Raw genomic sequence first — 57671 nt, forward strand, 5'->3', positions numbered from 1 at the left:
TCCAATAGTTGATGTTCCAAGTACCTATGTCATCACCCCACATTGCTAGAATATTAGGTTTTTGGTTCGATTTTACTTCTGGTGCTAAAGCATACATTGACGAGAATCCTGATAGAGCAAGCATCGCAGTTGAAAGTTGTGTTTTCTACTCGGAATATTCATGTGCGTCCCTCTATTAACTTAAGTGAACACTCGATGCCTTACTCTTACTCAAATAAGGAGTAACTTTTGTATATAAACTTAATGTCGGCATCTCGAACTTTTATTTATTATTGAGCCAATTAACAAACAAATCACTCCAACTTCGATTAGGTAAGGACAGTAATGCAAATATTAAAAAGGAAAAATCTTCGAGTTAATAGTGAGTTTAGTTTCATTATCTATAAGCAACAGACAAATAGACAAATAGACAAATAGACAAATAGACAAATAGACAAATAGACAAATAGACAAATAGACAAATAGACAAATAGACAAATAGTTAATTAACTCATATTTAATTCACATTTAAATATAATTCAATTGATTAACTAACAAACTGGCATTAGGCTTACCTCCTGTAAACAACCCTCTAGAAATAGCTCTAAAGTTATAAAGTAAACGCACCCAAAATAACGCAGTAAATGGTTAACTAAAATTAGTTAAACAACATAAATCACCTTAGTTCTCAAAGTATTAGATAAGCTATTTTTATTACTGAGTGACTTACACTTTATAAATACCAGTTAAAACATACCCTCACTGTTTGATAGGCATTTTTAATTATATAAACACAAGATAGAGATATTTACATGTCGAAATTATCATTATCCAATTCGCTACAGCAATTGTCTTTAGCATTAAGCAGACAAGTGGTTGGGCAGCAACATGTCGTCGATGCACTTATTATAGCTTTAGTTGCCGAAGGTCATGTATTACTTGAGGGGCTGCCAGGAACCGCAAAAACTCGCTCTGTAAGAGCATTATCAAATTGTTTGGATGCTTCACTCGGGCGCGTACAGTTCACACCCGATTTAATGCCAAGTGATGTAATAGGCTATGAGACACTGGATAGCTCTGAAACAATGGTATTTAAAGAAGGCCCTGTTTTCACTAATATTTTACTTGCTGACGAGATTAATCGGGCCCCGCCAAAAGTACAATCCTCTTTACTCGAAGCCATGGAAGAGCGTCAAGTTACAGTCGGCGGAAAAACACATCCACTTCCTGAATTATTTATGGTGCTCGCCACACAAAATCCTATAGAACAAGAAGGGACTTACCCTTTGCCTGAAGCGCAGTTAGATCGGTTCTTAATGAAGATTACCGTCGATTACCCAATTAGAGAGGCTGAACTAGATATTTTACGCTTAGTAAAGAGTGAAGCCCTCCAACAAAAACCGAACTTTTCAATTGAACAATCTGTGCTGCTACAAGCCCGAAAAGCGATTTTAAACGTTTCTACCTCTGACAGTCTTGAACAGTACATAGTCGATATTGTGATGACGACTCGTTTCCCACAACAATTTAAAGACAGTGAACTACAAAATTGGATTCAAGTTGGCGCAAGTCCAAGAGCAACAATTGCATTGGAAAAATGCGCTCGCACACATGCATTTATTAAAGGCAAAAATTATGTCGATCCTGACGATGTAAGGGCTGTCGTTAATAGTGTCTTGGGGCACCGACTTATCTTAAGTTATGACGCTATTGCAGATGGAATATCTGCAAAGGATGTCGTTACTGAGATCATCAAGCGTGTCCCCGTCGCCTAAACGTTGAGATAGTTCCATGGATAATCGACTTTTTGTAGATCAAAAGCATTTGATTCTGTTACGCAGGATAGTAAAAAAAATGTCTTTGTGCACAACCTTCAAGCCCTCAGGCATATTAGCCGGGCGCAATCGTTCTAAATTGCGTGGTCAAGGACTCGATTTTGAAGAACTACGCTCATATCGCGCTGGCGATAGCCTGAAAGATATTGACTGGAAGGCCTCCTCTCGCAGTGACAAAAAATTGGTGCGGGTTTTTACAGAAGAAACAGACAGACCCGCGATAATTTTATGTGACCAGCGCTCAACGATGCTATTTGGCAGTCAGGTTTATACTAAATCTGTTATTGCAGCCGAAATTGCAGCACTTATGGCATGGCTACTATTGGAGCGAGGTGATCGTGTTGGTGGTTTAATCATTGAAGATCAACAAGTCAGAGTGCAAATGCCCAATCGAAGCTCTATCGGTATATTAAGCTACTTAAATCAACTAGCCACGGCTAACAAACAGCTAAAGAACTTTACTGCACCGCTAAAGCCTACTCCATCAATCACTAAACAGTTAACAGACGCTAGTGTGCTTTTGGGGCGCAGCGGAACATTAGTGGTAATCACAGACGGAGAGGGACTTACTACGACGGACGTTGCTTTTATAAAGCAGCTTGCCGTTAAACACAATATTATAATGCTGCTCGTCAATGATGAGCTTGAGCTAGATTACCGCCGTGCTGAAGGCTTGGCTATTTCAGATGGTAATCTACAGTATGAACTGACTAACAATGCTGTAGACGCTGATAAGTTTCAACAAGATAGTGCAAAGCGCATATGTGACTTACGCCAAGCACTGCGGGCAACGCAGCTACCTTTCGGCACATTAAACACCATTGAACCATCCCAAAAACAGTTGACGACTTTATTGATGGGCGGTAGAAAATGAGCTGGTTTTCAATCCCAAAGCCTGAAAACTTCGGTAATTATATGCTTACTGACTTTCAGCCCATGATAATGCCACACCCTGTGTCATTATTACCTCAAACGCCCGTAGCAAAAATGATTGTAATGCTATTTATTCTATTGAGCCTATATGCTATCTACCGTTGCTACCGTAATTGGAAATTAAATGCCTATCGACGTGATGCCCTCAAAGACCTAAAACGCTACCGAAAAACCAGTTACGAACTGATGATTGCCTCAATACCTTTAGTGTTAAAGCACACTGCAATACATGCATATCCAGATCAAGCGATCGCTAGCTTAATGGGGGACGATTGGGCAACATTTTTAAATCAGCAAGTTTGCAAAAATCAGTTTGATACACACTTAGCCAGCCAACTCATTAAAGTGAGTTTCCAATCAGAACGAGCTTGGAAGCACGATAAGGTAACCAATCAAGCCATACTCAACACTGCACTCTACTGGATTAAACATCATCAGCAGGCAAAAAAATGATCACTTTATTAAACCCCTACTGGTTATTCATATTACCTTTGCCTTTAGCTGTTTACTTTATGGCTCCTGCGTTTAAAGTAAGTGAGCGCGCCATACGAGTTCCCTTCTTTGCCCGTCTGTTAAGGCTTACAGGAAAGAAAGCCCACCAAGCTAGCCGAGTTATGCAGCCAATACGTATGCAAAAAATTGCGCTAGTGGTTACATGGGCAATCTTGGTGCTATGTTTAGCTCAACCAGCCATACTAGGGAAATCTTTCGAAATACAGAAAACAGCGCGTGATCTGATGGTCGCTGTCGACTTATCTAAATCAATGAACACCGCAGATTTCCCAAGTGAAAATGCTTCAAAAATTAAACGCTGGGATGCTCTAGAAAGTCTGCTAACTAAATTTTCTGCTCAGCGAAAAGGCGATCGACTAGGGCTAATCGCTTTCGGTTCTGGTGCTTACGTCCAGGTGCCGTTCACCGCAGATATTGCGACATGGCAATTGATGTTAACTGGATTAACTACTGACATTGCTGGCCCAGCAACGGCAATTGGAGATGCTATTGGGCTTAGCTTACGTGCATTCGACAAATCAACATCGAAACAAAAAGTACTATTACTGGTCACTGATGGCGCAGATACCGCCAGTAGCTTACCGCCGATAGAAGCCGCTAAAGTTGCCAAAGCTAAAGGGGTACAGATTTATACCATCGCAATAGGCGACCCTAAAACGCAAGCCAAAGATGAAAGAGTCGATATAAAAACGCTCCAATTGGTCTCTAGCTTAACCGGCGGTCATTCATTTATAGCTGCGAGTAAAGGCGCATTAGAGCAAGTATTAGATGAAGTTAATCAAATTGCTCCAAGCCAATTTAGTAGTCAAACCTACCAACCAACAACATTACTCTATCCGAACTTACTAATAGGGTTAGTATCATTCTACTTTTGTATGTGGACAGTGTTGTCGGTGCTAGAAGTTAAACAGAGGAGGCACAGGCATGTTTGATTCAATCGGTACTGACTTTCACTTTCTTTCGCCACAGTTTCTTTGGCTGTTAATGCCTATAGCAGCACTAGTTATCTATCGCGTCGCAAGAGATCGCCTTAAGAACAAAGCTTTCAGTAGCACTGCGATCGCTCCTCATTTAATGGCGTTACTGATTACAAAAAGTAATAGTACTAAAAACACTGGGCCATTATTAGCGGTCACAATGATATTAGTTCTTATCGTCATTGCGTTAGCACAACCTGTTTGGCAGCATAAAAACGCCGAAACTGATCATACTTCACCGCTTATTATCGTGATGGATCAATCGCTATCGATGAAGCAAAAAGATGTTTCACCGAATCGTAACTTACGAGCTCAGTTTTTGATTAACCGACTGTTGACCCATGGGGTTAATCGCCCTATTAGCATTGTAGCGGTTAGCGGTAGCACACATATTTTATTACCCCCAACTAACGATGTAGAGTTGGCCTCACTGTATCTATCATATTTAAGCCCTGAATTGATGCCTACTGAAGGTGGAGATGCCGCACAACTGGCGAAACGAATAAAATCAACTCCTTCTTTGAACAAGCAAGGCACTGGGTTGGTATTAGTGACAGACGGGTTACAAACAGGAGTGAGTTATCTAAAGAAACTATTGGCCGACAATCACATTAGCAGCGTAGCTTTGGCATTTACCGAAATGGGTAAACAAACTGCAGACGAACTAGGCATCCCTGTCATTCAAGCAGATCGACTGCTAAGTAATAGCATGGCTTTAATCAATGCCGTTGCTAACATGCCACTGCAAGCCAATAGTGATGATAACAACTGGCAGGATGAATCTTTCTATTTTCTGTTAGCCACGGCCTCATTAATACTGTTGTGGTTTAGAAAAGGTTGGACCCTTAATTGGAGTTTTATGTTATTTTTCTGCCTATTGACTCCCGTTCAACATGCCAAAGCCTCTCCAATAGATTGGCTATTAACCAAAGATCAGCAAGCTATGATCTATGTCTATAATGGCAATTATCAACAAGCTAAGGCCCTTTTTGACGATACTCATTGGAAAGCAATGTCATGCTATTACACTGAGGATTTTAAATGTGCGCAAAATGAGTTTTCTAAAATTGGCGATGTTGACTCCATTTTTAACATGGCTGACGCAGCATCCCAAGACGGCCGGTACAAAACAGCTCGAGAACTCTATAAAGGGCTCCTCACCTTACAACCTAAATACCCTGGAGCGCAGCATAACTTAGCTATTATTGAGGAGATAATTAGCAAAATAAACGGTTTAAGCGAATCATATCAGAGCACTAATCCGCCCTCTAAAAATGGCAAGCCACCTCCTAAGGATGCCAATGAGATCGCCGATGGTAGCAAGAAAAAAGTCATAGGAGAATTGCCAAAACCCACCTTAAAAGCCACTGACATTCTAAAAAGTAGCGCCGCGACAGAGCAATGGCTTCGGGATATAAGCCGAGACCCGCGTCAGTTTATTCGGCTCAAATTTTTATCGGAATTCAATCGAGATAACGAGGGCGTGCAATGAATATTTCACCATTATATCAATACTTTATAAAAGTTACTTCGAACAAGCAGGGGCATTACAGGGACAGATTATCTTACTGCTTAGCAGTGATCTTGATGCTACTTTTCGTATCTAACGTCGCTTTGGCTGCTGAGACTCCAATAGATAAAGAGAAGGCATTAGTAGTAAAACTTAGTGTTGATAACAGCAAGGTTGCACCAGGACAACAAGTGAATGTTAATTTACTAATTGCCACACCAAGTTACTTTGTCGATAGCGCTGAATTTAACTTACCTGTGGTTGATAACGCCTTAGTGGTTAATGAATCAACCTATCGCGCAAGTGGTAGTACGATGATCGACGGAAAAAGATATAGCAGCCAGCGGTGGAGTTTTCAAATCTATCCCAATCAGCCTGGTGTTTATTCAATTCCACCGATGCGAGTTACAGCATTTGTAGCCGATGATGAAGGTAAGCCTGTTGCTGTTACAAAGAAAATTCAGGGGGTTGTATTAGTGGCGATGCAACCTTCGGCAATGGGAAATAGCAAGCATTACTTGGTTTCAAACGATGTGAAAATTAGTGATGACTGGTCTATTTCAAATAGTGACATAAAGTTTAATGATTATGATTCAACCAATAATAAAATACAGCTAGGCGCAGGTGATATTATTGAAAGAACACTACAGATAAAAGCCAGTAAAACCTCACGGTTAACCATACCCTCCACCCAGTTCATTGTGCCTGAAGGAGTTAGCCTTATGCTTTCAGAACCTGAGCTAGAGTCTCATTATAATAGAGGCAATAGTTACGCGACTATTTCACAGCATATTAGCTACTCTATTGACGAACCGGGACAATATAATCTAGGCGGTGAAACGATAACCTGGTGGGATCCAGTAAAAAAAATCATACAGCAACAATTACTTGTTGGCAAGCAGATCGATGCTGGAGGGATCCCTTGGCAAAGCATTTGGCTAATTGTAGCTGGGGCTATGTTAGTGGTAATCATCTTGTTCTTGTATAAATATTGGCAGCCTACACTCTACAGTTATAAACAACATCTACTAACAATGCTCAACGGCAGCAGAGCCAAACAAATCTCGCTGTATTATCAAAAGCTAGATAGCAACGCCAAACAGCCACAGGCTCAGTTATGTGCTCTCAATGGTAAGCCATTTGAAACAGCCAATGAGATGTTAAAAGCCCTATATGGCAACGTAAAGCCTTGGCCTAATCTAAGTCGCCGGATTAGACTCTATTGCCAATGTAGTAAAAGAAAGTAGAAATATTCCCTATAATTTATGCAATGAAACATAAACGTTTTACTGGAGTGACCATTTATTACACATTTAAAATGTAACTATAAACACTCATTTCTAATTTAAGCCCCAGACTCAAGTACTAATTACAAAAAACGCGGCTAATATAGCTGCGTTTTTATCATTCAAGTTTCGAAACTAGTCACCGAAATCAATCCAGTAGAATGTTTTTAGGCTCAGTAATAGTGGTCAACTAATATTGTAAATGGTAGCTATCTGAAGGAAATGACTGGACAGTTGAACTTTTATGTTGCTGAGTATCTTCCGGCGAATCGTCTACGATAATTAGAAAAGGGCTAGCAACAATACTAAGACCTTTTGTTTGCCTAATATTCATGATGATATAAGATTCTATATCATCGATTCCATAAAGCTTAGCAGTCTAACTTTACAGGGGCGGCGGAACTTGAACCCGCGTCCATGTTTTTCGTATAAAAAAACCTGCACTAGGCAGGTTTTATATAAGATGAAATCGATTTAGTTCTGCTTTCTTACAAATTTTGATTTCAACATCATTTGGCCGTGACCATCAACTTTACAATCGATGTCGTGGTCAGCATCTACAAAACGTTTGATGACTGCTTTAGTGCCCACTTTAAGCACTAATGAAGAACCTTTTACTTTAAGGTCTTTGATTAGAGTTACTTTGTCTTCTTCAGCCAGTAAGTTGCCTACTGCATCTTTTAAGATAATGGCATCTGGATCAACGATTTCTTCGTTTGGGTTCCATTCATGAGCACATTCAGGGCAAATAAGTTGTGAACCATCTTCGTATACGTAGGCAGATTCACATTTAGGACATGGTGGGATAGCGCTCATGATATTTTCTCTTTAATTTGAAAGACTTTCTGCTGATTTTGTACAATAACATTGCCAATTAACAGAAATAGATGGTTTACATTATACGTAACATCTTAAATATCGGCTAGCAACTGAATGCTGCTCGCATCACAGTTCAGTGATTGAATATGACTTAAAGCCATATTAAGCGCTTACTCAATATCCTTTCTAGCGCTCATTAAGTTCGCTCACTTTCTATTAATGAGATGATAAATTTTCTCTATCGCCCTGTTGACCTTGCCTAAAATTCAGCTCATATTGATACATAATTGTTAATAATTACATCAACTTCGCGGGCGAATACAAGCTCAACTTTTATTGTATTCGGGTTAATTCGACTATGAGTAAGGTCTTTCATTGAGTTTAGTAGCTCATTATTTACATAAATGGAAATTAAGGCTGGGTATCCTGTTAGCCTTATTGTGTTTATGGCCGCTTCAAACTTGGCTTGTGTCCTACCTTGCAACAAGCGCACTAACGCCTTACGAGATCAATTTATCGCTTCCCCTTTCAGACAAGCTCAATCAAGAATACGGTTTAACACCAACAAGTCATGTTGCAAACGTTTTTGTGAGTGGCAGTTTTTCTGACTGGCACAGTGACGATCCCTTTTATCGGATGCAGCCTTCTGGTAAAAACCAGTGGCACTATCAACTCCCATTACACCCTGGAGATATTGAATATAAATTGGTGCTAGAGATAGAAGGACAAACTGATGCGATTTGGATTTTAGACCCCAATAACCCTAATACAGCCGTGAACCCTTGGGGGGATAAAAACTCTCTTATTGAAATAGCTGACTGGCCAAAGATTGCTGTGATTAGTCGACTGTTAACGCTGGCAGTTATAGGCGCATTTTTATTGTATTGCTTGTTAGAGCCATTGTTGTACTGGTTACTGCATTTAAAGATGCCTCTTTACCGCAAATTGATGCTGTCGAATGTGCTGATTTTAATCTGTATCCAAATCATCTTCTTCAGCTACCAATTACATCAAAACAGACAGCTCATTAAACTCAGCATCAGTGATACATTACATAATATGCACTTGGTATTAGCCAGTAACCATATTGATTTTAATGACTTAAATAACCAAAAGCAGCAAATAGACAATGCTATTGATCAATTTTTTGCACAAGCAACGACTCGAATTGATAAAAAGCAAACCAGCCTATTTCAAATTACTTTATCTGACTTTGCCGTATTAGATAAAAATGGCGAGTTAATTTCACTGCATCACCGCCAGCAAAATCAATCAATTCAGTTACACCGAGCACAAAAGCTTGGATTTAATAACACTCATGATTACTTCATCAAAGGCATGTGGGCCAACCTCATTCCCGAAGCAAAAGAAAACGCCCTTAACGGACAGTTAGTCACCGCCAAACGTCCTGCAGGAATACGCCATGTTGAAACTAATAAGACACGCCAAAGTGAATGGGTATTGGGTTTTAGCCAAGTGATGCAACCGATTATGTCCCGTGGTCAGCTGCAAGGGTTTTACGGTGGTTCTATGCAAGTTAAGCTTTACGGTGCAGAGCTTCTAAACACCTTATTATTTCAGCTATTGTTACTGTCTGGCGTGCTTAGTTTAGCCAGTTGGTTATTGATGAGTGTTGGGAAGATCGTTACTGCGGATATTCTTACCTTAACCAATTGGACTCAAAAAATAGTCAAAGGCGACCTAACCCAGAAGCTCAACCTCAATAGCCAAGATGAAATCCAACAGCTTGGTGATAATTTTGAAATCATGCGACAGTCGTTGGCAGATAGTTTTCATAAAATTGAGCAGCAAAACAGTAACCTCTTTAATGAGGCTTATTTCAATAATCTCACCGGCTTACCTAACCGGAAAAAACTCTATGCAGATCTCAAGCAGTATCAAGCCAGCTCATTGTTAGTTTTCAGCATTACTGATTTTGACGAAATTAATGATTTTTATGGTGTAAAAACCGGTGATGCTATTATTCAAAAGGTGGCTAGTAGTCTCGAAATGAATGCAGTTCCACACAGTTTATATAAAACTGGGGCTGATGAATTTGTGGTTTTGGTTGTCAGCAAGTTTAATGATCAACAGCTACAAGACTTAGCCGAGCAGTTAATCGAGCATGTTACCCATCAAGCGATTGTGATTGATGAAAACGAACTCTACATTACCTTAAGCGCTGGAGGTGCCCATTGTATCAACGAGCTGTATTCTCAGTTACACCAACATGCTGACTTAGCCAGACGTATTGCAAGGCGACATTACCAACACTACCGTTTATTTACAGCTGACATGTCTAACCCTCAGGCTTTTGAAGCTAATATGCATCAAAGTCGTTTATTGGTTTCAGCAGTACAAAATAACCTAGTAACCCCTTATGTGCAGCTAATCAAACCACTTTCAAAAAATGACACCCCTAAAAGTGAAAACCATGTAATAAGTGCCAACCCCAAATTCGAATGTTTAATGCGTATTTGCTTAGCTAATGGCAAAGTGCTGACACCAGCTCAGTTTATGCAGACAGCAGTGCGTTCGCGTCTTTACCCTAGGATGATGAAAGTAATGCTCGAGAAGTCATTTTCATTATTTAACTCAACACCTTATGAGTTTTCAGTCAATATATCTCTTGAAGATATTGCTGATCCAGAACGGATAGCAACATTAGTTACGCTCCTAAAAAGCTACCCTGAAACAGCCACAAGATTGACCTTTGAACTGCTAGAAAGTGAAGAAATCACCAATTACGATTTAGTCCACGATTTTATCAGCAAGGTAAAACCCTATGGCTGTAAAATTGCCATCGATGACTTTGGCGCAGGTTACTCTAATTTTGTGCATTTAATGAGATTAGACATCGATATTATTAAAATAGATGGCTCACTTATTCGCTATTTAGATAAAGATGAAAAAGCTCAGTATTTAGTTGCGACTGTGACAGATTTTGCTAAAAAAATGGGTATTGAAACCGTTGCGGAATTTGTAGATTCAGAGCAAGTTCTTGAGCAAGTAAAACAATATAAGATTGATTATGCCCAAGGCTTTTTACTAGGTAAGCCTGCACCTTCCATAGAAGCGGCATTGGCGTCTCAAGATACAGAGACATCTTAGACGTTCGATGTTTATGTACTTGTAGCTATACCCCTCTTGTTTTACATCCCCCATACATTTACACATAATAAAGGCCACGATATTTCGTGGCCTTTATTTTTAAGCAATTCGTAAATTAGTTTTTGAATAAGCAACTAAGCAACTTTAGACTCAGTAGCTTAAAACTAGAAATGATTAAACTAACTCAGCGAGCATAGCGTCATCATAAGCAGTTAATTCACGCCCATCACGAACTTTAGCGACGTAATCTGGATTAGCAATAAAAGCGCGTCCAATTGCCAATAAATCAAATTGATTATTATCAATTGCATCGCTACCCGTTTGGGCGGTGTAACTTCCCACACCAACAATCGTTTGATTATATTGCTGACGTAAATAACTTGAGGCTTGGCCACCTAAATAATCAAATTCCATAGCATCATCAAATATCCCTAAGTGAATAAATGCTAAATTGCGCGGTTCTAGTTGCTTTAATAAGCTATCAAATACTGCGCGGTCACGGTTGTCTGGTTTCATATTAAAATAGGCGCCCGGAGATAAACGAATCGCTGTTCTATCACTACCAATTTTCTCGATAATCGCATCGATAACTTCAACAGCAAAACGTGTCATATTTTCTGGGGTTTCGCCGTACTCATCGCTGCGGTTATTACATGAATAATGTAAGAACTGATCGATTAGGTAGCCATTTGCACCATGGATTTCAACTCCATCAAAACCCGCTTCTATTGCATTGTCAGCTGCAGAGGCATAGTCAGCTACTAGCGAAGCGATATCTTCAATTGTCGCTGCTTTAGGTTGCTGATATGTCAAATCTCTATTACGTGGAATAGTGCCTTCAATTCCTATATTTGATGCTGATAACACTTCACCGTTTTCTTCACCGAAAAAGAACGGGTGAGCAACGCGGCCCGTATGCCATAGCTGGGCAAAAATCTTCCCGCCTTTTTCGTGTACAGCTTGAGTCACTAGTTTCCAGCCGTCTATTTGCGCTTGAGTATAAAGACCCGGTGTATTGACGTAACCTTGGCCGTCAGGACGAATAATGGTGGCTTCACTAATGATTAAACCAGCATCTGCGCGGCGAGCATAGTAGTCAGCCATCGTTTGAGTGGGGACTAAATCATCGTCAGCCATACAACGTGTGAGTGGCGCCATTAAGATTTTATTATTTAGAGTTAGTGTGTCATTAAGTTTATAAGGGGTAAATAACGTGGCAGGCATTGGCATAGTACTTCCTTGAAATAGCGATTCGCTGTTATTTAAAAACTTAAGCTGAGCGTATAATTTAGCTTAAGTTTGTCATTGTTAATGTAATAGATGGGGTCGAATAATCCATATTCAATAAAAAACAAAAAAGCGACTCACAAGTAGTCGCCTTATTTTTACTCAGCAGTTATTTACTGTATAGATAGTTACTGTATATATAGTTACTGTATAGATAGTTACTAGGCAGTATTAACTTAGTCACTAGGTACGTTGTAAATAAAAAATAGTGCTACATTAGACTAAATTTTTTTGAGCATACACACGCTCACCTAATGAGTTAAGAATTTTACATTCACCATCAAGTACAGCAATGATTGATTTCCCCACCCTAAACTCATTGGGAAGCATTACCCTTCCCGTCTCGCTCACATCTAAACCTGTTAGTACTATATTTTTCATTAACAGGCCTACTGGCGCTTCATAAAATAATACTGTTACCGTCGCTTTATTATCTTCATTGGTGCTGGCGGGTTCTTGACTCTCTTTTGTCATATTTTCACTCTCTTACCGATGCTAACTACATGCTTACGATATGGTTTTTATAACTCTCGTATCAGTCTAGACGAATATTGAAACTTATACCTCATTCTGGCAATCAATATCTTACACAAATTTAACAGCATCTATGGTAAATTAAACTCACTAATCCTCTATCGGCTGATCTGCATCAACTGCAGTGCCTATATAGACTAAACAGCTGCGATTATTTTTGTTAGAATCAGCGGCAATTTTCGACATTAAAAACGAGATCAAGATGGGAAGAGCATACCAAAACCGCAAAGAATCTATGGCAAAAACTGCCGGCCAAAAGACGCGTATTTACTCGCGCTACGGTAAAGAAATATACGTTTGTGCCAAAAATGGTGGTGTTGATCCTGATGGTAACTTAGCGCTTCGTAGCTTAATTACCCGCGCCAAAAAAGACCAAGTACCGACTCACGTTATTGAACGTGCCATTGAAAAAGCCAGAGGTGGTGGTGGCGAAGATTACGACACTGCTCGTTATGAAGGTTTTGGTCCTGGTGGCTGTTCTGTCATCGTTGATTGCTTAACTGACAACGTTAAACGTACCTTTACTGAAGTGCGTCAAGCATTCGTTAAAAACGACGCTAAATTAGGCGGTCCGGGGACTGTTGCGCATAGCTTTGATCATCAAGCAGTATTTGTATTTGCTGGTGAAGACGATGAAGCCATTTTAGAATTATTGATGATGGCTGATGTTGATGTTACTGACGTAGAACTAGAAGACGGTATGATCAGCGTATTCGCACCAATTACAGAATTTAACAAGGTCCGTGTCGCATTAACTGACGATAATGCTGATATCAACTTTGAAGTTGAGCACATCACCTTTGTGCCACAAGCAATGACTGAAGTGACAGGTGAAGATGTTGAAACCTTCGACAAGTTCATTAATGCTCTAGAAGATTGTGACGATGTACAAAACGTTTATCACAATGCTGAAATCAACGATTAATTCGTTTATTTACGGCAATAAAAAACGCAGTCAATTGACTGCGTTTTTTTATACGTTAATTAACGTAACTCGCTTACTTTAAATCCATTTCTTGAACTTTTTCATGAGCGATTTCAGGCGTTGTTACTTTTGGCTTATTGTGCAAATCAGCTTTAAGTTGTCCTTTACGATGCTTTAGTGCTGCATCGAGTTTTTTGCCTGCACTTGAAAGTGCTGGATACATAACAGGGTCTGAGGCTTTTGCGGCTATACGACTTCCTTCATAATTTGTCGTGATTTCAACTTCAAATTCGCCGTGTTCTTTTGAGATGATAATATCGAGCGATATTAACGTAGGGAAATGGCTGGCAATTTTAGTGAACTTTGCGCTAACGTCTTCTTTTACAGTATCTGTAACATCAACATGGTGACCTGAAAGATTTATTTTCATAGATAACTTATCCTTTAATAATATAGCCTTGCTATATACTTCACTTTCTAGCAGATATTTATTCTTACATAAGTAGATTTTGGGGCGTTTGTTCTAGATCACAAGGGTAGTTGTATAAATTATTGTTAACTTTACAAACAAACTATCTGCTTTTCATACGTATGTCATTTACGTGCTTTACAGCTTTAGTATAGACATAAAACTCCAACAAAATCTGCAACTTTTGTCGTCTTTACTGTGAAATTGTATTTATTGTCATTTTTCAAACAATTAAGCCCATATTTCGTTTATTTTTCATCCTGTTGATTCTCTATTTTATTCGTTGTCCTATTAAATAATCTCAATTCGGGATAATAAATGCATATCAGACTGCTATTTTCACCGTTAACAGTGTTGAGATTACTTGCAATAGAACCGCTATTGACGCGTAAATTAGCCTTGTTATCAGTGCAACGCTCTTTTTTTAATGTAGGCGTTTGAATATTAGCTATTTAAATTTATTCGCTCATATCTTAACTCTGGCTGAGGTTAAAAAATAATAAAAGCAATCATCAGAGCAACAAAGCTGTACAAATATCAATCAAAGCAGCTCTCTCTGCTAGGTCATCAATACCCATTTTTAATCAAAAGTTAACGGCTTTTATCTCTTTAAAGCCAAAAAAGCCCAAGTTTAACTTGGGCTTTTTTGAATACTCACGTTAACTATCCGTTCAAATTACCGCATCTAGTTAATAGTCTTGGTTGCTGGATGTGATTACTGGATGTGGTTACTGATTCAAACTACCAAAGCCCTTTAGCTTTAATTTTACTGGCACGTTGAAGTTGGGTATTAAGTTGTTTTACTTGTGATTGGTCTGCCCCCGGCTCTTCACCTGACAAGGCCTGATAACCATTAGCCAAGTTTTGACTCATTTGATCAGATAAACTGTTCATTTGCTTTTTAACGCTATTAAATGCCGACAATAAGCTTTGTTGGTTAGCACTAATGGCGTTAAGTAATTCAACATTGTGATCATCTAGTCTTGTTTCAATTGCCGCTAAACTCGATTCGAAAGAGCTAATATCAGGAGAGCCAGCAACAGATGAGTCTGTGATAAGTGAATGAGCAGCTGATTGTACTTTTAGCTCTGCCAGAAGTTGCTCATTTTGAGCCTGAAATTGACTCAACTGGGCTGAAAACTGACTAGTAAGAAGCTCACTTAACTGCTCGATTAAATGCCCATGCTTCGCTTCAGTTTCAATCTTTGCTTTTGCATCTATATCAGCTTGCTCTTGCTGCCTAGTTTGTTGCTGCTTTGCGAGCATTTTTTCAAACTTCAGCCATTGGCTATCATCAAGTACCGCTATAGCAGGAGCCTCAACAATAGACATTTGAGTTCCGCAAGTTAACTCATCATCGAACGATGATATTTGCTGAGTAATTCGCTTTGCATTAACACCATTTGGGCGATATTGCTCACTGACAAGTTTTGGTAACTCTGGCGACAACTGATGCAAATACAAACCAGACAAATAAATGTCACGATGAAAAATGCTGCGCCTTTGCTGGGCGATATCTTTTTCATCGCTGCGTTCTTTCTCACTGACTTGCCAAGCACGCAGATTCTCTATGGCGTAACCATGCTGTTCATGAAGTTCTGGCGCTAAATTAAAAGTACATTGGATACGCATACACTTTACCTATTAAGCAGCTGCAGAGTCATCAGCATTTACGTCATCACTTTCAGCAGCGTGATAACAACAAATCTCACGCGATAAAGCTTCTTGAGGTTTTGCAAGCAACACTATTTTTTCGCCAAGGCTTGGGTATGCTTCATGCACAGCAGCTTCGATTAGTGTTGCTCCACCGCCAACTAAATAAACACGGTTAGGGTTACGCATAAAGGTTTTCGCTTCATAGGCAATGGCATTGCCTAGCTCTTCGATTTTATGCTCGATACGCTCAAGTACCCAATCCACTTTGGTTAAGTCGTTAATCACTTCACACGCAAACTCACGGTTATGACGATTCTTAATCAATTCGTTCGCCACAAGGTAACTTGCATCGCTGTCAGCTGCCGCTAAGGCTTTTCTGGCCGCATCAGTTACCATAGACACACCTATCGTTGCATTACCGTATACGCTTGATACATCATCGAACTCACCAACAATCACCCCCATATCGAGAGTCGTTCCACCAACATCAATAACTAATGATTTAGTAAAGGCATTAATGCCCGAATCCACTAATGTGGTTAATACTGCTGGTAGACTTTCTGGCAAGACTTCTACATCTACAATGTCAAATAAGTCGCCTTTGTTGAGCGAGATTTCACGCAATAAGTTAGCCTTCTTACGCTCAATGTTAGCTTCGTTCTTTTGGCAATCGTCTGCGTTGTAATATTCAGTAATGGGTAAGGTTACTAAAATACTAACGGGGCAAGGTTTGATGCCTGTTTGTAATAGCGCGTGATGCACTGAAAGTAGATTTAAATCATCATACTGATATGCGACGTGAGTAGTGGATAAGGCTCTGTCAGATGTGGCATCAAAAGTGTATTTTGTTGAGCCAATTTGGTAGTTAAAAATCTTCTTTCCATTGAGTAATGCTGCACTCTTCCAATCTTTACGAAAAGAATTTGGCGAAGTGACACAATGCACCTTTTCGTCTTTTATCCAGCTAATTTTAACATTGGTAGAACCATCATCGATGGCGAATTTCATTTTTGCAGTAGTCATATCTCAGATCTTAACGTCGCAATTTAAAAGTATGCAGCATCAAGGCGACAGTAAGTGGTAACAACTGAAATGAAAAGCCAATTAAATTTTAGTGAAACTCGAATAGCTGACCGATTATTAAATTTAGAAAATGGTGAATCTGATACAAAGATGGCAATTAAGGTTGTTAAAGATAATGGCTAAAATCACTAATGAGTGAGCACAATGAATATTAACTATAATTTCTAACTATACATATACATGCCACAGAAAACATAAAGCAATATTAATCATAACCTTGCATTATTGGCTATATTTTTGCTTATATTGCAGTTCTATTGGAAATCATAAGGGATAAATATGGATATCAGTAATATTGTCATCGTCGCTATAGTTTTTTTCGCCATCTTTGGGGCAGACTTTTTCAAATATCGTTTACGGATGAAACAACTTGAAGCCAAAATAGATAGCAGTGATAAGATGAAATTGGTAGATGAAGTCAAAAGTATGAAACATCGTTTAGTGATTTTGGAAAAAATTGTGACTGATAAAGGTTATGAATTAAATGAAGAAATTAATAAACTGAAAGATTAAGCTACAAGCTAAAGGCTGCCCGATTGGCAGCCCTTCGATACATCAATCTCTAAAGTTATTAAACTGAAAAGGCTGGCCCAATTCAGACTCTTTTGCCAAGCGCATGACTGCTTGTAAATCATCACGCTTCTTACCGGTAACCCGCACAGAGTCGCCTTGAATAGATGACTGCACTTTTAACTTGCTGTCTTTAATCTGTTTAACCAACTTTTTAGCAATCAGGGTATCGATACCTTGTTTGAAGTTCACTTTCAAACTGAAGGTTTTACCACTATGCACTGACTTTTCGTCAACATCCATTGCTGATGGTTCAACATTACGTTTACTTAACTGAATGCGTAAGATATCCACTAACTGACGACATTGAAAATCATCCTCAGCTTTTAAGGTCACTGTATGATCTTTATGTTCAATCTCAGCTTCTTTACCACGAAAGTCGAAACGACCTGCAAGTTCTCGGCGTGAATTCTCAACAGCATTACGTAATTCAACTTCATCGACTTCTGAAACGATGTCCATTGATGGCATAGTTATTCTCCCATTTAATCATTGTGCTAATAATACCATTTTAACAGGAAGCGCAAACCCTCCATAAAATAGAAAACATTAATTAACTGGAATTTAATGACTTTACCCGCGGCTTTTTTTATCATTGTTTCACTCAGACGATATTGCATCAGGTTAAGTAAACGACAACATGAAATTAAAATTATTTTTCACTGCTGCATTTGCTTTAGCTATTCTTGTTGTCAGTTATCTTGTTTTCTCAAAACCGAACTATCCCATTACTTTTAATAACATGGACAAAGTAGGCCATACTCTGAGTTTTTTCGGGTTAGCTTTTTTAGCCTACTTCGCTTTTAAACCTAAGTGGTATTGGATGTGCTCGGTACTGACTTTTTACGCAATATTGATTGAGGTAATTCAATCTCAAATCCCTTATCGTAGTGCTTCTGTGGCTGATGTCGTCGCAGATGTATTTGGCATTGCTTTATTTTATATGTTCTTGTTTATATTTAGAAAGTATCAAGCGGCTAGGTTATTCCCTAAATCGTCATCAAAAGCGTCATAAGCGAGTAACTGATGAGTTCAAAACTGGTTCCTCCTGCTCAAAAGGCTTCTAACCAAAGCTCTCTTAACAAAAGCGCATCTAACCAAAATGCACCCAATATTGTCATCGTCGGTGCTGGTGCTATTGGCATGCTGATTTATCATCAGCTGACTCACGCGACTTCCCTTAACAACACGCCATCAAAACCTACTAAACCTCTTTTACTCGGTCGAAATTTCTGTTTATCGACAACTGACATTCAAACTCAATCGCTGACTGTTGAAACGTTTTCTGATGACTCATTAATAAATGACACCATAGTTCAGCCTTGCTTGGTTAATAATCTCAGTGCTGTCACATCTGAACAGTTATCGAATATTGAGTTGGTTATTATGTGCGTAAAGTCTTATCAGGTGAATGATGCTGTTGCAGCGCTCATTGATAAACTACCCAGTAAAGTTACCTTGTTATTGCTACACAATGGATTGGGACCACACCTCCAGGTCATTAAGCTTATTGAAACCCATCAACGTGACGATATCTGTTTATATCTTGGAACGACTTCTCAAGCCGCATTAAAGGTAGGGCAACTGCACGTTCGTCAAACTGGCACAGGTAAAACTGTTATTGGCAAAATCCGCGGAGCGGCAATATCACAGCAATTGGAATCAATACTATTAAGTACAATTCCAAATAGTGAGACTCACTCAAATATCTTGCTCGGTTTATGGCAAAAGCTCATAGTCAATTGCGCCATCAACCCACTCACTGCAATCGAGCAGTGTAACAACGGTCAACTCGCACAAGCGCAATACCAAGATCGAATCAATGCTATTGCCACTGAGTGCATTGAAGTAGCAAAGGCTGAAGGAGTTCAGCTTTCGCTAACTGAGTCTCTCAGTACCATTTATAACGTTATTCAGCTCACAGCCAATAACTTTTCCTCCATGTACCAAGATGTAAAACATCAACGCACCACTGAAATTAAGCAAATTAATGGCTTTGTTACAGCTAGAGCGCAACAGCATGGTATTTCGACTCCAGTTAACGAAGCTTTAGCTGAAAAAATTAACCAGTTAACTGAAGATATAGCGCTGTGAAACTTGCTAAACAACAAGCGGCGAGTCACTTTACGAGTCCAATACCCACCCCTTTTAGCCCTGTTATTATCTCGGCTTACCTTCTCGCTGGGATGGCTACTCTACTCAGTATTGTCTATTTTGACCGAAGCATTGCCGAATTTATGCATCAACAAAGTCGATCAAATTTGATGTTTGAAGGCTTTTCTAAAATACCTCTGATGCTCGAAATAATTGCGGCAACGATTGTGCTTATGAGTTTCAGCAAGCGCTATCAGACTAGGCTATTTCATATTCGGCAGATCATTATTTTGCTGGCCATTTTCGCTAGCATCATTCGAGTTGGCGCCAAAGTATTATTCGGTCGCACTTGGCCTGAGACTTGGACTAACGATAACCTTTCATGGATTAGCCATGGCGTGGAAAGCTTTCACCCCTTTTCACTTTCCAATAGCTTTCACTCTTTTCCATCAGGGCACGCATTACTTACTTTCGCTTTTGCCAGTTTGTTTTGGTATTTCACACCCCAATTTAGGTTGTTGTGGATATTTTGCATGGCTGCTGTCATCATCGGTCAACTAGGGCAAAATTATCACTTTTTAGGCGATTTACTGGCTGGGGCAGCCATTGGAACATTGGTCTGCCAGCTCACAATTAATGGCTATGTTCACTATTTCCTGGCACAAAAAAAGGCTCAAAATTGAGCCTTCTCATTCAATGATGCGTTTAAATATCGATACCAAAACCGACAATAAATTGGTAATCATTTTCCTTAGGTGTGTTCCCGTCTGAATCAGGTTGTGGGCTGCCAGTATGGTCCCAAACAAACGATAAATCTAAATCGAACATATCTGTCAGTTCAATCTCTAGCGTCGCTAAAGCATGGTGTGTGTAACCACCTGAATCGTCATTACCGTACTGGACTCGATATGAAGTAACAAAATCAATATCACTGGTTATTTCAGTATCATAAACAGTTTCAACTACCACTGTTGCTGAGCTGCTGTCTGTATCAACGCCATCCTCAACATTATTAAACTTTGTGTAGGTATACGCTGGGCCGCCTGAAATACTCCATTCAGTTTTAGCATTATCAATAATGTTATAACCTAAACCCGAACCTAAGGTGAGTTTATATTCGATGTTCAAAAACTTGTCAGTATAGATTTCAGCGAATATTGGTCTTAAATAGAATTGCTTAGATAAGAACCAATCAAAATTGGTATTGATACGATTGTTGTTAATCTTCTCTTCATCGTCAGATTTTGAATAATTTCCAATATAATCAAAATTGAAACGAGATTCGGTGGTACGGCGAACCGTTTTCGCTATAGCACTGTAATCGATTTGATCAGTATTGCCTGAGCGAAAGTTTGCCCCTAAGGAAATTTTACTCGACCAGTAATTCGACTCTTTTTGCTCACCGGCAATAATCGTTAATATTTGGCTGCGATCATACTGCTGCCCATCGATATACATAATGCCGTCTTTAACCAGTAACTGACCACTGTGAGTAGATAAATCTAAAAAACCAATACTCACAACACCAGCACTTTGCAGTACTTTTACATCTTCCCAATCAATAAAAATTGTATCCAGTTCATCACTTTCGAATTCTAATTTATCGTCATATAAGTTTTTGATTTCGCCTTTTAACAGCTCTAACGAAGTGAATTGCAGCCAATCGTATTTGCTATCTTGAGGTAGGCTTAGCTGTTCAGGAGTGAAGGACGCTTTAACGATTGCAGACTCATCAAGAGCCGCCTTTGAAACAATTGAAGTTTGAGCTGTGGGGGTTCCTGTGTCTTCAAGGATTTCTTCTTCTGAAATTGTCGCTGCAAGCACATTTGAGCTAAGTAATAATGACAAACTTGCACAACTCAACGCGGTGCTCCACTTAGTGACTATTGGCGACGTGACTATTGGCGACGTTTTTTTGCGCGCGAAACGATGAGCAACCAGATCCATAAAACTCTCCCTGAATAATGATGTCTTGGTTCTACCTTCGCCAGTATAGTATGAAAAAACAACAAATTGAAATCACTATTAGCCATTACCCCCTTATTGATTTTAATGCCAATTATTTGAGACATTCTCTATGTCCACATAACTAGAATGGCCGCGACAGCAATTAATACTAAACCGAATACTTCATTCATTTTTATTTTTTGTTTAAACCAAAAAACACTGATCAACATGGTAAAAAACACTTCAATCTGGCCTAAAGTTTTGACGTATGGAACCGCTTGTAACGACATGGCACTAAACCAACCAATTGATGCGATACAACTACAAATACTTATGAGTAATGTCAGTCGAGGCCTCTGCCATAATGCCAATAAGGTGATGCGGTCTTTTATGCTTAAATATGTCACTAATATCAGCGTTTGTAGACCTATCACTGATAGCAACACCCAAGCCGCTCTATGGGTAAAAGGGATAGCATCAACTACGCCTGTATCTGCAATCAACAATAAACTTGCCTCTCTGACCCAAAGAGAAGTAAAAGCAAACGCGACACCACTGCCTAAGCCTAATAGTATGGTATTGAGTGATAACCGTTTAACGCCGCGCTGAGTGCTCAGTAACATCACTGCTACTGCGCCAATAATCACCCCAATCCAACCCAGTAAACTCAAGCTAGTGCCAAAAAACAACACCCCCAAAATAGCAGCGACTAGCGCTTCGCTTTTAGCAAGCCCAGCCCCTACCGCGAAGTTTTTTAATTGAAACAATTTAACCATCAATCCTGTTGCCAGTATTTGCATTAATGATGCGCCAATCACAAAGCCATAAAACTGATAACTAAACTTTGGGAGTTCGCTAGGTTGGATTTGATAGAGGCTAAATAAATAGATCGCAGCAATAGGGCCAGCCCAAATAAAGCGTGCGAGTGTGACACCACTGACTTTAACTTGCTGGCTTAGCTCGCTTTGAAATGCATTTCGCCAAGACTGCATAAAAGCGGCAAGTATCGTAAGTGCTATCCACATTAATGATGCCCAATAATTCTGAGATTTGAGGCCTATAACCTATCACATTGAGCCATATGATACGGGGAAAGTTTGAGCTATTTATGTTTGTTGGTTATGAAAAATATTGCGAGGTTCAGCGTTTAGAAGCCACCAGCTCCGCTTAAATAAAAAAACCAGCTGGGAACCCAACTGGCTTTTGCAATAAAGTACTAATCACACGTAACTTAGTCTCAAATTAAAGCTCTAATAAACAGACATTATCACTGTATGACTCATCTGTTTTAGTTAACCGCAGTCACAGTCAAAACGGGTGAGCTAGTGCTAGGGCCTGTTACAGTAAAGCGATAAGTGCCAGCAGTTGCCACGTCAAACATCATGTTTGCTCCTTTTGAAGCTAAGGTTTTCATATCACCTTCAATGACCGCTTCTTCACCTGCAATCGCACCTAAGTCGACAGTTGACCAATCGCCAGTAGCAATCTTGAACTCGGCATTACCCGCCTCAAGCGCGATATCCACACTGTAAACTGACGAGCCTTGATAACTCAGAGCATCAACTTCACCCCAGCCATTCATACCGCCACGAATATACACAGTGTTACCAGCAAACATATCGGTTTTGTTGACGGTTAACACAGGCTCTGAGCGATTACTCATATCAAACGTGAAGGTGTACATTTCTTCCGTTTCAAAGTTAAGGCTCATATTGGTGCCTGAAACGGCTAACGCTTTTGCAGTTCCCAAAGTCACTGCGCCATTATCATCTAAACTTCCGTAATCAACCGTAGACCAGTCACTAGAAGCCACTTTGAACTCATGATTTGCAGCTGAGACTAGGATTTCAGCTTGATAAATACTACCACCCATGTATACCAGCTCATTGGTTTCGCCCCAACCATTCATGCCACCACGAACATACACACTGGTGCCAACAAATGGCTCTTCGTTATATACCGTTAGCACTGGGTTATCTTTATCTGCTGCATTGAGTGAAAATACGTAAGTTGCATCAATTGCGGCTGTAAAGCTTAAGTTAGCGCCACTTGCTGCAAGTTGCTCGGCCACATCTTCATCTACACCGGCTTCAGCATCTGATACACCACCAAAATCAACGGTGCTCCAATCAGCAGAGGCAATCTTAAAGTCATAACCACCAGCTGCTAGAGTAATCGCGACGCGATATTCGCCATTTCCAATATAGGTAAAGCTATCAACTTCGCCCCAACCGTTCATGCCGCCACGAACAAACACCTCTGTGCTACCGTAAGGTACAACATCTGGCGCACCCGCAGTCGCGTCTGCACTTAAACCAGTACCTTGTGCATCACCTTGGTTTTTAACAAAAACTGCGGTGGTGTATGCAGGCACAGTAAAGGTACCTTCACCCTCGCCTTCACTAAAGTTAGCGTTTTGTACTGTTGAATCAACAGACATTGACAGTGTTGGATGTAAACTGAAACCTGCAGCTGTAGACACAGTATGAGACTGCTCATTTTCACTGCCGTTAATCATTACCACCATGGAATCAACTGTTGGGTCGATATCCACCAACCCAGCACCATCATCAACACTCATGACAATCACGCCTTGGGTTTGGTTTGTACCAATATTATGGAAACCAACACGGTCAAGAATGTCTTGTTCTGTTGTTAAGCGCAGTAATGGGCTTGTTTTACGGATGGACAAGAACTCATTAAAAACGTTTGAAGCAAACTCTATTTCAGACATAGATGGCGCTGAATTAGGGTTACCAGCAAGCTCAATAATTTGATCCATTTTTTCTGCGTTGTCTTGCTCTAACGGAAGGCCAACATTCCAGTTGTTACTTCCCTTAGTAAAGTCGACCCAATTAAACCAATCTCCTGAGTCATAGGTGTTACGGTCTAATGATTTAGAGCGCAACATGTCGCCACCCATTTGTAAAAATGGAATACCTTGACTCATTAATGGAATTGTTGCGGCGATATTTTGCACTCGTACACGGCTATCCAACGATAAACCAATGTCGTTTGAGTACTGCAGAATATCCCATAAGGTTTCGTTATCATGCTTTGATACGTAGTTAATACTATCAGCAGGGTCTAACGCATACGCAGTAGGTTGTGAGTTCCAGCTAAAGCTGCTCCCCGTTGCGGTATTGCCGTTAAAGTCTTTAAGTACGTAATTTTGTAAGTTACCCGCCATTGATAAACGTAAGGTATCTTGATCGCGCAGGTAGTCATCTTTCTGTTCTAAAGCAAATAAAGCTCCGCCTCGAACGGCTTCACGAATACGGTCATTGTATGTACCGACTTCACTGCCTGCCATATTGGCTTGAACAGCTTGCTCAAATAAGCGATTGTCAGCAACTTCACCAAAGTTCCAACCTTCACCGTAAAAGTAGTTATCAGCATCAACAGCTTGAACTGCTTCACGAGCGGCTAAAATACTGCTCTTAGGCATATGGCCCATGACATCAAAACGGAAACCATCAAAACCATATTGCTCAGCTAAAATAACCATAGAGTCAGTAACAAATTTGTCCATCATACGGTGTTCAGTCGCCGTATTATCACAACAAGTTGATGACTCAATATTGCCGGTAATTTCGTTATAGCGATGGTAATAGCCTGGTACCACTTTATCGAGTACCGAGTTATCCCAAAGCCCAGATGAACTGGTATGGTTATACACCACATCTAGCACTACGCGCAGGCCTAAACCATGCAGTGCTTGGTTCATTTCACGTAACTCTTTAACGCGGGCAATACCATCGGCATCACTGGCATAACTGCCTTCAGGTGCAATAAAGTGCTGCGGATCATAACCCCAGTTAAAGCTGTCATAACCGCGCATAGCATTAACGAGTGCTTGCGCATCTTTTGAGCCCGGCAATGTCCCTTCAAGAATAGATTGAATCGTCGCTGACTTATCTTGAGTCACACACGCGTCTGCGTTGTCTTCAACCTTGTCACACAAGGTGCCTAAGGTATCTGTGATATCAACGCGTTCAGCTGGATCTTCATTAATGGTGGCTATATCAGTTAATGGCAATAAGTGAAAATGAGTCACGCCACTTTCTGCAAGCTTACGTAGATGCTCTACAGGAACACTGCCATCTTCAGTAAAGGCTAAATATTTACCGCGATTGGCTTCTGAAGTACTCTCATCACGTGCACTAAAGTCACGCACATGCCCTTCGTAAATAACAATATCTTCTGGGTTAGCAACCGTCATCACTTCGTGGTCATCCCAACCATCAGGCTTTAAGTCATCATCACTTAAGTTAATAAACTGACTGTAGCGGCCATTGGTAGAGACATTGAGCGAATACGGATCTGTAGACTCTAACGTTTCAATCGCTTTGGTGACTGGATGAAATACCATTAACTCATAACGATAATACATTCTATCTAAGCTCATATCACCACTAAATGACCATATACCGGTCTCAGCATCTAACGTCATAGCTTCGGTATTGGTTAGATTTTTAGCAGCATCATAAACTTTTAAATTAACCGTTTGCGCAGTAGGAGCCCACACTTTGGCCATGATATTACTGCCATCATAAATGATACCTAAATCAGCTTCATCAGCATCGCTTTCGCCTGAGGTATATAGTGCATCAAGCACTTTAGCTACCTGTACATGGCTCGCTGCTACAGGCTTGTTATCGCCATCATACGCAGCCATCACTAATTGATTTTTAGCAATCATTTTAGCTTCTTCAGCACTGAAGTCCGCTTCATAGGCTGGCCAATCTGCTAAATGTGGTACTAATGCTTTTTGTTCATCAGTAAGCTCACTGGACATCACTTCAACTTGTGTACCAGTAATATTGCCATCATTGTCTGCAGCAATACCTGCTGAATCAGAATGATGAATGACAAATTTTGCAATTCCATCTGGGTCTTCATTCCACACAAAAGTGTTTTGATCTAGCCAATGCGCACTCGCTCCTGCAATAGAAAAGCCAACGTCTAAAATTGGATAATCATAAACATCACTTTCACCATGAATGGTAAAGTTAGTGCGGTTAAAGTTGGCCTCAGCCTCACCTTCTTCAGCTAGCACTTTAAGGTTCATGACTAAATCACCATCACCTAAAGCTTTACCAGAACCTTCTGTACCAATGTGAATAATAAAGTTGGCACATTCGCCATAACCTTCTTTGAGGTTAATAATCCAATACGCTCCATAGTTAGGATCAATACCATCAAACGAATGACCATTCGCCCAATCGGTTGAATCAAATGGCGCGGCATAACTATCACAAGTATCGTTATTCCAAGTATGTAACTTATAACCTGGGTAATTGGTATTTGAGTCGCTATTGTTCTTATCTTTAATGCGGTTGTAATACAATACTGCTTGGTTTTCGCCAGCATAAACCACTGGTTCAGGAAGCTCAGGGTTGTAACCCACAATACAACTTTCATTTTTAGCATCTGGAAATTTAGGTGCAGGGCAACTTAACGGCGGCGGCGGGACACACTCAGTACCTGCAGCATTTGGTATATTCGGCACGTTACATGTTAATAGTACTTCACCTGGTTCAGATGAATCCCCACCACCACAACCAGCGAGCGTAGCTAAGCTTGCTGCTACAGCTGATAACTTTATGACTCTAGAAATACTCATCATGAGTGACTTCTCCCCATAGAATGTTGAATTAATTGCGTCATCAGTTTGTTGTTTTTAATTTGATGACCCATCACTCGAATTAACGTTAAGTTGTTTTTATAATTGTGTTTACATGGCATAAGTGAACCCCAAATAGTATTCACGGCCAAAATATTGGATCGTGCCGGTTTTGTTTTCGGTGCCAAAGTAACTCTTAGTGGGCTCATCAGTTAAATTATTCACTTGGAACAACACCCCTAAACCATCAGTCACTTGGTATGATGCTTGGTAATCAAGTACCGTCTCACCATCAAAGTTCACTACCTGCTCGTTAATTGCCACTTGCTCAGACACGAAATCGTCACGGAAACGGCCACTTAAACGAGTTTCAAAACCTTCGTAGGAATAAAACAGCGTGGCACTAACCACATTGTTAGAAAGCCCAGGTAAATCTTGAGTTGTTGTATCGCCACCAAGATTGGTAATCGACTGTACTTCAGACTCGGTGTAAGAGTAGCTGGCGTTAAAACCAAGACCAGACCAGCCAGCAGGTAATGAGGCAAACACTTGGGTGTAAGCTAATTCAAGACCACGAATATAACCGCCTTCGGCATTGTTTACTGCTGTAGTGTAAGTGCCATTAGTGGTTTCAATTTGCTCACCGCTGTCTTCGTCAATAATGTAGTCAGGGACGTTAAAACCGTTGCCTTTAAAATCGAAGTTTTCAATGGCGACAGTATCAATAAATGAATCAATATCTTTGTAGAAAAGGGCTGCAACTAGCGCACCTTCATCAAAGTAATATTCATAAGATATGTCGTATTGATTAGCATAAAACGGCATTAAAAATGGGTTATTGGTGCTCGAACCATTTATTTCACCATCATCAGAAACGGATGCACTAATATCACCCGCAAGACGGTTAATCGGAGGACGAGACATGACCTTCGCTGCTGCAAAACGAACTTGCGAGTCATCTGATACTTTGAAATTTAAGTTAATTGATGGCAGGTAATCGGTGTAATCCACACCCTGAATTGTTTGGGCATAGTTTTGGTTAATAATGCCAATTTCATCGGTAATGTTTTGTGCGCCTAATTCTGGGTCACCTTCAACATTTTGCAGCATCGTTGCTGATTGGTCGGTATTGACGACTCGAACACCAAAGTTACCTGTAATCGGTAAGCCGCCAATTTCGGTATCGATGTTTGCCATCACATAACCAGAAAGCACCTCTTCATAAACATCGCCACTTTGTAGCACCGACCACGAATAGTTAGTGGTGTAGCCTTTCGGGTCAATTACGCCACCAGCATTACCCCAAGTTTGCACTGGATCTGGTGTGCCATCAGGGAACCATGCATTGAGTGCTTTATCTAAATCAATCGCAAGATAGGATGGAAAGTACGAGAAGTCGCCTTCCCAATCAACCACTGTAGCCATGTCGTCTGTGAGTTTTAAAGGTGGCTCTGATTTAGAAAATGCGCCATCGTTACCGTATTCAAATACCGAGCGGTCATTTGAATAAGTTCTATCAGAATAACGTGCTCCAAACTCAACACTCGAGATAAAGTCATTATCTAACTCATAGGTAAAATCAACGCGATAAGCTTTAACTTCATCTTCATTTTCAAATGGGTAAATACCGTATTTACTGACCATCACTCGATCAATATCAGAAAATGCATCAGCTTGATTAAAGCCGACATCAGGTAAGTCTAAACCATTTAATAAGTAGCTTACCGATACATTTTCATCAAAAATAAGGCTATCGGCATTAGCATCAACGGCAACATTTGACCACAACAGTCCATTTCTGAAATCACTTTTAGCCGCAGATAAAGACACATCAACATTCACATTTAAACGGTCGGTTACCTGCCAATCACCGTTAATACCAAAACTATCAACTTCATCAAAGTCTTGGTTATCATCGTTGACAATTTCTACACGGGTATAGCTTTTCGAGGTTCGGTTAAATGTGCCACCGATGACAGAGTTACCGTCATAAGTTGGGTTTGATACGCTAGCACTTGAGCCACCAAATTTTGTTCTAAATCCACGAGCAAATGATTCACTATCAAAGCGTGACATAAAGGCATCGGCTTTTAACACAAAGTTATCGACAGGTGCCCATTCAACGGCAGCCATATAACCGTTACGCGTTTCAACACCACCTAAATGTTGAACTTCAAAACCTTCACTTATGTACTCATTGGCAGGGTTATCTTCTGGGCCATTGGTGTCGCCATCAATACCATCAACATCTTTAGAGTCATTGTAAGCAAGGCCAATAAATTGCGTTGCCACGCTTGGTTGCTCAAGGCGAGCATACCCAACTGCAACACCTAAGGTATCTTCTAAAAACTTACCTTGATAAGAAAAACTTAAACGGTGACCAAACTCTTCAGCACCATAAACTTCATCGGCGCGATCGTTATACATACCACGGACATTGGCGGTAAAGTTGTGCTGTTTTTCTTTGCTTAATGGGCTGACAGTCGTGAGCTCAACAGTACCTGCGACACCACCTTCAATAAGTGAGGCTTTCGGTGATTTATAAACGGCTGCCGAACTGATTAATTCTGAAGGGTATTGATCAAACTCAATACTGCGTGAACCACTAGTGGATACTTGTTCACGCCCGTTTAAGGTTGAAAAAACAAAGCCACCTGACATACCACGAATGTTAATTTCAGCGGCTTGACCACCTGTACGTACAGCTGAAATACCAGGAAGGCGAGTTAGTGCATCCGCCATAGAAACATCAGGCAGCGCTCCTAAATCATCAGCTGAAAGTTGTTCTGAAACGGTATCCCCATAACGTTTTGAATTCAGTGAATCAATCAAGCTACGGCTATAACCGGTGACATTGATACGCTCAATACCAGTGTCGTCATCTGCTTCTTGTTCGTTTTCAGCTAACACATTGGTTGGCGCAGTGGTTTCAGTTGCATCAACTTCTACATCTGCTGTTGATGGCTGAATGGTTTGCGTTTTAACTTCTTCAGCCGCAAATGCGTGATTAGGAGTTAAGATAAAACTGACTCCTGCTGCCGCTAGCGCTAGCGATAAAACACTAGGTTTACAATTGAACATTGAGTTTCCCCTCACCTTACTGACTTTATAGTCACCCAACATTCAGTTATACGACTCAGACTAATGGAATATCAGGCATTATTATTTTTCTATACTAGTCATGGATAAGTATTAGCCTCAATTTATTGCATACGTATTCATAACATTTGATTAACAACCTGCGTTATCAAATTACACCTAAGCGAATGAAATAGCGCATAAAAAATGCTCAAATAAAAATGCAAAGGTATTTTTACATCTAGGCTAGTCGTTAAATATCTAAGCTTTAGTAGATTTCAGCAGTCACTTAGGTAAAATGCTTGTTCAGCTAAAAATGTCTAGATAATTGCTTGAAATTATTTGAGTTAAACTCAAACCAAGCCTATCTAAATATTTGATATTGTTAATAAAGGATTTTTAGATGGGTTTTAAGTTAACGGTAAAGTGGCAAGCAGATCATTTTGAGCATACTGCGCCAGAGTTTAACCGAGATCATCAAATAGAGTTTGGTACCGGCCAAGTAATTAATGCTTCTTCAGCCCCAGAGTTCAAAGGCAACGAGGCAAAGGTGAATCCAGAAGAGAGTTTATTAGCAGCACTATCTTCATGTCATATGTTAACGTTTTTAGCGATAGCACATTTAAAGCGGCTAACCGTCACCAGTTATACTGACAATGCTGTAGCCGAATTAGGCAAGAATGAATCCGGCAAACTCGCCGTCACTAAAATGAGCTTAAACCCACAAGTGATATTTGCCGATGGCGTGGAAGTTAGCCAAGAAGTCCTTCAAAAAATACACGATAAAGCCCATGCAAATTGTTTTATCGCAAATAGCATCAACTCTGAAGTAGAGATTAATCTTTAATTCTAAACAGATACGCTATTGAGCGATTAAATAACACTAAAAAAGCCACTCAATGAGTGGCTTTTTTGTCTCTAATTTTACCGTCTTGAATTAGAACGCAATAAATAATTAACCTACTGCTGAGGATTATGATGGCTCAAGTCAGCAAACATTTTATTGTGCTCATTTTTAATCATAGCCCACATCACTAAGCCGAAAATAAACCCTGCTGGTGGATAGATCATTAATGCTTGAGTAAAAGAGTTTATAAGTTGAGTATTCATAACATAATGATCGATAAGATAGATAAAAAAGGCGGTAGAAATCCCCCACCCCAAAACGCCATGTACTATGACAAATCGCCACTTTCCAGCATTAATTAATGTCTCAAGTTTTGCTTGTTTTGTATAACTGAAGTCACTCATATCACTCACATCCATCCTTAGATCTGATTTAAAAACTATTCACTCATTTGGCTTACCTGCCATAATTAGCATTTAAACTACCTAATAAACAAACACCTGTCGATTACTTTTTGTACACAAAATAATCAAGTTTAGATAAAAAGCCGCTAACGCGATTACTCGATAGCGGCTTTAAAACTCAAGCGGAGATTATAATTAGTTCGGCAAAATATCCGCTGCAGCCCCACTTGTTGGGATCGGTTGTGCCTTTAAGGGTAAAATAGGCGTTTGAATCATTTCATCTTTAAGGTAACTAATCGCTTTATTAAGCTGAGCATCCACACCGTTAAACGTGGCATGAGGTAAGTTATCAATCTCAATATCAGGTGTTACGCCAAAACCTTCGATAATCCAACGGCCATCCATTGCATACTGAGGAAATTCAGCCACCCGTGCCATCCCTTTATCGGTGAGGCGGTTTCGACCTGTTAACCACACTCCTGCACCCGCAGTTTGCTTACCAATAACTGGCGCAATTCCAAGTGCTTTTATGCCTGCTGAAAAGGTTTCGCCATCTGAATATGTCATTTGGTCGGCTAACACCACTAAGTGACCTCTAAAGGTTTGCTGCATATTGGCATTGGCTGAGCCAGTTGTTGGTTGCCAAAATGCCCAAGCGCGGCGCAGTAGCTTTTCAATAATCCAGCTATCAATATTACCACCTCGGTTACGGCGAACATCAATGATCAAACCCGCTTTGTCATAATTGGTATAGAACTCACGTGCAAAGCTTTCTATATCGCCAGAACCCATTGCATACAGGTGTAAGTAACCCATTTCTCCGTTGCTGGCCTCAGCAACTTTATTGGCATTATTATTCACCCAGTCTAAATAACGTAATTTGGCATCCGTTGCGTTTTCGTGCGGAACCACAATCGTGCTATGACTGTTTTTGCCACGTTTGATATCAAGTAACACCTGCTTTTTAGCTTGATTTCTAAGACCTTGAGTCACTTCTGCAATATTTGTCACCGGCTTGCCGTTAATGGCTAGAATAATATCGCCTACCTTTGCATCCACTTCAATCCGCGCTAATGGCGACGCTTGACTTGGAAGTTCTGGATCGTTTTGATAAATATGGCTAATCACAATCCCTTTTGAAGTTTGTGATAACCTAGCGCCTAAACTTGCCCCAGCAGCAGTGTCATTTTTAGCAATATCGCCTCCTCTAACCTGCGAATGGAGCGCATCTAGCTCACCCATCATTTGCTTGAATATGTCATTCAGTTCATTTCTATCAGTCAGCCTTGCGAGTAAAGGCTGGTACTTTTTCTTAATTTCAGCCCAGTTCTTACCCCGCATATTTTTGTCGTAAAATGAATCACGATGCATTAACCAGGCATCTTCAAATATCTGTTGCCACTCTTGCATTGGCGAAATCGCTAATTGCCATTGTGCGGTATCGACTTTGGTATTTTTAAGCTCCGCTGGCAGTTTATCGCCAACTGCAACAATATGAAGTTCGCTAGGATTTGACTGTTTAGTAATGAGTAGTTTTTCGCCACCTGCTGACACCTTGTAAGCAGCTATATCAGCGCCAAACTCGCTCAACTCAGGAGATAAATGATCAAACTTAACCAATTTCAAACTGGTTTTATTGGCCTGAGTATCCAGTAAATAGAATTTATCTTTTAGCACGGTTAATTGATCATAATTACCTGATGCAATTGGAACTTGCCAAAGTCTCTGATTAATCCCTTGCCAATCAATTCTAATTTTTTTAGTGGCAAAATCTGTGTCATCAGATTGTTCAGCCAATTGACTTACATTAAGCTCTGTTGGCTTCACAAATGGAAAAACCGCTTTTTCCTTAAGCGCAATAGCAAAAACTTGAGTCCGTTTATCGAATATCGGCCCCATATTTCTGTCTCCCCAAGGAGAACCTGGCGTGGCATCAAAATGACGATTTGATAAAAAATACAGCCATTGGCCATCAGGGCTAAAGCTTGGTGAGAAAGATTCATACTTGTCACTGGTGAGAGATTTTGACTTCTCTTCTGACAAAGAATACAGCACGATTTGCGGGCGCTGCTTACCGACCTCAGCTTTAGTGACTGCGATGAATTGACTGTTAGCAGACCAGACGATATTAGGGTATTCGCCAAGTCCTTCACCATTAGTGATAATCTTTTGGTTTTTACCTTTCTTTAAATCTAATAGCCACACATTGCCATCATAATCATCATGGGCGATATAACGCCCATCAGGAGATAAATGTAAGCTGGTGCGTAAACTAGTGCCATCTTTGGTTAATTGTTTAGCCCCTTCGGTTCCATCGGCTGGAAACTGCCATATTTCTTGATGGCCAGAAGCATCACTGATGCCATATACCCATTTTTCATCAATGCTTAAAATACCATCTCGGATACGCGACTCTGCAGGACTTTGGATCTGGACTAAACGTCGACCATCATGGCTTGCTATCGCCACATGGCTTCGAGCTGTAATGACCGCCTTGTCACCTGTAGCAGCAAACTCTACTGACGTTGCGTATTCCATTGGGTCGTTAACCCAGTGTTCACGTCGATGAGGGAAATCTGATGTCAGATTAATATCGAGAGTTGACGAATCAGCCGCTGCAATATCAAACACTTTTAAATCTGCGCCATGCTGAAAAATAACGCGGCCTTGATTTAACGTCGCATCGCGAACTTGCCACTCGTCAAACTGGGTGTGTTGCTTGATGTCAGTCCCATTAAGTTGCATCGACCAAATATTATCATTACCTGATTGGTCACTGACAAAGTACAACCTATCTTGCCAAAGCATGGGCTGTCTTACTGAACCTTCGTGAGATGTCGTTAACTTTTGCGCTTCATTATTACTACCAAGTTCAAAACGCCAAATTTCACCTAAAGCGCCGCCGCGATAAACCTTGGCGTTATCGCCACTAGCTTGCAGACCAAATTGGGTAAAATAGACATATCTACCTTGCTCATCAATCGTGCCTTCGATGGCATCAGCTAAGGGTAAATTGGTGATGACTAACGAGGTTGGGTTTACGGTTTTAAGCACCCAGTAGTTTGCAGGGCCATGGGCATTGTCGGTTGAATAAAGGACTTCACCTGATGCCGTCCAACCTTGAAGACGGACTCGACTATTTTCAAAACTTACCCGTTTGGCAACGCCACCGTCTATTGGCATAACATAAACTTCTGTCGCGCCTTCGTAATTAGCAGTATACGCTATCCATTGACCATCTTTAGATATCGCAGCATCTAACTCTTCCGCCGCTTGTGTGGTAATACGCTTGGCATTGGTTTGATTTAACTGGCTGGCCCATAGGTCACCTTCGGCAGTAAATACCACAGTTTGATCATGTAATGCAGGCGCGCGGTAATAACCTTGATTATCGATATTCTGCGCAAAAGCTGATGTACTACTCAAGCCTAATGCCAATAAACAAGCAGTAACAGAGTGACGAAGTTTCATAGCCAGAAAAGTCCTTGTAAATATTATTATTTTCAAGGACTCAAATTAGCAAATTAATTGCAACTTAGCAGTATCAATTGCTCTTTAAAGGCCAATTTAATGACAAGAAATTGTAACTAAATGAGCGTTAGAATACCTAAAAGCCCTTTCTCTATAAAAAGGGCTCTCTAATTTTAGAAGCCGTTAACATCATTAGACAAAAACAAGCATTACTTAGCGGTTAATAACTGCTTTAACTCAGTATATTGTTCATGTTGCGGGTGCGTTGGGTTAACAATATCAGGAAAGCGCTGCTCAATAGTCAGCATATAGCGCTCTGCCTCTACATAGTCTTTATTTTTTACCAATTCATTAAGCCTACCTATCGCCTTAGTTGCTGAGTCATGTTGCATAACTGGCGCAGCCAAAGACTGTTGTTCTTTCGACGCAAACTCTTCAATGACTTGCATTTCAGCTTGATTCATTTCAATACCAGCGCGCTCATTATTGATCGCATTATCATTAGGTATTTGCATATCAAATGCTTGTACATTTGCCTGAGTTTGATCTTTAGTTTGTGCTTGTGAAGCAAGTTGTTGAGCCGATTTAGGTTGGGTACTGTTAGTGAGCGTTTGCTCCTGCTTAATAACGTCAACTGAGTTGCTAGCCTCGTTAGTAGATTGATTACTACTCTGAATACTTGGTTGAATATCTAGCTGTGCACTTGACTGAGTGCTTGGCTGTTCATTAGAAAGCGGCCCACTGCGCATCATTGCAGGTGTTGGGGTAGGTACAGCAGTGTCTGCCATGACTGGCATACTATCATCAAGTTCAGTTTTAGCATGTTGGCTAAAATCAGGGTTAAGTAACATAACAGATGCGATTAGCATCACAGACGCTGCGCTTGATAAAGGTAAGCGATGCTTTTTCCAAAAGCTTATCGGCACAACATTGGTATGTAATTGCTCGGTTTTATCCCCGCCAGCACCTTTAACGGCTTTGGCTTGCAATAAAATCGCCGCATCTATCGCAGCTGATGGTCTTTCAAGATCTTGCTGCTGATATAAAGCTTTAATGTCTTGTTGCAATGCATTAAATGCTTCGTCGGTCATGTTGACAGCATCTGTTTGCGCCCCAGACTGAGGCTTATCTTTATCACTCATGAGTCACCCCTTGCCATTTGGTTGCAACACATTGCTTAATGCTTTGATAAGCATAACGAATACGGCTTTTTGTGGCTTCTAATGTCACATCAGCAATATCACTGATGGCAGCAGCTGTAAGTCCTAATTCAATATTGAGTAGAAAAGCTTCTTTTTGCACTGCAGGCAAATTGGCAATACATGATTTAAGTAACTTGGCTTTTTGCACATCTTCGAGTTGTTCATCTGGGCGACCGTGTGCGTGTTCATTTGTGATATTGGCATCAAAATTATCCATACCCTCATCTCCCAACTCTTCGACTTTATCTAAAGGCTTTACAGCTCTAACATGGTCTATGAGTAGGTTATGGGCGATGCGATATAACCAAGTGGTGAATTTGGCTGTCACTTGATAATTGCCAGCAGCGTTAATCACTTTGCCCCATGTATCTTGATATAAGTCTTCAGCAAGCGGATGATTACTTAATTGGCGCACAAAATAGCGATACAAGGGACCTTTATGTTTGCTGTATAACAACTCAAAAGCACTTGTATCACCTTGTTGATAGTTCAACATTAATTGCTCATCTGACATGCTTGAAGCTGTCATCGCATTGTTACTTAACTCTGTCTCAGTCACTCAGGCTACCTTGGGTTAAACACTCGTTTATGTGCTGCTTTAATTGCATTAAACCAGTGTGCCCAGCGCAGGTGTTATTGTCTACTAAATATGTTTATTTACCGGTTTAGGTTGAGGAATTGGCACAACAGGTACGATTAATTGCTGTTTACCTTCAGGAAGTTGGCCAATCGGTTTGGTTTTTATTGGCTGCGGCATTGGATAAGGCTCTTGCTTGTGCACTGGTGTTCCAGTTCTTTGACCTGAAGCATCATTTGCTTTAGTTGCTGCAATAACTGCCGCTGATTTAGCCAGTGCAATAAATTCTGAACGCATCGCGTCAAGGCTCCCTTCGGTTGCTTCGATGGCAATCTCAATTAATTTGTTGTAATTAAAGTCATGGATATAATTATTCTGATTAATCAGTTGTCCCAAACCTGCAACAGCGGCTGCGAACTTAAAATCATCACTCGATTGCTCAAAAAACTTTTGTTGCTGACCTATATCAATCGGATATTGATAAATAAATTGCTGTTCTGAGCTTGAACGCCCATCAGATAACGAAATAACTGCAAAATCTTTGGCACTGTATCTGGCATGTATTGAGTTGTTGGCTGGCTGAACGTTTTTAGTTGTTGCATATTCAGCTTTTTCATTAAATCTGAGCTCATATAAAGCAATATATTGACGCGAATTACCGACAGTGACTTGTCTTTTACGTGACGAAGTTTGATAAGCATTTTCAAACCCAATTAAGCGGTACTCTGACACCAATCGTGGGTTAAACTTAACTTTAGCTCGCAACCAATTAAAACCAAGTGCCGCTTTTTCACTTGCATCTTTTGTAAGCTCAACATTCACTAACAGTATATGAGTACCTTGATTGTAAGGTGATGGAGCAAGTTCTGTCGCAATGGCATAGTTAGTTGAAACCGCTGCAGTATTATAAAACTGATAATCAAAGCGATTGAGTAATTGATGGCTATTAATGCTATTACGTTGTGGTAAATCATCATGACTCACGGCTTGCTGCAACGCATTATAATCGGCTTGACTCGATACAAAGCTGAATTGCGAGACAGGCGTTTCTCCAGTCACCATATTCCCGCCATGACCACTGATGACAAGATCCCCTTGGTAATAACCAGGTTTTACCGGTGGATAAGGTGGTTTTTTCGGAAAAGACAATGGCTCAGGAGGAATGGCTTGCACACGTTTTGCTCCTTCAGTAGCAGGAACTGTTTGGGTTTCAAGTTGGCTTTGTTCAAAGGAGTCAATGTCTGCAGCGTTAACAAATGTGCAAGCCCCAATAACTAGGGTAAATAACCCGAGATAAAGTGGATGTTGAATTCCATTTTTAGTTTGCTTTGTCATGTTTAACCTCATTACCAAGTCGTTGATTGATATCAACCTTATTAGTAATAACGTAAACAGAGCCCAAAAGGGTTATTTATTTTCGAAATGTTTCACCTAGGGCAATTTAACTCACTCATTGCAGTTAAGCATGAATCCATACACTGTTAGCTTAACTCGATGTCCCATATTGAAGTTGTACGTATTATCTCAAGTTAAACAGTGTTTCTAACTCAGGTATTAAAATGGATTTTTCTGCTTCACCAAAGAAATCATCATGCATCCGAATAAACGCTTCTTGAAAGCTTTGTTGACTCATCACATGGTCTATTTCAGCAATAACTTTGTCACCTTTAGCTCCTTTTGAGCAAGCAATATAACCATAAATAGCCTGTTCAACATGACGAATGGGAATTGAAATATAATCAAGAGTCTTGTCGTTGTCCCGCAAGTAAGCATCAACGACTTCGCTATATTCAATAATTCCTAAAACCCGTTGTGCATTTAACATTTCAATGAGTTTGTTTGAAGAACTTACACCACCTCGGACATAAAACTCATGGGGCGTTTTCGCGATTTGGTTGTCGATATATTCACCATAAGCCCTGTCTTTCACTACACCTATTTCTCCTTGGGTATTTTCAGGTAATTGGGCTAAATCCAACTGGTTAGCAAAAATATGCTGGTTTTTAGTCAATACAATCAAACGTAATGGTGGATAAATGCTGATGGGATAACGGGAAAAGGTCGCTACATCGAGTCGCGCAGGTGTTTTTATTTTATTGAACATGCAACTATTTTGTTGTTTAGACAATTCTAACCAACCACGGGTCATACTCACTTGCTGTTGTTCAAATGTCAGCTGATTATCGCTAAACTCCGTTAATAGCGAAATTGCTTCCATCTCCTCATTACCGGAAATAGACACAATATTTTCATCAACCTCAGTCAACATAACCGCACGCACTTCGGCATAAGCAGGTTGATTTAACAAAATAAAAATAATTGAAATGTAAAAAACTAGTCCCTTAGTCTTTAACCTTTGGAATGACATAGATTGCCTCCGAGTTTAAAGCCTATGCACCTAACATTAGAGGAGACTTTTAGCATTCGCAATCAGAAACTGAGTTTCAGCCGCACAAAACACTGAAAAGCAGCCAAAATAAAGCCAACATGATATTATCTAGCCCCTTTTTTATAGCGGGGTATTTCCCTGATATAAACCCTGTACCCTACACAGGGAAGAAGTATAAATAACCTAATAATATAAGTGTGTTAAGGAGTTATCATGCAAGCCCTTGTTGCCGTAGTAATGGGATCTAAGAGTGATTGGCCGACCATGGAAGCCGCCGCAGAAATTATGGACAAGCTTCAGGTGCCGTATCATGTTGAAGTTGTCTCAGCACATCGCACTCCTGACAAACTAATGGACTTTGCTAGCACAGCAGCAGATAAAGGCTATAAAGTCATTATCGGTGGCGCTGGTGGCGCAGCACATTTACCGGGTATGATCGCATCAAAAACCCGCTTACCAGTACTAGGTGTTCCAGTTCAAAGTAAGGCCCTTTCAGGTATGGATAGTCTACTTTCAATTGTTCAAATGCCTAAAGGTATTGCCGTTGGAACATTAGCCATTGGCACCGCTGGCGCATTTAACGCAGGTTTATTAGCCAGCCAAATTTTGGCTGTGACAGATGCTGAACTTGCAAGTCGTTTGGATGCGTTCCGCGAAGATCAAACTAATACTATTCTTGAAAATCCAGATCCGAGGGAAGCTTAATGCCTCAGCAAGATCTTAAGCAATCCGCTAAACAGCATAATGTCTGGGTTTTAGGTGATGGCCAATTGGGGGCAATGCTTTCTCATGCAGGTCAACCTCTAGCAATTAATGTTCGTCCTGTTGATATCATGACCCCATCTGATGAGCACTTACCACTCAAAGATACCGATGTGATTACAGCTGAGCGTGAGCAATGGCCAGAATCAAACTTGAGTTTACAACTCAGCGAGCACCCGCACTTTATTAATGGCCCTGTGTTTGGTCGCCTAGCTGATCGTTTTACTCAAAAAAGTTTATTAGATGAGTTATCTGTACCAACTTCTCCTTGGGAGTTAGTTGATGACAATACTCAAACTGGCGCCTTACATCAGCAATACGGTGATCGAGTATTACTAAAGCGCCGCACTGGTGGCTACGATGGTAAAGGCCAGCATTGGCTTAAGCAGGCTGAAGCAACAGAAATCCCTGCTGATTGGCGAAATGAAGCAATTGCAGAACAAGCGATTAACTTTGATGAAGAAGTCTCTATTGTTGGTGTCAGAACCAAAACTGGTGAATGTGTTTTTTACCCGCTAACGCTTAATTTACATCAAGATGGTATTTTAATGGCCTCTATTGCGCCATTAGCCCGTCTAGAACATCTACAAGCCCAAGCTGAAGCCATGCTTACTTGTGTAATGGATGAGCTTGAATATGTTGGTGTGATGGCGATGGAGTGCTTTAGAGTCGGTGAAGACTTATTGGTAAACGAGTTAGCACCACGGGTACATAACTCTGGTCATTGGACTCAATCAGGTTGTCACATTAACCAGTTTGAATTACACCTTCGTGCACTTTGTGGATTACCTATCCATAAGCCACAAGTTAACTTCCAGTGTGTGATGGTAAATTTAATCGGTGTAGATAAAGATGACCGCTGGTTAAGCCTGACTAACGCAGAGTTATTTTGGTACAACAAAGAAGTACGCGTCGGTCGTAAAGTCGGTCATTTAAACCTTTCTGCTCACAGTAAAGACATGGTCAATGACAGTATTGGTCAACTGCAACAATGGATGCCAACGCAATATCAAGCACCATTAGCGTGGATTTTAGAAGAGTTTAATGACTAACTCTCTTGATTATCATTACTGATTAATTATAAAAAAGGAGCCATCGGCTCCTTTTTTGATCATGTTAAATACAACAATCCTTCACACAAACGCCTAAGTAACAAGAAGCACTCCTAGATACATACCCTTGTCAGCACTTGCTCAAGATTTTCAGAGCTGGCTTTTTGCTGCTGCGCTCTATCAGAAATCGCTTTTAGATTAAGTTGAACCTCATGGCTTAAGCGTGAGATTTCTATTGCACGATTATTGATACTGCCAGTTGATGTTTGCTGACCTTGAATACTATAGGTCATGTTACCTGCGACACTATCAAGCTGTTGGAATGCGATGCCGATATCTGTAAATGCTTGATTCACTCGCTGACATTGCTGCAAGCTTTCTTGGGTAACACGCTGGCTTTCACCAATCGCACTCACCGCATTACCTGCTTTAGCTTGTAATTCTAATACGATTGATTGGATTTCTACCGTAGACTCTTGAGTGCGGTGGGCAAGCGCACGCACTTCATCTGCAACTACCGCAAAACCTCGACCTTGTTCACCAGCTCGAGCGGCTTCAATAGCTGCATTCAGCGCTAACAAGTTTGTTTGCTCTGCAATACTTTTAATCACTTCAAGAACATTACCGATTTTCTGACTGTCGATATTCAGCAAGTCTAAATCAGACACCATACTCTCAATACCATCAGCAAAAGTCGTCATTGAACTTTGGTTATTTTGGGCATCAACAGTCCCTTGTTCTAGTCGCTCTTTAACCTGAACAGAAGTCGACTTTAACTCATCGGCATTGTTAGAAAGCTCATCAGCAGTGTGCACAATTTCAGACAGAGATGTCGTAATGTGTTCATTCTCATCTGTACTTTTATTCACTGAAGATTCTGCTGCCTCCATTTGTGATGCGAGCTCATAAGAGCCAGTTCGCACATTATTTGCGTCAGTGCGAATATTATCGATAACAGATTTTAAATCCTCAATAAAATCACTGAGGTTATTAGTAATAGCCGCAATTTGATCATCATTGCTGTCTTTTAATGGCTTATCTGGCGCAGTTTCAGTGCTTATCACTAGACTTAAATAATCGCCTAATTTATTCAATCTTTGCTGTATCTGTTGCTTAAACAGATACACACCGACGATGAGTTGAGCCACACCTAAGCTGATGAGCATACATACGATTTGAGTCTTTGATATTGGTTCTGGCAAAAATAGGGTTACAACAACAGCCAGCAGCACTAACGAAAGCAACGGTAAAAGTAACTTCGTCTGCAATTTATTATCATTATAATTTTGCATATAGAGTTCCGAGAATAATTTTATTATATGAACATAATCGTTCTTATTATTTGAGAGACATACAAATTCTTTGGTCAATTACCAAGCGAAAGCATAATTAACACAATAGCTACATTTGTTATCGGAAGCAGCTGAGGAAAGTTTAGATTTATTGTGGGTTTAAGTTGAAATTATCACATAAAAAAGCCCCGATATGACGGGGCTGATTTAAAAGGTTAACTTACCCGAAGAATAAGCGCCATAGCCATGATGAATCTAAATCCTCTTTACAGGTTCGGTACTGAGCTGCATAGGTTTTAGAACGCGCATCTACGCGGTTTGCCACAGGAACTAACCAAGCTTTAGCTTTATAGGAGCCGCGTTTATACCCGCCCCAACCTTCGTGATAATTCAAATATTGATTTTTAGCATCCCATTTTGAAACGCCATTAATTTTATGGGTTTTATAAATGAACCAGCCCATAAAGTCCATCGCATCGTCAAAGTTACTTCGGCTCGACCAAGAGTTCCCCGTTTCACGCACGTAGTCGTCCCATGTCATGGTTTTGGCTTGCGCATATCCATAAGCATCACTTGCGCGCCCTGTAGGAATAAATCCTAAAAAGTACTCCATTGGCGGTGCAGCATTATGTTTAAAGGAGCTTTCTTGATACATCATAGCTAATGGGACATGCACTGGCACCCCCCATTTATCACGGGTATTTACCGCAGCTTTGTACCAAGAACGGTTCTCTTGGAATATAGAACATAAGTTATCAGGTTCTTTGGGTGGTGGCGTTGCACAACCTGCAAGTTGTAGAAGAATAACGGTGCTAAAAGCACGGAAAAACCACTTCATAAAAACCCTTATAAACAAATTAAATCAATTGAATGCATATTCAATATATTGGATCGATTTTCACATCTATAGAATGTAGATGCAATCGAGATTGGCATAAAATTAGCTTTTGCGCTTATTGATTAATAAGGCGACTCATCTAAGGGGGAAAATGACACTATTTTGTAAAAAGAGTAATAAATATATGAGGTAAACATCAACAGATGAATAATGCATTTGAAGGTTAGAAAAGAAAAGCTTACAAAAAGTTACTCCATTGGGTTAGCAAAGGCGCACTCATGAAACTCTTGTTTCCATACAACAGGCAGCCAGTAGTCAGTATTTAGACCGCTGTAAACTTTATCTTGTTTAAACTCTGCAGCTAAATGGTAACGCTGTTCACGTTCAACTTCCACCGTGATAGTTTTAGTTTGCCTTGCGGCTAGTTTAACCTTGAGATCAGCTGACTCAATTAATTCTGCAACAGTAAACTCATGACTACCAGCAGCTAATTTGTAATAAGGGCGAGAAATCACTGGTTTGCCATCAAGGTGGGTGACAACAACACGATATAAGCTGTCTGCTGTCGGCGGCGTAATATAACTCGCTACCGAGCCACAGGTAAACTCATCTTCGTTTGATGTTGCGCAGCTTTGCAGCAGCACAACGGTTGTTAAAGTTAGTGCAATCTTTACTGTTAAAAACGCAGCTTTGTTCATTGGTTTACGGCAGCAGGTTCAGCTAAATCAGCAAAATAATCCGCTAGAAACTCGTCAAAACTAACGGTAACTTGCGCTTCAACATCTTGCTGTTGCTGTAGTGATAGCTTGGCTTCGGCTTCATAACTAGCCGTCGCAGTTTCTGAAAGAGGATAATTTGCTAGGTATTGGTGGTATTGCTGAGATAACTGCTTCACCCACACACCATGATCAATACCTTGATTAACTACATCTTCAAGCACGCGACCCGATAACGTTTTACTTGGATCACTAATTGCTTCATGCCATTGCGTCAGTGCATCTTGATATTGGCTACCCTCACCATCAAGCAGTTTTGCAATACGGCTCATTGGTTCGAAAATATCATTAAGCCATTCACTTAATGCTACTTTTTCCCCATTACGGCTAAGCTCAAGACCAGGCTTACGACCTTCGGCAACAACCGCTTTAAGATTAGTTGCTATTTCAGCCTCAGCTAAATCATCCGTTTTTTCAGACGATAAGAGTAAGCAGTACAGCAAAAATAAATCGAGGAACTTAACCTGACTCGCATCAATGCCGATAGGGCTATATGGATTAACATCTAATGCACGCACTTCGATATATTCAACCCCAGCTCTTGCTAGCGCCTCAGATGGTTTTTCACCTGATTTAGCTACTCGTTTAGCACGGATAGGCGAGTAAAACTCATTTTCAATTTGCAGCACATTGCTATTAAGCTGACGATATTCGCCGTCAACTTTTACACCAATTTCAGCAAAACTTGCTGAAGGCATTCTAATAGCTTCCCCCACACCAGTTAAGTATTCAGGTAATGAATTGTAACTGATATTAAGTTGTTCTTGCTCTTTGTTGGTATAACCTAAATCACTCATACGAAGTGATGTTGCATATGGAAGGTATAAGGTACCTTTACCAGTTTTCTTAAAGTCAAAACCGACATCTTGGCCTTTCACAAACGAGCTACATAACGCAGGAGATGAGCCAAAGAAATACGGCAACACCCATACAAGGCGTCGATAATTACGGATCATGCCAAAGTAAGATTCTGAAATAAAATCTTGTCGAGATAAGCTTTTATCGCTGTTCTCATACAAGGTATCCCATAATTGTTCTGAAACCGAAAAATTAAAGTGCACACCTGCAATGATTTGCATTAGTGGACCGTATCGATGGGTTAAGCCTTTACGATATAGGGTTTTCATCTTGCCGTTATTTGAGCTGCCATAACGCGCAATTGGGATATCTTTTTCATCGCCGACATAACACGGCATACTGACAGGCCATAGCGACTGACCGTTCATGTTTTTTACACTGTAGGCGTGAGTTTTAGTCAGGCCTTCTAATAAGGTATCAATATTAGTATTTACAGGGGTTATGAACTCAAGCAATGACTCACTGTAATCAGTGGTAATACGAGAATGAGTTAATGCAGAGCCTAGCTTTTCTGGATGACCATCTTTTGCTAATTGACCAGAATCATCGATACGTAATGCTTCACGCTCAATGCCGCGTTGCATACCAAGTAAAGAATCACGGCCTTCGCCGTTAGAAAGAAGATTGATTATTTCATTGAATGAATTCAATTTGCTGTTCTCTTATTGTTGCTCGTATTCGTCGCACTCATTCGCGACATTCAAACTGCTAGACCCGATATTAAACGACATTATTTCTCAGATTGCATAAATAAATACAATTAATGAGCAAATTTACGTTTCATCACTTAACAAATATCTCTGAATAAAGGTCATTTAACATACGTCAAATAAAGAAAAAACGGTAACATTGATATTGTCACCGTTATTCATATGTCTTTATTGTATCAGACCCTATAAAGCCTATATAGGGTCGATAGTTTCAAATGCAATAGCTAAGCTTATTTAATCTCTTTAATAGGATAACCTAATGCTTCTAGTTTTGGATAAATCGCTTTTTTATCACCCACAATTACCATGATCATTTCAGATAATTTAAGCTGTTCTGCCGCTAACTTATTTAACTCAGCCGCAGTTATATTTTCCACTATCTCAGCTTGCTGATCGGTAAAATCATCGGCCAATTGGTAGCGTTGGATAATACGCATAAAGCCAGCTTTTTGATAAGGCGTTTCATAATCTAGCGCCTTACCTTGAGAAATAGAACTGCGCATAAAGGCCAACTCTTTTTCCGTCATGCCTTCTTTCTGAAAGTGCTCTATTTCATTGACAAACTCAGTAACTGACTCAGCAGTAACATCACTTCTAACACTTGCAGATGCTTCAAAACGCCCGGTTAAATCATTACCATTAAACCCTGTACGTGCGCCATAGGTGTAGCCTTTATCTTCACGAAGGTTCAGATTTATGCGACTGTTAAACGCACCGCCCAATGGGTAATTCATTAAGAACGATTTGAAATATTCACCAGTTGCATCATATGGCAGAGCACGTTTACCAATTTTTATCACAGACTGAGCCGCATCAGGTTTATCAATGATATAAATGGTGCCACCAGCAAGTTCAGGCAGTGCAGGTAACGTCATTGAATCATTGGCTTTTCCTTGCCATTGTTCAAAAACAGATAACGACGGCATAATCTCTTTTTGGTTCAAATCTGACACCACGACCATTTGCGCATTACCTGCTTTATATTGCTGCTGATAAAACTGTTTAACGTCATCAAGTGTTAGCGCAGATACAGTTTCAAGTGTCCCGCCTGCATTAGCGCTTAAATGGCTGTCATCACCATAAAGTAAGCTTGAAAAACCGCGGCTGGCTAAATAGTTAGGATCTGACTCTTGATGCTGTAAGCCCTGAATTTCTTGCTGCTTTAAACGCTCAAAGTCAGCCTCAACAAACCCTGGGGTAAATAGCTTTTCTTGTAAAATAGCTAAAGTAGGGGTTAGGTTTTCCGTTAAGCTAGATACTTGAATAAAGCTTTGGGTCGCTGAAGCACCAAATGAGATACTACTGCCTAGCATTTCAAGTGCTCCCGCTAATTCTTCAGTGGAACGTTTTTCACTTGATTCATTTAACATTGACGCAGTAATTGACGCTAAGCCAGCTTTATCCATTTCAGGTAATCGGTTACCGCCTTCAAGATAAATTAATAACGCAACGGTAGGCGTTTCATCACTTTCAGTGCCCATGACCTCAATGCCGTTATCTAATTTTGCAGTCCACAATTCTGGTACTTTAAGTACTGGCGCTTCACCGACTTTAGGCATCACACTGCGATCAAAACTTGAGGTGATTTGACGAACATTTTCAGTACCTGTTACAGCCGCTTCAGCAATAGGTAACATGGTCGGGGTGAAGTTATCTGGCTTGGCAATTAATTGCTGGGCACCTTCTGGTACAACGCTCATCACCACCATAGGCTTGTTTTTGATGTAAGTGTTAAATACACGCATTACATCTTCTTTGGTGACATTAGCATAACGCTCAAGGTCACGTGCAATCATGTTCGGGTCATCAAAGAAGGTTTGGTTGTAAGCCAGTGTCGACACCTTACCCTTAACGCTTTGCATACCGTAAATAGTATCAGATTCAAATTGTACTTTTACTTTTTGTAAATCATCATCAGTCACCCCACGCAGCTCAAACTCAGCAATTGAATCATTCATTTTTTGCTCAAGATCGGCAAGGTTTGCCCCGCTAGCTGGGTTTGCTAACGCATATAAAGTTAACCGGCACGACAACTCTTGGCACGGATGCCCAACAGACGCTTGTACAGCAAAGCCATCTTTGACTAAGTTTTTATAAAACAGTGAGGTTTTGCCACCACCTAAAATGTTGGCCAACAAGTCTAACGCTGCTTCATCTTCGTGACGTGCATACACTGTTGGAAATCCCATATAGATAAGCGGTAAATGCACTTTATCTTCCATAGAGATATAACGAGATTTATCTAAAACTACTGGCGTTTTAGGATCAGCTTTCACTTCAGGCCCGCGCGCTAACTCACCAAAATACTTATTCACCATCGCAAGGGTTTGTACTTCATCAAAGTCGCCACCTATGGTCAACGTCGCATTATTAGGACCATACCAACGCTTAAAGAAGTTTCTAACATCATCAACGGTTGCACGTTCTAAATCTTCAGGCCAACCAATTACAGGCCAAGAATATGGGTGCCCTGCTGGGAACATAGCCTGATTAAAACGCTCATTTAAGCGGCCATAAGGTTGATTATCAATTCGTTGTGCTCGTTCATTTTTAACCGTTTCACGTTGGACTTCGAATTTTTCGCTCGTCAGAGCAGGAAGCAAAAAGCCCATTCGATCTGACTCTAACCACAACATTTTTTCTAACTGGTTGCTGGGTACGGTTTCAAAGTAGTTCGTACGATCGGTATTAGTGGTGCCATTGAGCGTGCCACCCGCTTCGGTGATGACTTTGAAATGCTGTTCGTCGCCGACATTTTGTGAGCCTTGGAACATCATGTGTTCGAATAAATGAGCAAAACCACTGCGGCCAGCAACTTCACGGGCTGATCCCACATGGTAGGTGACATCGACATGCACTAATGGATCGGAGCTATCTTGATGCAAAATGACCGTTAGGCCATTCTCAAGTTGGTATTTTTTATAAGGGATGCCTATCGCATCTGATACTTGAACGGTTTCAAGTAATGTGATGCCTTCAGGTAATGCTGATGTCGTTGTCACTTCATGGGCACAACCACTAATAGCGATAGAAACTGCCGCTGCCAAGATCCATTTTTTCACTTTATTCTCCTTGAATAAAAGCTCAATGAGGTTTGTTAGATTGATGTCTGACAACACAGCCTGAATAGGGGTTCAATTTAAAATTCCCCATTGATTCAACCGCTGAAAAAAAACCTCATTAAACATTGCGTTTTTTATTATTGACGACACCTTTCAATATCATGATTTCATTTTTACCACGCCCATATAAAGGCCGCTACTATTAAAGAGTATCGAATTGTTTTACCAATCAGAATCATAATGGTTGATGGCACTATGGGTAGTTTTAACCAACCTGCAATTAAACACAAAATATCACCTATTAATGGCAGCCAAGAAAGTAATAATGCCCAGTAACCATATTTTTCGATTAATTTTAATCCATGTTGGTATTTTTTAGAGGCAAAGTCGTCAGGTGTCTTAGCAAAGCGGCCCAAATAGCCTAAATAGTAACTCGTAACAGCCCCTAACGAGTTACCTACGCTGGCCACCACTAACAAAGACAACCAAGTTTCGGGGGCATCTGTTAATAAGGCCACAAGTAAAACTTCTGAACCTCCAGGTAACAAAGTTGCCGCTAAAAAAGCCCCACTAAACATTAACCATAACGCAGTCATTCACTTTACCCAATGATATCTATAGAGTTTTAAATACTTTAAACAAGTAACTCGACAAAGTTAGCAAGTTGTTGAATTTTAAAGTGCATTTAACATATTATGTAAATGATATAAGTTATATCAAAAACGGTTTGTTCCACCTTGGAACACTCAATACAATTCGAAAATTGTTCAGCTAAAGACTGTAGTTAAGCAATATTAAAATAAGCTGAACATCATGTTGCTTATCGGCGTATTGCTACTTTCTTACAAACAAATCAACAATGACTATCAATGGCCTTTATGTGTGATTGTGTTAGGTTATTGAAATAATAATCCCCTTGCTTACTTTAAAGAGCAAGTATAATAAATAGTTGGAATTGAAATGATTTTTCAAACCTTGAAACGTATTCCTTTTTGGCAAAAAGTGCTGGCAGGTTTTGGGCTCGGTATATTAGCGGGTATCGCCCTTGGCGATAGTGCCGTAATGCTTAAGCCTCTTGGCGACTTGTTCATTAGTGCCATTAAAATGCTGGTTGCGCCTTTGGTATTTTGTGCCATCGTTGTCAGTATCACTTCTTTAGGTACCCAAGCTAACCTCAAACGACTCAGCTTAAAAACCTTGGGGCTGTTTATGCTAACAGGCACAGCAGCATCATTTATTGGTCTTGCTATTGGTAGCTCATTTGATATGGGCGGCAGTATCGAACTGGCCACATCTGAAGTCCGTGACCGTGATATCCCAGGCTTTGCCCAAGTACTACTTAACATGATCCCAGAAAACCCATTTGCGTCATTAGCTGAAGGCAAAGTATTACAGATCATCGTATTTGCAGCTTTAGTGGGTATTGCAATTAACGCTGTTGGTGAAAAAGCAGCACCGTTAAAAAACACCATTAGCGCCGGCGCTGAAGTGATGTTCGAATTAACGCGCATGGTATTAAAGCTCACTCCAATCGGTGTGTTTGGTTTAATGGCATGGGTTGTAGGTGAATATGGTTTATCGACGTTATTGCCACTAGGTAAGTTCATTTTAGCGATTTACGTTGCAGCCTTAATCCATATTATTTTTGTTTATGGCGGATTAATAAAGTTTGTGGCGAAATTAAGTCCTGTGCAGTTTTTCCGTAAAGCGATGCCAGCTCAGTTAGTGGCTTTCAGTACCGCTTCAAGCTTTGGCACATTACCAGCGAGCAGCAAATGTACTGAATCAATGGGCGTATCGAAACGTTATAGCGCATTTGTTTTGCCACTCGGCGCAACCATGAATATGGACGGTTGTGGTGGTATTTACCCAGCGATTGCCGCTATCTTTATTGCCCAAATCTACGGTATCCCGTTAGATATGACTGATTACATGTTAATTGCAGTGACTGCAACGGTGGCATCTGTTGGTACAGCAGGCGTTCCTGGTAGTGCAATGGTGATGTTAACTGTGACATTAGGCGTTGTAGGCTTACCACTAGAAGGTATTGCTTTCATTGCCGCTATTGACCGCGTGATTGACATGATCCGCACAGCAACCAATGTGACGGGTGATATGATGACTGCAGTTGTAATTGGTAAAAGCGAAGGTCAGTTTGATGAAGCGCAATTCAATTCAAATGATAAAGTGATCGAGCAAGCCGCTTAACCGATAAAGCGCAGTTAAGATTTAACTAAAAATGGCAGATGAAATCATCTGCCATTTTTATTAGCTAGAACTAAAACTTAGCATTGGCCCATAACCACACTTTATCCGTATCCACTTTACCCGCAGCAACATCGCCAGCAGAGTATGACGCATACTTAACACCTAATGTGTAGTGGTCATACACAGGTACACTAAATACAGCATTAACCTCTGAACCTAAATCATCAACATTTTCGCTCGATTCATCAGCATCAAATTCATGATATGCCACAGCCCACTTACCACCTAACACTTTACCGCCAATAGAGGCATACAAATCAGCTAAACCTTGACTCGGCGTGGTTAAAAACTGATCCGTCCAACCATTAAAACCATGTAATGTAGCCAGCGGGGTCGAGAAACCATAGTCGCCATCATCTGAACCCAGCAATTCATATCCCACTTTAAAGGTAACTGCTGACAGCCCTATTCCCCCCTCAAGGCTCATGTAATCAGCGGAATAAGACTGATCAGCGTTATCTGAGTCCTGAGTTGCATATTCTGCGGAGTACAAAACCTTAATATCGGCTATATCAGTACTACCAGCAAAACGAAGACCATATGTGTCCAAGCCGTTTTCAATGTCATTATCTACTTCAAGTAAATAACCGTAACCACTTAAGGTACCGAAACCTGTTTTAAGTGAAGCATTAATCAAGTTATCTTTTGAATCGACATCTTTTTCTTCAGCAAAGATACGATTACGTTGAGTGATGTAGCCGTAATCAATTTTGAAAACATCATTGAACTGATACTCAAGCATGACGCCATCAAAGGTTTGTCTGTCTTGACGCCAACCCACATGACCAACGAAGCGCTGGTTATCAAAGGTAATCACTTGACGACCGCCCTTAACACTAAAGCCCTTAAAATTGTATTTAAGGAATAATTGGTCAAGCTCAGTGGTTTCAGGATCCGCAATTACAGAGTAATCAGGGTTTTTACCTAAGGTATCGTTGTAATCATCAACGCCTGCAACAACACGTGAATCTTCAAATTCAACTAGTGATGAAAAGCCATAGTAATCAGCTGTGGCGTAAGTCAGTCGAGTTCGTAATGTAAATGCATCTGCGTCCTTAAGCGCATTGTCTTGCTCTACCATTTCGTAACGAAGGTTCATGTCTAAGTTAACTTTACCTTCGGTTACCGCTTCAGCAATACTATTCGCTTCAGCAGCATGTACGTTTGTGGTTGTTACCAGTGCTATCGATACTGGTACCAGCACACTTAATGCTGGTTTAGCCCACTTGTTTGTAAAACACATTTCCTTAATAAAGGCTGCAAGTTGAGTCTTCTTCATCATATTTCCCTTTGTTTTTAAAACAAGTCCATCACAAAAATCTTAGCTTACTTTGGCAGTTTCACTACTGCTAATTGATGATTTACTAATATTAATATTCTCAACTTTACGTTGTTTCTCATACAAGAACTTCAATACCTCAGCTCTTAGACGGTTATATTCATTGTCCTCAGCCAATGCTAACCGTGCTCTTGGACGTGGCAAGTTAACCTCTAAAATCTCACCGACTGTTGCTGCTGGGCCATTTGTCATCATCACAATTTTGTCTGACAACAACACCGCTTCATCAACATCATGGGTGATCATAATGACGGTGTTGTTCAACTCATTCTGGATCTCCATCAAGGAGTCCTGCATATGGGCTCGTGTTAACGCATCGAGAGCACCAAATGGTTCATCCATCAATAACACATCAGGCTGCATCGCTAATGCACGTGCAATACCTACACGCTGCTTCATGCCGCCAGAAATTTCACTAGGACGTTTATGCATCGCATGATCCATGTGCACTAACTTAAGGTTATGCTCAATCCATTGCTTCATTTCAGCTTTGTTCATTTTTTTCTGAAACACCTGCTTAACCGCTAACTCCACATTTTGATAAGCAGTTAACCATGGCAGCAACGAATGGTTTTGAAATACCACCGCTCGTTCAGGGCCTGGCTCGGTGACTTCAGTACTATTTAAAATCACCCCGCCTTTGGTCGCTTGATATAAACCCGCGACAATATTCAATACGGTTGATTTACCACAACCGGAGTGACCAATTAGTGAGACAAACTCACCTTTATTGATTTTAAGATTCACTTCCTTAAGCGCTTTAAATGGCCCACTTGGAGTGGGAAAATCCATATCAATGTTACTTATATCTAAAAAGGTGCTCATTAGACTGTCCTCTTTCAATGACTACTTTATTTGAACCACGACTTTCAAAGGCTATTTGCTTTTATCCCACGAGATCCAGCGTTGTAGAGCTAATACGCCTCGGTCGAGTAAAAAACCAATCAAACCAATAACCACCACAGCAGCCATAATGCGTGCTAATGATTCAGAACTACCGTTTTGGAATTCATCCCAAACAAACTTACCTAAACCTGGGTTTTGGGCGAGCATTTCTGCGGCAATCAGTACCATCCAAGCCACACCAAGCGATAAACGCATGCCAGTAAATATCAGTGGAATTGATGCAGGTAAGACGATTTTTTGCACATGAGTTAACGGCGATAAACGCAATACGCGACTAACGTTGACCAAATCTGAATCAATATTGGCGACCCCAAGCGAGGTGTTAATCATCATTGGCCACAAGCTACATAAGGTGACGGTCAGTAAAGAATTAATAAACGACTTTGACACCATAGGATCTGGTGACATATAAAGCGCACTTACCACCATAGTGACCAGAGGTAACCAAGCTAGGGGTGAAACGGGCTTAAAAATCTGCACAATAGGATTAAGCGCAGCATTTAACGTTGGACTTAACCCCATCCAAATTCCCATTGGTATGGCAATCGCCGCAGCTAAGATAAAACCTGACATCACTGTGATTAAACTGGTAAAGATCTGGTCTAAAAAGGTTTCTTTACCTGTATAAGCCCGCACTTTAACCTTGTAGGTAGGGTCAGCCTCTAACCTTGCAGCATTGCGAACTTCTTGACGGTCATAAAAAGCTTCCGCTTTTACTCTTTCTGCATTGTGCTCTTGATATAAAGCGCCAAACTGCCCCGCCACGGCAACAGGTCCGGGGAATTTACCTAGCGAAGTATTAATACTGTTTGCTGCAATTGACCAAATCACTAAAAAGACAGTGATACCAATAACAGGCAGCAATAACGCTTTGCTGGCTTGACTCATTAAAGATAAAAAAGAAGTCACCTTACTTTTATCTATCATTAATCGATCTGTTAACCGTGTAATGGTTGTCATAATGTTTTCCTTAACGACTTAACATTAATCGTAAACAACATGGTTAATCATGCTGCTTACGAATAAACGCTTATAGTTTGTCGCCTTGCTTTAAACCAATAGCGAACTTGCTTAAATAATCATTTGGTGCACTGCCGTCATAAACGATGTCGTCAATGAAGTGCTGTTGTGGCTTTTTGAAACCAGTCTCTGTCGCAAAGTCAGGGAAGTGTTTAGCATCGATGGTTTTATCATCAATCAATGATTGAGCGGCTTTGGCGTAAATATCAGGACGATACACTTTTGCAGCAATGTCTTTGTACCAAGCATCAGGCTTGTCATCAGAGATTTGACCCCAACGACGCATTTGAGTCAGATACCAAATAGCATCTGAGTAATACGGGTAAGTGGCGTTATAGCGAAAGAAAACATTAAAATCAGGTACTGCTCGTTTATCACCTTTTTCGTATTCAAAGGTACCTGTCATGCTGTTTGCGATTACATCGTAATCAGCGCCAACATAGTTAGATTGAGATAGGATTTTTACGGCTGCAGGGCGGTTAGCATTGTCATTATCATCTAACCATTTAGCGGCTTTAATTAGCGCACGGGTTAAACGTATTGTGGTGTTAGGGTATTTTTCAGCAAACTCAGCTGTAATGCCGAACACTTTCTCTGGATTATCTTTCCAAATTTCATAATCAGTTACAACCGGTACTCCAATCCCTTTAAATACTGCTTGTTGGTTCCAAGGTTCACCCACGCAGTAACCGTAAATAGTGCCAGCTTCAAGTGTTGAAGGCATTTGCGGTGGAGGTGTTACAGATAAGAAAGCTTCAGCATCAAGTTGCCCTGAGGTATCGCCTTTATGTGGTGCATAATAACCTGGGTGAATACCACCAGCCGCTAACCAATAACGTAGTTCATAGTTATGAGTTGATACTGGGAATACCATGCCCATTTTAAAAGGCTTACCTGCTTCAGTGAACTGCTCAACGACAGGCTTTAATGCATCAGCTTTAATCGGATGAACTGGTTTACCTTCGCTATCTTTAGCAATATTTGGCTTCATTTTCTTCCAGATATCGTTCGATACAGTAATCGCATTACCATTTAAGTCCATTGAAAACGGCGTGATGATATGTGCTTTAGTGCCATAACCAATGGTAGCTGCAATAGGTTGACCCGCTAACATATGTGCGCCATCTAAACGTCCATCAATGACCCCATCTAATAACACTTTCCAATTTGCTTGAGCTTCGATGGTGACGTACAAACCTTCTTCCTCGAAGTAACCATTTTCATAAGCAATCGCAATCGGCGCCATATCAGTAAGCTTGATAAAACCGAAAGTTAACTCTTCTTTTTCAGGAAAGCCGACTTCTGCCATCACAGGCATCACCGTGGCAAACGATACCGTCAATAAGGTATGTTTAAGTGCTTTTTTCCAATTCATCTTTATATCCTTGTTAAATTTAAAAAGTTAAGTTTTAAATAGGCAAAACAAAAAAGGCGCTCAATTACTCCTTTAGGAATAATTAAGCGCCTTTGCTTAAATGTGTTATCTGGTTTTTGTTCTCATAAATCACGAAATACGGCTAAATAATCGACATTAATCGTGACTAACAAGAGACATTAATTTATTTAATAGCTGTACTTTACTATTCAGCAACCGTGCCAACTTAACAAGCCTTTGTTTTAAATAGAAATATAATTTTACAGCAAGGTAGTACCTATAAAGAGTAGTACCAATTTAGTGCGAACCCGATCCTACCGCACCTAAATGGGTAGTCTTAATACAACAGCCTACCCTAAAGAGGTGCAATCAAAGTATTTAATAAAACTAAGTTGGATTATTGTCTCAAGAGCTTTACCCCAAACTTAATTTAAGAGCTTTGTTTAAGAACTATATTTAAGAACTTTGTTTAAGAGCAGATTCAAGCTGAAGTGTTTGATGTTGTGGTAATTCGCCAATCCTTGAAATCGAACGCTGTTGAAATAAAACACTATTGAGTTAGAAGACCAATAGATACAGGGCGGTAAATCGGCCAATAAAAAAGCCACTCAATGAGTGGCTTTAAAACTTAAATCAATGTTAACAATGGCTCTGCCGATATAACTAGCCTAACACTGCCAGTAATACCCCCGCAGCAACCGCACTACCAAGTACACCTGCAACGTTAGGTCCCATGGCATGCATTAACAGGAAGTTTTGCTGATTGGACTCTAAACCAACCTTATTTACAACTCGTGCAGCCATAGGCACTGCTGAGACTCCTGCAGCACCAATCAATGGGTTAATCTTGCCGCCTGATACCTTAGACATAATTTTTGCCATCGTCACACCAGCAGCCGTACCAATACTAAACGCAACAGCACCTAATACCAGAATACCTAAAGTCTCAATACGTAAGAACTCTTCAGCCTGTAGTTTAGAACCTACAGCCAAACCTAAGAAGATAGTCACAATATTGATCAACTCATTTTGTGCAGTACTTGATAATCTATCAACTACGCCAGACTCACGCATTAAGTTACCTAAACAAAACATCCCTACCAGCGGTGTGGCTGCTGGTAAAAACAAAATAGTCATACCAACAACCATCAACGGGAAGATGATTTTCTCTTTCTTACTGACTTCACGCAGCTGTTCCATCTTGATGCTACGCTCTGACTCGTTTGTAAGAAGACGCATAATCGGAGGCTGGATCAGCGGTACTAATGCCATATATGAATAGGCAGCAACCGCAATCGCACCCAATAAATCAGGGGCAAGTTTAGAGGCTAAGAAGATTGCCGTAGGTCCGTCAGCACCACCAATAATCGCAATAGCAGCAGCATCTTGCATGCTAAATTCAAAACCAGGTACCAAGTTAAGGGCAATTGCACCAAGTAAAGTGGCAAAAATACCAAACTGCGCTGCAGCGCCCAGTAACAATGTTTTAGGGTTTGCAATCAGTGCACCAAAGTCAGTTAGTGCGCCAACGCCCATGAAAATCAACAATGGGAAAATCCCAGTTTCAATCCCCACATAGTAGGCGTACCAAAGTAAGCCACCTTCGTCGGTAAAACCTGCATTAGGAATGTTAGCTAGAATTGCACCAAAACCAATAGGCACTAAAAGTAACGGTTCGAATCCTTTAGCGATAGCGAGATAAAGTAATCCCCCCCCTATCGCCATCATGAATAATTGATCAGGTGCGAAGTTAGCAATACCCGTCTCAGACCAAAAGGCCATTAATCCTTCCATGCTATCTCCTACGCTAATGCCAACAGTGGCGAGCCAACTGTCACAGCATCACCTTGTTTAACTGATACATTACGAATAACACCCGTAGTTGCAGCACGAACTTCGGTTTCCATTTTCATCGCTTCTAAAATGATGATCACATCACCTTCATTAACTTGATCGCCATCCTTAACCAAGACTTTGAAGATATTGCCTGAAAGTGGCGCATTCATCGTGGTTTTGATTTCATTACTTACAGGTGCGTGTGGCGCAAGTGGCGCTGGAGCTTGTGAACCGGCAGATTCTGCTGCGGTCGGAACAATTTGACTAATATCACCGCCTTCACTAACTTCAACTACAAAGTTTTGACCTTGTACATTTACGGTGTAAGTCTCTGGACCTTTCTCAGCTTTTGCAGCTGGTACGGCCATGTCATCAGCACTTGGTACAGGCTCAAATGCATCAGGATTACCACGATTTGATAAGAACTGTAGACCAATTTGATTAAACAATGCGTA

At 40.5% G+C, this 57671-nt stretch carries 45 protein-coding genes (1 of these 45 only partly in view); 16 read left to right on the plus strand and 29 right to left on the minus strand.

The window, feature by feature from the left end; genetic code table 11:
* Positions 1–791 precede the first annotated feature (791 nt).
* From QPX86_RS15175 to QPX86_RS15200, 6 genes are all read left to right on the plus strand, one after another.
* Positions 792–1754, plus strand: coding sequence for an AAA family ATPase (locus tag QPX86_RS15175; protein ID WP_285163119.1), 963 nt, complete (start codon positions 792–794; stop codon positions 1752–1754).
* A gap of 79 nt (positions 1755–1833) precedes the next feature.
* Entirely contained in the window at positions 1834–2688 is an 855-nt protein-coding gene (locus tag QPX86_RS15180; protein WP_220753105.1) for a DUF58 domain-containing protein, read from the plus strand.
* On the plus strand, positions 2685–3200 hold the full coding sequence (locus QPX86_RS15185; RefSeq protein ID WP_285163120.1) for a DUF4381 domain-containing protein: 516 nt from the start codon (positions 2685–2687) through the stop codon (positions 3198–3200). The genes QPX86_RS15180 and QPX86_RS15185 overlap by 4 nt, the downstream gene beginning before the upstream one ends.
* Positions 3197–4192, plus strand: a complete 996-nt coding sequence (locus QPX86_RS15190) for a VWA domain-containing protein (RefSeq protein ID WP_220753107.1) — start codon at positions 3197–3199, stop codon at positions 4190–4192. Before QPX86_RS15185 ends, QPX86_RS15190 begins: the two co-directional genes overlap by 4 nt.
* A complete protein-coding gene (locus QPX86_RS15195) occupies positions 4185–5729 on the plus strand; it encodes a VWA domain-containing protein (protein ID WP_285163121.1) in 1545 nt (514 codons plus the stop codon). Before QPX86_RS15190 ends, QPX86_RS15195 begins: the two co-directional genes overlap by 8 nt.
* A 95-nt stretch (positions 5730–5824) precedes the next feature.
* Positions 5825–6994, plus strand: a complete 1170-nt coding sequence (locus tag QPX86_RS15200; protein ID WP_285165180.1) for a BatD family protein — start codon at positions 5825–5827, stop codon at positions 6992–6994.
* A 513-nt stretch (positions 6995–7507) separates the two neighbouring features.
* On the opposite strand, the gene QPX86_RS15205 is transcribed toward QPX86_RS15200, so the two are convergent.
* Positions 7508–7849 (minus strand): zinc ribbon domain-containing protein YjdM, encoded by a 342-nt coding sequence (locus tag QPX86_RS15205; RefSeq protein ID WP_220753110.1) that lies wholly within the window; start codon positions 7847–7849, stop codon positions 7508–7510.
* A gap of 378 nt (positions 7850–8227) precedes the next feature.
* On the opposite strand from QPX86_RS15205, the gene QPX86_RS15210 reads away from it, so the two are divergent.
* Positions 8228–10963, plus strand: a complete 2736-nt coding sequence (locus tag QPX86_RS15210) for an EAL domain-containing protein (protein WP_285163122.1) — start codon at positions 8228–8230, stop codon at positions 10961–10963.
* Positions 10964–11137: 174 nt separating this feature from the next.
* On the opposite strand, the gene QPX86_RS15215 is transcribed toward QPX86_RS15210, so the two are convergent.
* Both QPX86_RS15215 and QPX86_RS15220 read right to left on the minus strand, forming a co-directional pair.
* Positions 11138–12187: an alkene reductase gene (locus tag QPX86_RS15215; protein WP_220753134.1), complete on the minus strand. Its 1050-nt coding sequence runs from the start codon at positions 12185–12187 to the stop codon at positions 11138–11140.
* A 279-nt stretch (positions 12188–12466) separates the two neighbouring features.
* A complete protein-coding gene (locus QPX86_RS15220; protein WP_220753112.1) occupies positions 12467–12724 on the minus strand; it encodes a TIGR02922 family protein in 258 nt (85 codons plus the stop codon).
* Between the two features lie 262 nt (positions 12725–12986).
* Here QPX86_RS15220 and QPX86_RS15225 point away from each other — a divergent pair, with 262 nt between their 5' ends.
* Complete coding sequence (locus QPX86_RS15225; protein WP_220753113.1) at positions 12987–13709, plus strand: YebC/PmpR family DNA-binding transcriptional regulator; 723 nt, start codon at positions 12987–12989, stop codon at positions 13707–13709.
* A gap of 73 nt (positions 13710–13782) precedes the next feature.
* Here QPX86_RS15225 and hpf read toward each other — a convergent pair whose 3' ends face one another.
* The 3 genes from hpf to parM form a co-directional block, all read right to left on the minus strand.
* Entirely contained in the window at positions 13783–14139 is a 357-nt protein-coding gene (gene hpf / locus QPX86_RS15230; protein ID WP_153913346.1) for a ribosome hibernation-promoting factor, HPF/YfiA family, read from the minus strand.
* 780 nt (positions 14140–14919) lie between these two features.
* On the minus strand, positions 14920–15810 hold the full coding sequence (locus QPX86_RS15235) for a hypothetical protein (protein WP_285163123.1): 891 nt from the start codon (positions 15808–15810) through the stop codon (positions 14920–14922).
* Positions 15811–15822: 12 nt separating this feature from the next.
* Positions 15823–16857 carry a plasmid segregation protein ParM domain-containing protein gene (parM, locus tag QPX86_RS15240; RefSeq protein WP_285163124.1) on the minus strand — a complete coding sequence of 345 codons (1035 nt, stop codon included), beginning with the start codon at positions 16855–16857 and terminating at the stop codon, positions 15823–15825.
* 339 nt (positions 16858–17196) lie between these two features.
* Between parM and QPX86_RS15245 the strand changes: the two genes are divergently transcribed.
* Positions 17197–17430 carry a hypothetical protein gene (locus QPX86_RS15245; RefSeq protein WP_220753116.1) on the plus strand — a complete coding sequence of 78 codons (234 nt, stop codon included), beginning with the start codon at positions 17197–17199 and terminating at the stop codon, positions 17428–17430.
* A gap of 42 nt (positions 17431–17472) precedes the next feature.
* Here QPX86_RS15245 and QPX86_RS15250 read toward each other — a convergent pair whose 3' ends face one another.
* Complete coding sequence (locus tag QPX86_RS15250) at positions 17473–17958, minus strand: YajQ family cyclic di-GMP-binding protein (RefSeq protein WP_220753117.1); 486 nt, start codon at positions 17956–17958, stop codon at positions 17473–17475.
* Between the two features lie 169 nt (positions 17959–18127).
* Between QPX86_RS15250 and QPX86_RS15255 the strand changes: the two genes are divergently transcribed.
* The 3 genes from QPX86_RS15255 to QPX86_RS15265 are packed head-to-tail and all read left to right on the plus strand — an operon-like array spanning position 18128 to position 20264.
* Positions 18128–18502 (plus strand): VanZ family protein, encoded by a 375-nt coding sequence (locus QPX86_RS15255; protein WP_285163125.1) that lies wholly within the window; start codon positions 18128–18130, stop codon positions 18500–18502.
* A gap of 11 nt (positions 18503–18513) precedes the next feature.
* Positions 18514–19581: a ketopantoate reductase family protein gene (locus QPX86_RS15260; RefSeq protein WP_285163126.1), complete on the plus strand. Its 1068-nt coding sequence runs from the start codon at positions 18514–18516 to the stop codon at positions 19579–19581.
* Positions 19578–20264 carry a phosphatase PAP2 family protein gene (locus QPX86_RS15265; protein WP_285163127.1) on the plus strand — a complete coding sequence of 229 codons (687 nt, stop codon included), beginning with the start codon at positions 19578–19580 and terminating at the stop codon, positions 20262–20264. Before QPX86_RS15260 ends, QPX86_RS15265 begins: the two co-directional genes overlap by 4 nt.
* A gap of 22 nt (positions 20265–20286) precedes the next feature.
* On the opposite strand, the gene QPX86_RS15270 is transcribed toward QPX86_RS15265, so the two are convergent.
* The 4 genes from QPX86_RS15270 to QPX86_RS15285 form a co-directional block, all read right to left on the minus strand.
* Entirely contained in the window at positions 20287–21528 is a 1242-nt protein-coding gene (locus QPX86_RS15270; protein WP_285163128.1) for a DUF481 domain-containing protein, read from the minus strand.
* A gap of 128 nt (positions 21529–21656) precedes the next feature.
* Entirely contained in the window at positions 21657–22553 is an 897-nt protein-coding gene (locus QPX86_RS15275; protein ID WP_285163129.1) for a DMT family transporter, read from the minus strand.
* Between the two features lie 263 nt (positions 22554–22816).
* A complete protein-coding gene (locus QPX86_RS15280; RefSeq protein ID WP_285163130.1) occupies positions 22817–27157 on the minus strand; it encodes an alpha-1,6-glucosidase domain-containing protein in 4341 nt (1446 codons plus the stop codon).
* Between the two features lie 108 nt (positions 27158–27265).
* On the minus strand, positions 27266–30235 hold the full coding sequence (locus QPX86_RS15285; RefSeq protein ID WP_285163131.1) for a TonB-dependent receptor: 2970 nt from the start codon (positions 30233–30235) through the stop codon (positions 27266–27268).
* A 400-nt stretch (positions 30236–30635) separates the two neighbouring features.
* Here QPX86_RS15285 and QPX86_RS15290 point away from each other — a divergent pair, with 400 nt between their 5' ends.
* Positions 30636–31079, plus strand: coding sequence for an OsmC family protein (locus tag QPX86_RS15290; protein ID WP_220752733.1), 444 nt, complete (start codon positions 30636–30638; stop codon positions 31077–31079).
* Positions 31080–31192: 113 nt separating this feature from the next.
* On the opposite strand, the gene QPX86_RS15295 is transcribed toward QPX86_RS15290, so the two are convergent.
* The 6 genes from QPX86_RS15295 to QPX86_RS15320 form a co-directional block, all read right to left on the minus strand.
* The gene (locus QPX86_RS15295; RefSeq protein ID WP_285163132.1) at positions 31193–31492 is read right to left on the minus strand and encodes a hypothetical protein; all 300 of its coding nucleotides are present in this window, start codon (positions 31490–31492) and stop codon (positions 31193–31195) included.
* 186 nt (positions 31493–31678) lie between these two features.
* Positions 31679–34954, minus strand: a complete 3276-nt coding sequence (locus tag QPX86_RS15300) for a S41 family peptidase (protein ID WP_285163133.1) — start codon at positions 34952–34954, stop codon at positions 31679–31681.
* A 209-nt stretch (positions 34955–35163) separates the two neighbouring features.
* On the minus strand, positions 35164–36096 hold the full coding sequence (locus QPX86_RS15305; RefSeq protein ID WP_285163134.1) for a hypothetical protein: 933 nt from the start codon (positions 36094–36096) through the stop codon (positions 35164–35166).
* Positions 36089–36685, minus strand: a complete 597-nt coding sequence (locus QPX86_RS15310; protein WP_220752925.1) for a sigma-70 family RNA polymerase sigma factor — start codon at positions 36683–36685, stop codon at positions 36089–36091. The genes QPX86_RS15305 and QPX86_RS15310 overlap by 8 nt, the downstream gene beginning before the upstream one ends.
* A 114-nt stretch (positions 36686–36799) precedes the next feature.
* Positions 36800–38068, minus strand: coding sequence for a YfbK domain-containing protein (locus QPX86_RS15315; protein ID WP_285163135.1), 1269 nt, complete (start codon positions 38066–38068; stop codon positions 36800–36802).
* A gap of 184 nt (positions 38069–38252) precedes the next feature.
* A complete protein-coding gene (locus tag QPX86_RS15320) occupies positions 38253–39101 on the minus strand; it encodes a hypothetical protein (RefSeq protein ID WP_285163136.1) in 849 nt (282 codons plus the stop codon).
* A gap of 234 nt (positions 39102–39335) precedes the next feature.
* Here QPX86_RS15320 and purE point away from each other — a divergent pair, with 234 nt between their 5' ends.
* Positions 39336–39827 (plus strand): 5-(carboxyamino)imidazole ribonucleotide mutase, encoded by a 492-nt coding sequence (gene purE, locus QPX86_RS15325; protein WP_285163137.1) that lies wholly within the window; start codon positions 39336–39338, stop codon positions 39825–39827.
* On the plus strand, positions 39827–40936 hold the full coding sequence (gene purK, locus QPX86_RS15330) for a 5-(carboxyamino)imidazole ribonucleotide synthase (RefSeq protein WP_285163138.1): 1110 nt from the start codon (positions 39827–39829) through the stop codon (positions 40934–40936). The genes purE and purK overlap by 1 nt, the downstream gene beginning before the upstream one ends.
* 113 nt (positions 40937–41049) lie before the next feature.
* On the opposite strand, the gene QPX86_RS15335 is transcribed toward purK, so the two are convergent.
* The 6 genes from QPX86_RS15335 to QPX86_RS15360 form a co-directional block, all read right to left on the minus strand.
* Complete coding sequence (locus QPX86_RS15335) at positions 41050–42228, minus strand: methyl-accepting chemotaxis protein (RefSeq protein ID WP_220752743.1); 1179 nt, start codon at positions 42226–42228, stop codon at positions 41050–41052.
* 220 nt (positions 42229–42448) lie between these two features.
* Positions 42449–43066: a transglycosylase SLT domain-containing protein gene (locus QPX86_RS15340; RefSeq protein WP_220752744.1), complete on the minus strand. Its 618-nt coding sequence runs from the start codon at positions 43064–43066 to the stop codon at positions 42449–42451.
* Between the two features lie 248 nt (positions 43067–43314).
* On the minus strand, positions 43315–43764 hold the full coding sequence (locus tag QPX86_RS15345; RefSeq protein WP_220752745.1) for a hypothetical protein: 450 nt from the start codon (positions 43762–43764) through the stop codon (positions 43315–43317).
* Positions 43761–45350 (minus strand): glutamate--cysteine ligase, encoded by a 1590-nt coding sequence (gshA, locus tag QPX86_RS15350; protein WP_259651238.1) that lies wholly within the window; start codon positions 45348–45350, stop codon positions 43761–43763. Before gshA ends, QPX86_RS15345 begins: the two co-directional genes overlap by 4 nt.
* Before the next feature lie 290 nt (positions 45351–45640).
* A complete protein-coding gene (locus QPX86_RS15355; RefSeq protein ID WP_285163139.1) occupies positions 45641–48472 on the minus strand; it encodes a M16 family metallopeptidase in 2832 nt (943 codons plus the stop codon).
* A 173-nt stretch (positions 48473–48645) separates the two neighbouring features.
* The gene (locus QPX86_RS15360) at positions 48646–49068 is read right to left on the minus strand and encodes a YqaA family protein (protein WP_220752748.1); all 423 of its coding nucleotides are present in this window, start codon (positions 49066–49068) and stop codon (positions 48646–48648) included.
* 364 nt (positions 49069–49432) lie between these two features.
* On the opposite strand from QPX86_RS15360, the gene QPX86_RS15365 reads away from it, so the two are divergent.
* Positions 49433–50680: a dicarboxylate/amino acid:cation symporter gene (locus tag QPX86_RS15365; protein ID WP_220752749.1), complete on the plus strand. Its 1248-nt coding sequence runs from the start codon at positions 49433–49435 to the stop codon at positions 50678–50680.
* 70 nt (positions 50681–50750) lie between these two features.
* Here QPX86_RS15365 and QPX86_RS15370 read toward each other — a convergent pair whose 3' ends face one another.
* The 6 genes from QPX86_RS15370 to oadA all read right to left on the minus strand — a co-directional run.
* A complete protein-coding gene (locus QPX86_RS15370; protein ID WP_285163140.1) occupies positions 50751–52019 on the minus strand; it encodes an alginate export family protein in 1269 nt (422 codons plus the stop codon).
* Positions 52020–52061: 42 nt separating this feature from the next.
* The gene (locus QPX86_RS15375; protein ID WP_285163141.1) at positions 52062–52904 is read right to left on the minus strand and encodes an ABC transporter ATP-binding protein; all 843 of its coding nucleotides are present in this window, start codon (positions 52902–52904) and stop codon (positions 52062–52064) included.
* Between the two features lie 51 nt (positions 52905–52955).
* Positions 52956–53912: an ABC transporter permease gene (locus QPX86_RS15380; protein ID WP_407696635.1), complete on the minus strand. Its 957-nt coding sequence runs from the start codon at positions 53910–53912 to the stop codon at positions 52956–52958.
* Positions 53913–54015: 103 nt separating this feature from the next.
* Positions 54016–55323 carry a CmpA/NrtA family ABC transporter substrate-binding protein gene (locus tag QPX86_RS15385; protein ID WP_285165182.1) on the minus strand — a complete coding sequence of 436 codons (1308 nt, stop codon included), beginning with the start codon at positions 55321–55323 and terminating at the stop codon, positions 54016–54018.
* Between the two features lie 720 nt (positions 55324–56043).
* Positions 56044–57174: a sodium ion-translocating decarboxylase subunit beta gene (locus QPX86_RS15390; RefSeq protein WP_220752757.1), complete on the minus strand. Its 1131-nt coding sequence runs from the start codon at positions 57172–57174 to the stop codon at positions 56044–56046.
* 8 nt (positions 57175–57182) lie between these two features.
* Positions 57183–57671 carry the 3' portion of a sodium-extruding oxaloacetate decarboxylase subunit alpha gene (oadA, locus tag QPX86_RS15395; protein WP_285163142.1) on the minus strand. Its footprint extends 1308 nt past the window's final position, so only the last 489 of its 1797 coding nucleotides appear in the window; its start codon lies beyond the right edge, outside the window — the gene reads right to left on this strand; the stop codon is at positions 57183–57185.

The organism is Shewanella goraebulensis (assembly GCF_030252245.1).
GTDB classification, from domain to species: Bacteria; Pseudomonadota; Gammaproteobacteria; order Enterobacterales; family Shewanellaceae; genus Shewanella; species Shewanella goraebulensis.

What these genes read in the sequence shown, in the direction of transcription:
- QPX86_RS15175 (WP_285163119.1), top strand. Translation starts at nt 792, where the DNA reads ATGTCGAAATTATCATTATCCAATTCGCTACAGCAATTGTCTTTAGCA.
- QPX86_RS15180 (WP_220753105.1), top strand. Translation starts at nt 1,834, where the DNA reads ATGTCTTTGTGCACAACCTTCAAGCCCTCAGGCATATTAGCCGGGCGC.
- QPX86_RS15185 (WP_285163120.1), top strand. Translation starts at nt 2,685, where the DNA reads ATGAGCTGGTTTTCAATCCCAAAGCCTGAAAACTTCGGTAATTATATG.
- QPX86_RS15190 (WP_220753107.1), top strand. Translation starts at nt 3,197, where the DNA reads ATGATCACTTTATTAAACCCCTACTGGTTATTCATATTACCTTTGCCT.
- QPX86_RS15195 (WP_285163121.1), top strand. Translation starts at nt 4,185, where the DNA reads ATGTTTGATTCAATCGGTACTGACTTTCACTTTCTTTCGCCACAGTTT.
- QPX86_RS15200 (WP_285165180.1), top strand. Translation starts at nt 5,825, where the DNA reads ATGCTACTTTTCGTATCTAACGTCGCTTTGGCTGCTGAGACTCCAATA.
- QPX86_RS15205 (WP_220753110.1), bottom strand. Translation starts at nt 7,849, where the DNA reads ATGAGCGCTATCCCACCATGTCCTAAATGTGAATCTGCCTACGTATAC.
- QPX86_RS15215 (WP_220753134.1), bottom strand. Translation starts at nt 12,187, where the DNA reads ATGCCTGCCACGTTATTTACCCCTTATAAACTTAATGACACACTAACT.
- QPX86_RS15220 (WP_220753112.1), bottom strand. Translation starts at nt 12,724, where the DNA reads ATGACAAAAGAGAGTCAAGAACCCGCCAGCACCAATGAAGATAATAAA.
- QPX86_RS15225 (WP_220753113.1), top strand. Translation starts at nt 12,987, where the DNA reads ATGGGAAGAGCATACCAAAACCGCAAAGAATCTATGGCAAAAACTGCC.
- hpf (WP_153913346.1), bottom strand. Translation starts at nt 14,139, where the DNA reads ATGAAAATAAATCTTTCAGGTCACCATGTTGATGTTACAGATACTGTA.
- QPX86_RS15235 (WP_285163123.1), bottom strand. Translation starts at nt 15,810, where the DNA reads ATGCGTATCCAATGTACTTTTAATTTAGCGCCAGAACTTCATGAACAG.
- parM (WP_285163124.1), bottom strand. Translation starts at nt 16,857, where the DNA reads ATGACTACTGCAAAAATGAAATTCGCCATCGATGATGGTTCTACCAAT.
- QPX86_RS15245 (WP_220753116.1), top strand. Translation starts at nt 17,197, where the DNA reads ATGGATATCAGTAATATTGTCATCGTCGCTATAGTTTTTTTCGCCATC.
- QPX86_RS15250 (WP_220753117.1), bottom strand. Translation starts at nt 17,958, where the DNA reads ATGCCATCAATGGACATCGTTTCAGAAGTCGATGAAGTTGAATTACGT.
- QPX86_RS15255 (WP_285163125.1), top strand. Translation starts at nt 18,128, where the DNA reads ATGAAATTAAAATTATTTTTCACTGCTGCATTTGCTTTAGCTATTCTT.
- QPX86_RS15260 (WP_285163126.1), top strand. Translation starts at nt 18,514, where the DNA reads ATGAGTTCAAAACTGGTTCCTCCTGCTCAAAAGGCTTCTAACCAAAGC.
- QPX86_RS15270 (WP_285163128.1), bottom strand. Translation starts at nt 21,528, where the DNA reads ATGGATCTGGTTGCTCATCGTTTCGCGCGCAAAAAAACGTCGCCAATA.
- QPX86_RS15275 (WP_285163129.1), bottom strand. Translation starts at nt 22,553, where the DNA reads ATGTGGATAGCACTTACGATACTTGCCGCTTTTATGCAGTCTTGGCGA.
- QPX86_RS15280 (WP_285163130.1), bottom strand. Translation starts at nt 27,157, where the DNA reads ATGATGAGTATTTCTAGAGTCATAAAGTTATCAGCTGTAGCAGCAAGC.
- QPX86_RS15285 (WP_285163131.1), bottom strand. Translation starts at nt 30,235, where the DNA reads ATGTTCAATTGTAAACCTAGTGTTTTATCGCTAGCGCTAGCGGCAGCA.
- QPX86_RS15290 (WP_220752733.1), top strand. Translation starts at nt 30,636, where the DNA reads ATGGGTTTTAAGTTAACGGTAAAGTGGCAAGCAGATCATTTTGAGCAT.
- QPX86_RS15300 (WP_285163133.1), bottom strand. Translation starts at nt 34,954, where the DNA reads ATGAAACTTCGTCACTCTGTTACTGCTTGTTTATTGGCATTAGGCTTG.
- QPX86_RS15305 (WP_285163134.1), bottom strand. Translation starts at nt 36,096, where the DNA reads ATGAGTGATAAAGATAAGCCTCAGTCTGGGGCGCAAACAGATGCTGTC.
- QPX86_RS15310 (WP_220752925.1), bottom strand. Translation starts at nt 36,685, where the DNA reads ATGACAGCTTCAAGCATGTCAGATGAGCAATTAATGTTGAACTATCAA.
- QPX86_RS15315 (WP_285163135.1), bottom strand. Translation starts at nt 38,068, where the DNA reads ATGACAAAGCAAACTAAAAATGGAATTCAACATCCACTTTATCTCGGG.
- QPX86_RS15320 (WP_285163136.1), bottom strand. Translation starts at nt 39,101, where the DNA reads ATGTCATTCCAAAGGTTAAAGACTAAGGGACTAGTTTTTTACATTTCA.
- purE (WP_285163137.1), top strand. Translation starts at nt 39,336, where the DNA reads ATGCAAGCCCTTGTTGCCGTAGTAATGGGATCTAAGAGTGATTGGCCG.
- purK (WP_285163138.1), top strand. Translation starts at nt 39,827, where the DNA reads ATGCCTCAGCAAGATCTTAAGCAATCCGCTAAACAGCATAATGTCTGG.
- QPX86_RS15335 (WP_220752743.1), bottom strand. Translation starts at nt 42,228, where the DNA reads ATGCAAAATTATAATGATAATAAATTGCAGACGAAGTTACTTTTACCG.
- QPX86_RS15340 (WP_220752744.1), bottom strand. Translation starts at nt 43,066, where the DNA reads ATGAAGTGGTTTTTCCGTGCTTTTAGCACCGTTATTCTTCTACAACTT.
- QPX86_RS15345 (WP_220752745.1), bottom strand. Translation starts at nt 43,764, where the DNA reads ATGAACAAAGCTGCGTTTTTAACAGTAAAGATTGCACTAACTTTAACA.
- QPX86_RS15360 (WP_220752748.1), bottom strand. Translation starts at nt 49,068, where the DNA reads ATGACTGCGTTATGGTTAATGTTTAGTGGGGCTTTTTTAGCGGCAACT.
- QPX86_RS15365 (WP_220752749.1), top strand. Translation starts at nt 49,433, where the DNA reads ATGATTTTTCAAACCTTGAAACGTATTCCTTTTTGGCAAAAAGTGCTG.
- QPX86_RS15370 (WP_285163140.1), bottom strand. Translation starts at nt 52,019, where the DNA reads ATGAAGAAGACTCAACTTGCAGCCTTTATTAAGGAAATGTGTTTTACA.
- QPX86_RS15375 (WP_285163141.1), bottom strand. Translation starts at nt 52,904, where the DNA reads ATGAGCACCTTTTTAGATATAAGTAACATTGATATGGATTTTCCCACT.
- QPX86_RS15380 (WP_407696635.1), bottom strand. Translation starts at nt 53,912, where the DNA reads ATGATAGATAAAAGTAAGGTGACTTCTTTTTTATCTTTAATGAGTCAA.
- QPX86_RS15385 (WP_285165182.1), bottom strand. Translation starts at nt 55,323, where the DNA reads ATGCCTGTGATGGCAGAAGTCGGCTTTCCTGAAAAAGAAGAGTTAACT.
- QPX86_RS15390 (WP_220752757.1), bottom strand. Translation starts at nt 57,174, where the DNA reads ATGGAAGGATTAATGGCCTTTTGGTCTGAGACGGGTATTGCTAACTTC.